56 protein-coding genes, 3 tRNA genes and 2 pseudogenes (1 of these 61 running past the window's edge) are annotated in these 55,844 nt (G+C 71.2%); 28 read left to right on the top strand and 33 right to left on the bottom strand.

The annotated features are described in order from the left end of the window. Together AB0K03_RS19905 and AB0K03_RS19900 are read right to left on the bottom strand one after the other, a co-directional pair. Window positions 1–78, bottom strand: the 5' portion of a protein-coding gene (locus AB0K03_RS19905; protein ID WP_364686903.1) for a hypothetical protein. Its footprint begins 186 nt before the window's first position; only the first 78 of its 264 coding nucleotides appear in the window; its start codon is at window positions 76–78; its stop codon lies beyond the left edge, outside the window. A 67-nt stretch (window positions 79–145) separates the two neighbouring features. After that, the gene (locus tag AB0K03_RS19900; protein WP_364686901.1) at window positions 146–1,333 is read right to left on the bottom strand and encodes a hypothetical protein; all 1,188 of its coding nucleotides are present in this window, start codon (window positions 1,331–1,333) and stop codon (window positions 146–148) included. Window positions 1,334–1,351: 18 nt separating this feature from the next. Here AB0K03_RS19900 and AB0K03_RS19895 point away from each other — a divergent pair, with 18 nt between their 5' ends. Together AB0K03_RS19895 and AB0K03_RS19890 are read left to right on the top strand one after the other, a co-directional pair. Then, complete coding sequence (locus tag AB0K03_RS19895) at window positions 1,352–2,335, top strand: ADP-ribosylglycohydrolase family protein (RefSeq protein ID WP_364686899.1); 984 nt, start codon at window positions 1,352–1,354, stop codon at window positions 2,333–2,335. Window positions 2,336–2,482: 147 nt separating this feature from the next. Beyond that, the gene (locus tag AB0K03_RS19890) at window positions 2,483–2,905 is read left to right on the top strand and encodes a DUF3151 domain-containing protein (RefSeq protein WP_364686897.1); all 423 of its coding nucleotides are present in this window, start codon (window positions 2,483–2,485) and stop codon (window positions 2,903–2,905) included. Between the two features lie 18 nt (window positions 2,906–2,923). Here the strand turns inward: AB0K03_RS19890 and AB0K03_RS19885 are convergent, their stop codons facing one another. The 3 genes from AB0K03_RS19885 to AB0K03_RS19875 all read right to left on the bottom strand — a co-directional run bounded on the left by AB0K03_RS19885 (window position 2,924) and on the right by AB0K03_RS19875 (window position 8,045). Continuing rightward, window positions 2,924–4,684, bottom strand: a complete 1,761-nt coding sequence (locus tag AB0K03_RS19885) for a chromosome partitioning protein (protein WP_364687131.1) — start codon at window positions 4,682–4,684, stop codon at window positions 2,924–2,926. A 1,076-nt stretch (window positions 4,685–5,760) separates the two neighbouring features. Then, window positions 5,761–6,729 (bottom strand): diacylglycerol kinase family protein, encoded by a 969-nt coding sequence (locus AB0K03_RS19880; protein ID WP_364686895.1) that lies wholly within the window; start codon window positions 6,727–6,729, stop codon window positions 5,761–5,763. A 17-nt stretch (window positions 6,730–6,746) separates the two neighbouring features. Then, window positions 6,747–8,045 carry an adenylosuccinate synthase gene (locus tag AB0K03_RS19875; RefSeq protein ID WP_364686893.1) on the bottom strand — a complete coding sequence of 433 codons (1,299 nt, stop codon included), beginning with the start codon at window positions 8,043–8,045 and terminating at the stop codon, window positions 6,747–6,749. A gap of 226 nt (window positions 8,046–8,271) precedes the next feature. On the opposite strand from AB0K03_RS19875, the gene purD reads away from it, so the two are divergent. After that, complete coding sequence (purD, locus tag AB0K03_RS19870; RefSeq protein ID WP_364686891.1) at window positions 8,272–9,513, top strand: phosphoribosylamine--glycine ligase; 1,242 nt, start codon at window positions 8,272–8,274, stop codon at window positions 9,511–9,513. Window positions 9,514–9,813: 300 nt separating this feature from the next. Here the strand turns inward: purD and AB0K03_RS19865 are convergent, their stop codons facing one another. After that, on the bottom strand, window positions 9,814–10,266 hold the full coding sequence (locus AB0K03_RS19865; protein WP_364686889.1) for an SCP2 sterol-binding domain-containing protein: 453 nt from the start codon (window positions 10,264–10,266) through the stop codon (window positions 9,814–9,816). 130 nt (window positions 10,267–10,396) lie between these two features. Between AB0K03_RS19865 and AB0K03_RS19860 the strand changes: the two genes are divergently transcribed. The 3 genes from AB0K03_RS19860 (at window position 10,397) to purB (ending at window position 12,597) form a co-directional block, all read left to right on the top strand. Next, window positions 10,397–10,942: a helix-turn-helix domain-containing protein gene (locus AB0K03_RS19860; protein WP_364686887.1), complete on the top strand. Its 546-nt coding sequence runs from the start codon at window positions 10,397–10,399 to the stop codon at window positions 10,940–10,942. A 108-nt stretch (window positions 10,943–11,050) separates the two neighbouring features. After that, complete coding sequence (locus tag AB0K03_RS19855; RefSeq protein WP_364686885.1) at window positions 11,051–11,179, top strand: hypothetical protein; 129 nt, start codon at window positions 11,051–11,053, stop codon at window positions 11,177–11,179. Further along, the gene (purB, locus tag AB0K03_RS19850) at window positions 11,176–12,597 is read left to right on the top strand and encodes an adenylosuccinate lyase (RefSeq protein ID WP_364686883.1); all 1,422 of its coding nucleotides are present in this window, start codon (window positions 11,176–11,178) and stop codon (window positions 12,595–12,597) included. Before AB0K03_RS19855 ends, purB begins: the two co-directional genes overlap by 4 nt. Window positions 12,598–12,722: 125 nt before the next feature. Here the strand turns inward: purB and AB0K03_RS19845 are convergent, their stop codons facing one another. Then, window positions 12,723–13,406, bottom strand: a complete 684-nt coding sequence (locus tag AB0K03_RS19845; RefSeq protein WP_364686881.1) for a trypsin-like serine protease — start codon at window positions 13,404–13,406, stop codon at window positions 12,723–12,725. A 319-nt stretch (window positions 13,407–13,725) separates the two neighbouring features. Between AB0K03_RS19845 and purS the strand changes: the two genes are divergently transcribed. The 3 genes and pseudogenes from purS to purL all read left to right on the top strand — a co-directional run. Next, window positions 13,726–13,986 carry a phosphoribosylformylglycinamidine synthase subunit PurS gene (gene purS / locus AB0K03_RS19840; protein WP_199513378.1) on the top strand — a complete coding sequence of 87 codons (261 nt, stop codon included), beginning with the start codon at window positions 13,726–13,728 and terminating at the stop codon, window positions 13,984–13,986. Beyond that, window positions 13,983–14,696 carry a phosphoribosylformylglycinamidine synthase subunit PurQ gene (gene purQ / locus AB0K03_RS19835; protein ID WP_364686879.1) on the top strand — a complete coding sequence of 238 codons (714 nt, stop codon included), beginning with the start codon at window positions 13,983–13,985 and terminating at the stop codon, window positions 14,694–14,696. The genes purS and purQ overlap by 4 nt, the downstream gene beginning before the upstream one ends. Beyond that, window positions 14,693–17,113 (top strand): annotated as a pseudogene (purL, locus tag AB0K03_RS19830) (phosphoribosylformylglycinamidine synthase subunit PurL); the annotation flags it as partial. The gene purQ and the pseudogene purL, both read left to right, overlap by 4 nt. 1,328 nt (window positions 17,114–18,441) lie before the next feature. Here purL and AB0K03_RS19825 read toward each other — a convergent pair. Then, window positions 18,442–20,595 carry a carboxypeptidase-like regulatory domain-containing protein gene (locus AB0K03_RS19825; protein ID WP_364686877.1) on the bottom strand — a complete coding sequence of 718 codons (2,154 nt, stop codon included), beginning with the start codon at window positions 20,593–20,595 and terminating at the stop codon, window positions 18,442–18,444. A gap of 160 nt (window positions 20,596–20,755) precedes the next feature. On the opposite strand from AB0K03_RS19825, the gene AB0K03_RS19820 reads away from it, so the two are divergent. The 5 genes from AB0K03_RS19820 (at window position 20,756) to amcA (ending at window position 25,861) form a co-directional block, all read left to right on the top strand. Next, window positions 20,756–21,118, top strand: a complete 363-nt coding sequence (locus AB0K03_RS19820; protein ID WP_364686875.1) for a sterol carrier family protein — start codon at window positions 20,756–20,758, stop codon at window positions 21,116–21,118. Window positions 21,119–21,196: 78 nt separating this feature from the next. Continuing rightward, window positions 21,197–22,807 carry an amidophosphoribosyltransferase gene (gene purF / locus AB0K03_RS19815; RefSeq protein WP_364686873.1) on the top strand — a complete coding sequence of 537 codons (1,611 nt, stop codon included), beginning with the start codon at window positions 21,197–21,199 and terminating at the stop codon, window positions 22,805–22,807. 82 nt (window positions 22,808–22,889) lie between these two features. After that, window positions 22,890–24,038, top strand: coding sequence for a phosphoribosylformylglycinamidine cyclo-ligase (purM, locus tag AB0K03_RS19810; protein WP_364686871.1), 1,149 nt, complete (start codon window positions 22,890–22,892; stop codon window positions 24,036–24,038). Window positions 24,039–24,564: 526 nt separating this feature from the next. Further along, the gene (gene amcB / locus AB0K03_RS19805; protein ID WP_364687129.1) at window positions 24,565–25,668 is read left to right on the top strand and encodes a cyclophane-forming radical SAM peptide maturase AmcB; all 1,104 of its coding nucleotides are present in this window, start codon (window positions 24,565–24,567) and stop codon (window positions 25,666–25,668) included. Beyond that, on the top strand, window positions 25,637–25,861 hold the full coding sequence (gene amcA, locus AB0K03_RS19800; RefSeq protein WP_364686869.1) for a multiple cyclophane-containing RiPP AmcA: 225 nt from the start codon (window positions 25,637–25,639) through the stop codon (window positions 25,859–25,861). The genes amcB and amcA overlap by 32 nt, the downstream gene beginning before the upstream one ends. Before the next feature lie 621 nt (window positions 25,862–26,482). Here amcA and AB0K03_RS19795 read toward each other — a convergent pair. Together AB0K03_RS19795 and AB0K03_RS19790 are read right to left on the bottom strand one after the other, a co-directional pair. Further along, window positions 26,483–26,698 (bottom strand): DUF3073 domain-containing protein, encoded by a 216-nt coding sequence (locus tag AB0K03_RS19795; RefSeq protein ID WP_199513385.1) that lies wholly within the window; start codon window positions 26,696–26,698, stop codon window positions 26,483–26,485. A 179-nt stretch (window positions 26,699–26,877) separates the two neighbouring features. After that, a complete protein-coding gene (locus AB0K03_RS19790) occupies window positions 26,878–27,960 on the bottom strand; it encodes a Glu/Leu/Phe/Val dehydrogenase dimerization domain-containing protein (RefSeq protein ID WP_364686867.1) in 1,083 nt (360 codons plus the stop codon). 160 nt (window positions 27,961–28,120) lie between these two features. On the opposite strand from AB0K03_RS19790, the gene AB0K03_RS19785 reads away from it, so the two are divergent. Together AB0K03_RS19785 and AB0K03_RS19780 are read left to right on the top strand one after the other, a co-directional pair. After that, window positions 28,121–28,960, top strand: coding sequence for a hypothetical protein (locus AB0K03_RS19785; RefSeq protein WP_364686865.1), 840 nt, complete (start codon window positions 28,121–28,123; stop codon window positions 28,958–28,960). 303 nt (window positions 28,961–29,263) lie between these two features. Then, complete coding sequence (locus AB0K03_RS19780; RefSeq protein ID WP_014687221.1) at window positions 29,264–29,473, top strand: BldC family transcriptional regulator; 210 nt, start codon at window positions 29,264–29,266, stop codon at window positions 29,471–29,473. A gap of 69 nt (window positions 29,474–29,542) precedes the next feature. Here AB0K03_RS19780 and AB0K03_RS19775 read toward each other — a convergent pair whose 3' ends face one another. After that, window positions 29,543–29,914 (bottom strand): PPOX class F420-dependent oxidoreductase, encoded by a 372-nt coding sequence (locus tag AB0K03_RS19775; protein ID WP_364686862.1) that lies wholly within the window; start codon window positions 29,912–29,914, stop codon window positions 29,543–29,545. Window positions 29,915–29,968: 54 nt separating this feature from the next. On the opposite strand from AB0K03_RS19775, the gene AB0K03_RS19770 reads away from it, so the two are divergent. From AB0K03_RS19770 to AB0K03_RS19760, 3 genes are all read left to right on the top strand, one after another. Beyond that, a complete protein-coding gene (locus tag AB0K03_RS19770; protein WP_364687127.1) occupies window positions 29,969–30,712 on the top strand; it encodes a class I SAM-dependent methyltransferase in 744 nt (247 codons plus the stop codon). A 294-nt stretch (window positions 30,713–31,006) separates the two neighbouring features. Beyond that, window positions 31,007–31,576 (top strand): hypothetical protein, encoded by a 570-nt coding sequence (locus AB0K03_RS19765; protein ID WP_364686859.1) that lies wholly within the window; start codon window positions 31,007–31,009, stop codon window positions 31,574–31,576. Then, on the top strand, window positions 31,573–32,871 hold the full coding sequence (locus AB0K03_RS19760) for a PrsW family intramembrane metalloprotease (protein ID WP_364686856.1): 1,299 nt from the start codon (window positions 31,573–31,575) through the stop codon (window positions 32,869–32,871). The genes AB0K03_RS19765 and AB0K03_RS19760 overlap by 4 nt, the downstream gene beginning before the upstream one ends. Window positions 32,872–32,881: 10 nt before the next feature. Here the strand turns inward: AB0K03_RS19760 and AB0K03_RS19755 are convergent, their stop codons facing one another. After that, window positions 32,882–33,130 carry a hypothetical protein gene (locus AB0K03_RS19755; RefSeq protein WP_249610094.1) on the bottom strand — a complete coding sequence of 83 codons (249 nt, stop codon included), beginning with the start codon at window positions 33,128–33,130 and terminating at the stop codon, window positions 32,882–32,884. Between the two features lie 138 nt (window positions 33,131–33,268). Here AB0K03_RS19755 and AB0K03_RS19750 point away from each other — a divergent pair, with 138 nt between their 5' ends. The 3 genes from AB0K03_RS19750 to AB0K03_RS19740 are packed head-to-tail and all read left to right on the top strand — an operon-like array spanning window position 33,269 to window position 34,317. Beyond that, the gene (locus AB0K03_RS19750) at window positions 33,269–33,688 is read left to right on the top strand and encodes a hotdog fold thioesterase (protein WP_364686852.1); all 420 of its coding nucleotides are present in this window, start codon (window positions 33,269–33,271) and stop codon (window positions 33,686–33,688) included. Window positions 33,689–33,725: 37 nt separating this feature from the next. Further along, entirely contained in the window at window positions 33,726–34,118 is a 393-nt protein-coding gene (locus AB0K03_RS19745; protein ID WP_364686849.1) for a hypothetical protein, read from the top strand. 4 nt (window positions 34,119–34,122) lie between these two features. Further along, the gene (locus AB0K03_RS19740; RefSeq protein ID WP_364686846.1) at window positions 34,123–34,317 is read left to right on the top strand and encodes a DUF2786 domain-containing protein; all 195 of its coding nucleotides are present in this window, start codon (window positions 34,123–34,125) and stop codon (window positions 34,315–34,317) included. Window positions 34,318–34,495: 178 nt separating this feature from the next. On the opposite strand, the gene AB0K03_RS19735 is transcribed toward AB0K03_RS19740, so the two are convergent. Next, window positions 34,496–34,846: a hypothetical protein gene (locus AB0K03_RS19735; RefSeq protein ID WP_364686843.1), complete on the bottom strand. Its 351-nt coding sequence runs from the start codon at window positions 34,844–34,846 to the stop codon at window positions 34,496–34,498. A 102-nt stretch (window positions 34,847–34,948) separates the two neighbouring features. Then, a complete protein-coding gene (locus tag AB0K03_RS19730) occupies window positions 34,949–35,365 on the bottom strand; it encodes a nuclear transport factor 2 family protein (RefSeq protein WP_364686840.1) in 417 nt (138 codons plus the stop codon). A gap of 100 nt (window positions 35,366–35,465) precedes the next feature. On the opposite strand from AB0K03_RS19730, the gene AB0K03_RS19725 reads away from it, so the two are divergent. The 3 genes from AB0K03_RS19725 to AB0K03_RS19715 all read left to right on the top strand — a co-directional run bounded on the left by AB0K03_RS19725 (window position 35,466) and on the right by AB0K03_RS19715 (window position 38,249). Further along, window positions 35,466–35,837: a YciI family protein gene (locus AB0K03_RS19725; RefSeq protein WP_364686837.1), complete on the top strand. Its 372-nt coding sequence runs from the start codon at window positions 35,466–35,468 to the stop codon at window positions 35,835–35,837. Next, window positions 35,825–37,039: a sigma-70 family RNA polymerase sigma factor gene (locus tag AB0K03_RS19720; protein ID WP_364687125.1), complete on the top strand. Its 1,215-nt coding sequence runs from the start codon at window positions 35,825–35,827 to the stop codon at window positions 37,037–37,039. Before AB0K03_RS19725 ends, AB0K03_RS19720 begins: the two co-directional genes overlap by 13 nt. Before the next feature lie 94 nt (window positions 37,040–37,133). Next, complete coding sequence (locus AB0K03_RS19715; protein WP_364686834.1) at window positions 37,134–38,249, top strand: SGNH/GDSL hydrolase family protein; 1,116 nt, start codon at window positions 37,134–37,136, stop codon at window positions 38,247–38,249. Between the two features lie 164 nt (window positions 38,250–38,413). Here AB0K03_RS19715 and AB0K03_RS19710 read toward each other — a convergent pair whose 3' ends face one another. The 15 genes and pseudogenes from AB0K03_RS19710 to AB0K03_RS19640 all read right to left on the bottom strand — a co-directional run bounded on the left by AB0K03_RS19710 (window position 38,414) and on the right by AB0K03_RS19640 (window position 48,594). After that, entirely contained in the window at window positions 38,414–38,719 is a 306-nt protein-coding gene (locus AB0K03_RS19710) for an STAS domain-containing protein (RefSeq protein WP_364686831.1), read from the bottom strand. 41 nt (window positions 38,720–38,760) lie between these two features. Then, window positions 38,761–39,189, bottom strand: a complete 429-nt coding sequence (locus AB0K03_RS19705; protein WP_364686828.1) for an ATP-binding protein — start codon at window positions 39,187–39,189, stop codon at window positions 38,761–38,763. Between the two features lie 414 nt (window positions 39,190–39,603). Next, the gene (locus tag AB0K03_RS19700) at window positions 39,604–40,920 is read right to left on the bottom strand and encodes a hypothetical protein (protein WP_364686825.1); all 1,317 of its coding nucleotides are present in this window, start codon (window positions 40,918–40,920) and stop codon (window positions 39,604–39,606) included. Beyond that, a complete protein-coding gene (locus AB0K03_RS19695; protein WP_364686822.1) occupies window positions 40,917–41,219 on the bottom strand; it encodes a hypothetical protein in 303 nt (100 codons plus the stop codon). Before AB0K03_RS19695 ends, AB0K03_RS19700 begins: the two co-directional genes overlap by 4 nt. A 7-nt stretch (window positions 41,220–41,226) precedes the next feature. Next, window positions 41,227–41,808, bottom strand: coding sequence for a hypothetical protein (locus AB0K03_RS19690; RefSeq protein WP_364686819.1), 582 nt, complete (start codon window positions 41,806–41,808; stop codon window positions 41,227–41,229). 276 nt (window positions 41,809–42,084) lie between these two features. After that, window positions 42,085–42,267 (bottom strand): annotated as a pseudogene (locus tag AB0K03_RS19685) (IS3 family transposase); the annotation flags it as partial. 332 nt (window positions 42,268–42,599) lie between these two features. After that, window positions 42,600–42,800 (bottom strand): type II toxin-antitoxin system HicB family antitoxin, encoded by a 201-nt coding sequence (locus tag AB0K03_RS19680; protein ID WP_364686816.1) that lies wholly within the window; start codon window positions 42,798–42,800, stop codon window positions 42,600–42,602. Between the two features lie 11 nt (window positions 42,801–42,811). Beyond that, a complete protein-coding gene (locus AB0K03_RS19675; protein ID WP_364686813.1) occupies window positions 42,812–43,015 on the bottom strand; it encodes a type II toxin-antitoxin system HicA family toxin in 204 nt (67 codons plus the stop codon). A 110-nt stretch (window positions 43,016–43,125) separates the two neighbouring features. After that, window positions 43,126–43,202 (bottom strand) — tRNA-Phe (locus tag AB0K03_RS19670). A gap of 35 nt (window positions 43,203–43,237) precedes the next feature. Next, window positions 43,238–43,311, bottom strand: a tRNA-Asp gene (locus tag AB0K03_RS19665). A gap of 49 nt (window positions 43,312–43,360) precedes the next feature. Then, a tRNA-Glu gene (locus tag AB0K03_RS19660) sits at window positions 43,361–43,433 on the bottom strand. 601 nt (window positions 43,434–44,034) lie between these two features. Beyond that, on the bottom strand, window positions 44,035–45,057 hold the full coding sequence (locus AB0K03_RS19655) for a MerR family transcriptional regulator (protein ID WP_364686810.1): 1,023 nt from the start codon (window positions 45,055–45,057) through the stop codon (window positions 44,035–44,037). Beyond that, window positions 45,047–45,649 carry an isopentenyl-diphosphate Delta-isomerase gene (idi, locus tag AB0K03_RS19650; protein WP_364686807.1) on the bottom strand — a complete coding sequence of 201 codons (603 nt, stop codon included), beginning with the start codon at window positions 45,647–45,649 and terminating at the stop codon, window positions 45,047–45,049. Before idi ends, AB0K03_RS19655 begins: the two co-directional genes overlap by 11 nt. Then, the gene (gene crtI, locus AB0K03_RS19645; protein ID WP_364686804.1) at window positions 45,646–47,160 is read right to left on the bottom strand and encodes a phytoene desaturase family protein; all 1,515 of its coding nucleotides are present in this window, start codon (window positions 47,158–47,160) and stop codon (window positions 45,646–45,648) included. Before crtI ends, idi begins: the two co-directional genes overlap by 4 nt. Before the next feature lie 225 nt (window positions 47,161–47,385). After that, on the bottom strand, window positions 47,386–48,594 hold the full coding sequence (locus AB0K03_RS19640; RefSeq protein WP_364687123.1) for a polyprenyl synthetase family protein: 1,209 nt from the start codon (window positions 48,592–48,594) through the stop codon (window positions 47,386–47,388). Window positions 48,595–48,673: 79 nt separating this feature from the next. On the opposite strand from AB0K03_RS19640, the gene AB0K03_RS19635 reads away from it, so the two are divergent. Then, a complete protein-coding gene (locus AB0K03_RS19635) occupies window positions 48,674–49,579 on the top strand; it encodes a phytoene/squalene synthase family protein (protein WP_364686801.1) in 906 nt (301 codons plus the stop codon). Between the two features lies 1 nt (window position 49,580). Continuing rightward, window positions 49,581–50,915: a deoxyribodipyrimidine photo-lyase gene (locus tag AB0K03_RS19630; RefSeq protein WP_364687121.1), complete on the top strand. Its 1,335-nt coding sequence runs from the start codon at window positions 49,581–49,583 to the stop codon at window positions 50,913–50,915. 233 nt (window positions 50,916–51,148) lie between these two features. Here AB0K03_RS19630 and AB0K03_RS19625 read toward each other — a convergent pair whose 3' ends face one another. From AB0K03_RS19625 to AB0K03_RS19610, 4 genes are all read right to left on the bottom strand, one after another. After that, complete coding sequence (locus tag AB0K03_RS19625) at window positions 51,149–51,979, bottom strand: hypothetical protein (RefSeq protein ID WP_364686798.1); 831 nt, start codon at window positions 51,977–51,979, stop codon at window positions 51,149–51,151. Between the two features lie 84 nt (window positions 51,980–52,063). After that, entirely contained in the window at window positions 52,064–53,143 is a 1,080-nt protein-coding gene (locus AB0K03_RS19620) for a serine hydrolase domain-containing protein (protein ID WP_364686795.1), read from the bottom strand. Further along, on the bottom strand, window positions 53,140–53,610 hold the full coding sequence (locus tag AB0K03_RS19615; RefSeq protein ID WP_364686792.1) for an ATP-binding protein: 471 nt from the start codon (window positions 53,608–53,610) through the stop codon (window positions 53,140–53,142). The genes AB0K03_RS19620 and AB0K03_RS19615 overlap by 4 nt, the downstream gene beginning before the upstream one ends. Then, entirely contained in the window at window positions 53,597–54,454 is an 858-nt protein-coding gene (locus AB0K03_RS19610) for an MEDS domain-containing protein (protein WP_364686789.1), read from the bottom strand. The genes AB0K03_RS19615 and AB0K03_RS19610 overlap by 14 nt, the downstream gene beginning before the upstream one ends. 93 nt (window positions 54,455–54,547) lie before the next feature. Between AB0K03_RS19610 and AB0K03_RS19605 the strand changes: the two genes are divergently transcribed. Further along, window positions 54,548–55,402, top strand: coding sequence for a Rieske 2Fe-2S domain-containing protein (locus AB0K03_RS19605; RefSeq protein ID WP_364686786.1), 855 nt, complete (start codon window positions 54,548–54,550; stop codon window positions 55,400–55,402). Window positions 55,403–55,844: the final 442 nt, after the last annotated feature.

The following is a 55,844-nucleotide window of genomic DNA, read 5'->3' as shown; positions in this document are numbered from 1 at the left end:
ATCACCGCTGCGCCGGGCCGCGGCCGCGGCCACGGCGACCACCACCAGCAGGAACAGCAGAAACAGGATCATCGCCATGACGGCAGTGTGCGGGAGGCCCGCCACCCCTGTCAGCCGACCGGGGTGTTGAGCGCGGCCGTCGCTGTCAGTCGACCGGGGTGCTGAGCGCGGCCACCGCCTCGTCGAGTGAGTCGGTGACCACCAGCAGATCCGATTGGTCGCCGTGGGGCGACTTGGCCAGCAACGGCCGGAGCAGCGCCTCCACCGGCAGCTCCGCCCAGTGCGCCACCCCGAGGAAGACAAAGGCTCCCGAGGGACCGTCCGTACGGTAGAAGGTCTTCGTCGCCGCCTGGAACACCTCCTGCACCGTGCCCGCCCAGCCCGGCGCGAACACGATCCCGCCGCGGGACAGCCGCAGGATCGAGTCCTCGCGGACCGCGTTGGAGAAGTACTTGCCGATCTGACCCGCGAAGAGGTTCGCCGGCTCGTGGCCGTACAGCCAGGTCGGCAGGGCCAGGCCGCCGTGCGTCAGCCGGCCCACCACGTCGTTCGCCCCGGCCACCGGCGCCGGGAAGCGCTCGCGCACGGCCAGCGCGGCCGCCGTGTACGGATCGTGGTCGAGGAATCCCGGCGCCGGCGCGAGCATGTCGATCGCCTCGGCGAGCTCCGCCTCGGGGCGGGTGGCGAAGTACGCGCCGAGGTTCGCCGCCTCCATCACCCCCGGACCGCCGCCGGTCACGATCAGCCGCCCGGCGGCGGCCAGGCGGTGCGCCAGCGTCGCGGCCATCCGGTACGCGTCCGAGCCGCGCGGCTCGGCGTGCCCGCCCATGATCCCGACCGCGCCGTGGCTGCCGTTGGCCGCCAGCCACGCGGTCAGCGCCTTGCCCAGCGCGTTGTCGATGCCCGCGTCGTGCAGCCGCTGCGCGATCGCCTCGCGCAGGTCCGGCGTCGCCCCGCCATGGTCGAGGAAGTGCTGGTAGACCAGGGTGTCGAACATGCCGGCGAAGCCCCCGTCGGCGAAGCCGGCCGCGAGATCCTCGGGGGTGTAGAGCAGCGCCGGATGCGTCGGGTACGGCCGGGCGTCGAACGGCGGGATCAGGTGCGCGCCGCGGCGGATCAGATCCACCTCGGCCTCCGCACTGGCGAACTCGCACCCGACGAAGAACGTTCCCGACACGTCGATGCCGGTGAAGTCCGGCGGATCGGCGTCGAGCCGGAGACCGAGCACGATCAGCCCGGCGAGCGACCGCTTGGCGAGGTGGACGTCGAACTCGGCGCGCGACTCGACCTCGAACTCGGTGGCGTCGAACGGGTGTGCAGGGTCTCCGAACATCACCGTAGGGTAGCCACCGTGCGAAACGCCTCAGGATCGCTGTTCGGGCTCGCGTACGGGGACTCGCTCGGCAAACCGACCGAGTTCCAGGACTACGCGACGATCATCGAGCGCTACGGCGTGCGCGGGCCGCGGGAGTTGACGGGCGATCCGGCGCTGGTCACCGACGACACGCAGATGATGCTGGCGGTCGGCGAAGCACTGGTCGCGGCGCCGGCGCTCACCCCGGGCGACTACGAGCCGGTGCTGCGGCAGGCCTTCCTCGACTGGGCCGCCAGCCCGGACAACAACCGGGCGCCCGGCATGACGTGCCTGCGCGCCTGCGCCGAGCTGGCCGGCGGCAAGCCGTGGCAGGACGCGTCGCAGATCCACTCGAAGGGGTACGGCGCGAACATGCGGGTCACCCCGCTGGGCCTCGCTCCGGGGCTGACCGAGGACCAGCGTGCCGGCGCGGCCCAGTTGCAGGCCGGGCTGACCCACGGGCACCCGACCGGGCTCGCGGCCAGCGAACTGACCGCTCTGGCCGTACGGTGGCTCGCCGACGGTCTTGATCCTCAAGATCTTCTTCCCGCTCTGCGGGCGCGATGCGTGGGACAGGGCTACCGAGAGGATTGGCTCGGTGACCTCTGGCGACGCTCGGGCGCCGAAAGCCCGGCGGCGTTCATCGCGGTCGGCTGGGCGGAAACGGACGCGGCGCTGGCCCGGGTCGACGTGGCCCTGCGCCGCGGCGACACCGGAGGCGACCCGTGCCTGGTGACAGGCGAAGGATGGATCGCGGAGGAAGCGCTGGCCACGGCCTTGTACTGCTACCTGATCTCGCCGGACGACCCGGTCGCGGTGCTCGGCCGCGGGGCGGCCTCGTCCGGCGACTCCGACTCGATCGCCTGCCTGGCCGGCGCTTTCGCGGGGGCGGCGCTGGGCCTGGCGGCCTGGCCTGCCGGATGGGACCGGCGCATCGAGTACGCCGACCGGCTGCGGGCCCTGGGCGACGCGTGGGACTGACCATCCGGCTGATCGCCCGGCCGGTTGCGCGTGTTCGGGGTGAGGTGCGGGCTGATCGCCCGGCCGGTTGCGCGTCTTCGGGGTGACGTGCGGGACTGATCGCGGTCCGCGCGGAATGATCTCGCCGGTTGCGGGTTGAATGTGGTCATGCAGAATCTCCTCCCCGAGCCTCCGGCGACGCGCCTGCCCGCCGACGAGGCCGCCGACCGAGCGCTGGCCGAAGCGGCGAAGACCGGTACCGCCGACGCGTACAAGGAGGTGGCGGCGCGGTTCCCGGCGTACAGCGGGGGATGGGCGGCGCTCGCCGAGCACGCGCTCGCCGAGAAGCAGGCCGTCACCGCGTACGCGTACGCCCGCACCGGCTACCACCGCGGCCTGGACGCGCTGCGCCGCAACGGCTGGAAGGGCCACGGCCCGGTGCCCTGGTCGCACGAGCCCAACCAGGGCTTCCTGCGCTGCCTGCACAGCCTGTCGCAGGCGGCAGCGGAGATCGGCGAGGCCGACGAGGCGGCCCGCTGCGCCCAGTTCCTGCGCGACAGCGACCCGGCCGCGGCCGACGCCCTCTCCTGAGGTTCCTGTTCCTCTTCCCTACAGTCCTTCGGCCACCGCGGCAGCGATCTTCAGCCAGCTGTCGCGGGTGCCGTTGGAGAGGTGGCCGTACCGGAGCGGCTCCCCGGAGTCGATGAGCTTCTCGTACGGCGCCAGCAGCACCGCCCGCGTCCGCGCCGCGAAGTGCCGCTGGATCGCCGGCAGGTCGATGTCCTTACGGGTCGGCGGCATCGTCACCACGCTGACCGCCTGCCGCACGAGCCGCTGCCGGCCGCTCTGCTCCAGGTGGTCGAGCATCCGCGCCGCGGTCTCCGCCGAGTCGTTACGGGCCGACATGGTGATCACCAGCTGGTCGGTGGCGTCCATCGCCGCCTGCCAGTTCTGCGCCCGTACGTTGTTGCCGGTGTCCACGAAGATCAGCTTGTAGAACCGGCTGACGATCTCCCGGATCTCGGCGAACGCGCTGGCCGTGAGCATCTCACCGGCGGTCGCGGACTCGTCGGACGCGAGCACGTCGAACATGCCCTCGCCCTGCGCCCGCACGTACTGCGACAGGTCACCGACCCGCCCGTGGGACCCCCGGAACAGGTGCAGGTCCCGCATCATGTCGCGGACCGTACGCGCATGGAAGTCCTGCTGGGCCCGCATACCGAGGGTGCCCTGGGTCTCGTTGTTGTCCCAGGCCAGCACGTACCCGCCGCGCTTCTGCCCGAACGTCATGGCGAGGAGAAGCACGGCCACGGTCTTGCCGGCGCCGCCCTTCGGGTTGACCACGGTGACCTGGCGCAGCCCGCCGAAGTTGCGCCGGACCATCTCGACGTCCTGCTTGTACTCCTGCTCCCGCTTGCCCGGCGCCAGCCGGACCAGGCCCATCGTGCCCTTCTGCACCAGCGCCCGCGCACCCATGGTCGCCACCGGCTCGGCCGGCTTCGCCAGCCGCCGCCGCGCGAACTCCTCGGCGGTCGGCGTCCCGTCCGAGACCCACGGCAATTGCTGGTACGGGTCCACCGGCGGCGGATTCGGCCCCGGTGGCGGATTCGGCCCGGGTGGCGGCTGCTCCCCGCCCTGCGGCGGCACGACGGTCGGCGGGTACGGTCCCGCGACCGGCCGCGCCGGTTGACCGTTGCCTGCCCACGCCGCCGGGGGTATGGGCTGGTAGGGGTTGGGCTGGTGCGGGCCGGCCTGGTGCGGGCCCGGCTGGTGTGGGTTTTGGGTCGGGGGGCCGGGTTGTCCCGGCATCGGGCCCGGGTAGGGGCCCGGCTGACCACCCTGCTGGGTGCCTGGCCCGCCTGGCTGCTGGATGCCCGGCTGTGGGTGGGGGCCCTGCTGGATCCCCGGCTGCGGCGGCACGGCCTGAGGGCCGGGGCCGGACTGTGGGGCGATGCCCGGCTGCGGCGTGCTCGGCTGCGGGCCGGAGTGGGGTGAGCCGACCTGCGGGCCAGGTCCGGGCTGTGGCGGCACGACGTGCGGGGCCGGGCCGGGCTGCGGCGGCACGGCCTGTGGGCTAGGCACCTGGCCGGGCCCGCCTTGCACCTGGCCGGGCCCGCCTTGCACCTGGCCGGGCCCGCCTTGCACCTGGCCGGGCCCGCCTTGCAGCTGGGCGGGCCCGCCCTGCGGCGGCACGGACTGTTGCGGCACGTGCGCCCGTGCGCTGTCGAGGCGCGGGGTGTCCGGGTTGACCGGTCCTGGCCGGTACACGGCCCCGGACGTGTCCGGCTCGTGATCGTCGGCGGCCTCCGCACTCTGCCGGCCCGGCACGCTGGCGCTGGCGCTGGCGCTGGTCCGCGTGCGCTGTGGCAGTTGGGCGGGGGGAGGGGGTTCCTTCTCCGCCGCCGGGGTGGCCGGCCGGGCTGGAGGCTGGGCCCACGGCGAGTCCGCCGATGCCGAGGGCTGGGCGGCATCACCGGGTGTTGTCGGCTGCGCGGTGGGTGTCTCGGGCGGCGTGCTGGATTTTGCGCTCTGCCCGTTCTTCTCCGGATCCTGCCCGTTCCGGACGGCGTTCTGGCCGGTCCCTTCACCGGATCGGGCGCCGGCCTCCGCAGATCGGGCTCCCGCAGACCAGGCCGACAGGTTCGGACCGGACTGAGCCACCGCGCCACGGAACAGGCTCGGATCCGACCCCGCCGTGCCCGACGAAGGAGCTGCGGGCCCGGCCGCGCCCGACGAAGGAGCTGCGGCGCCCGACGAGGGGCTCGCCGCACCTGACAAAGGAGCCGCTGCGGCTGATGACGGTCCGGCCGCGCCCGATGAGGGAGCTGCCGCGCTCTGCGACGGAGTTGCGGCGGCCGGCGGCGGAGTTGCGGCACCGGACGACGGGCCGGCACCGCCGGCCGATGCGCCGGCGTCGCTCGATGAGGGACCGGTCGCGGCCGGCGGCGGAGCGGGGACGACGCCGGCCTGTGCACCGGTCGCGCCGGATGAGACGGATGCCGACGCGGAGAAGTGTCCGTGGCCCGGGTCGCCGGGGGCCGGTGCCGGGGCTGCCTGCGACCACGGCCGGCCCGTCGAGTCGGGGCCGGGCGGCTGCATCGGCAGGCGCGGTGCGGAGGCCGGCGCCGGTGGGCCAGGTGTCTGGTAAGCCGGCGGGGTGGGAGCGGGGCGGTCCATCGGCCGGTACACGCCGGCGTCGCCCGGGTGTGACGGTGCCGGGGGCGACGGGAGCGGGAAAGCCGGCGACGCCTCGTGCGGCACCGGCTTGCCACCGTGTACCGGAGCGCTCAGCTCCTCCGGCGGCCAGAACGGCTCGACGTCCCGGTCGGGTGGTGAGCCGTTCGTGCCCGGGACGTAGACGCGGTCGGCGTTCTCGTCCTCCACGGATGCGACCTCCCCGTAAAACGGTTTCGTACCTGCGTGCTACTTCAGCCTCGCACAGACGCTCATGCTGCGTACACCGCCCAGGCGCCGGGCTCGGTCCACCACGAACGTTTGCGGTTCATCGACCCGCCGACGCCGTCGTCGAGGAACTGCAGATCGCCGTCGCGGGGGAGGACGGACACCGCTCGGCCGCGGGCACGGCGCACTTCCACGCGTACGCGAGGCTTCTTGAAACGCTGCTTGACCACGACCGGGACCGCCACCGCGACCTCGACCCGGCCGTCCGTCGGATCGCCGTCGGCGAGCAGCCGCAGGCCGTCGAACTCCGCGTAGGCCCCGCCGTTACCGATCGCGCACGCGATGATCCCCTCGGAACCGTCGGACAGCACCGCGTCGTCGACCTCGACCCGTCCGCGCCACGGCACGGCCCGCCCGGCGTCATCCACCCCACCGACCAGCGCACCGTCCACTGTGACCGAACCACCGTCGTTGCGCAGCAGGTCGAGGCGGCGCACCTTGCCGGCCAGGACAACGGCGGCCACCTCCGCCGGGTCGCGGGGCAGCCCCAGCTGGGCGGCCAGGTCCTCGGTGTTGCCGGGATCCAGCGGCAGGATCGCCACGGGCGGCAGATCCGGAACCGTACGGTTGTCCGCCAGGTCGGCCGGCCGCTTGCTCGGCGGCGGCGCGTACCGCCGGACCAGCCGGCGGATGACGGCCCGCAACTGCCCGTCGGCCGCGGTCGCGACGACCAGGCGCAGCTTGCTGTCCGCGTCGGGCCAGGCCAATCCATCGGTACGGGCCGCAGCATCGAACCGGGCGATGACGGCATCGATATCGGCGTCGGACGAAGCCACGACGGTCTCCACCCGAGCGCCGGCCTGCGTCAGCGCCTCGGCACACTTGAGCACCGGCACGCGCGGCGTCTCACAGGCTTCCTTCTCGGCGGAACCGCACCCACCGCACGCCGAGCCACAGGCCCCGCCTCCGAAACCGGAGCCTTCCGCGAGGCTGAGCAGAATCACGTCGTACACAATTCAGCCCTCGTCCGTCATCGACGGGCCTCGCTGAGGATCGGGTGGCGCTCGATGACCTCTTCGCGGCCCGGGCCGACGCCGACCACCGAGATGCGTGCGCCGATGCGGCTCTCCACGAACTCGACGAAGCGCTGGGCGTTCTCGGGCAGGTCGTCGAAGTGGCGGGCGCCGCTGATGTCCTTCTTCCAGCCCGGGAGCGTCTCGTAGATCGGCACCGCGTGGTGGAAGTCGGACTGGCTGACCGGCATCTCGTCGTGGCGCACGCCGTTCACCTCGTACGCGACGCAGACCGGGATCTCGTCCAGGCCGTCGTAATTGTCCAACTTGGTCAGGACGAAGTCGGTGACCCCGTTGATGCGCTGCGCGTACCGGCCCATCACGAGGTCGAGCCAGCCGATGCGGCGCGGGCGGCCCGTGGTCGTGCCGTACTCGTGGCCGACCTTGCGCAGGTAGTCGCCGGTCTCGTCGTGCAGCTCGGTGGGGAACGGGCCCTCGCCGACCCGGCTGGTGAACGCCTTGAGGACGGCGACCACCCGGTCGACGCGGGTGGGCGGGATGCCCGAGCCGGTGCAGGCGCCGCCGGCGGTCGCGTTGGAGCTGGTCACGAACGGGTACGTGCCGTGGTCGACGTCGAGCAGCGTCGCCTGCCCGGCCTCGCAGAGCACCACCTTGCCGGCGTCGATCGCCTGCGACAGCTCCAGCGCGGTGTCACCCACCATCGGCCGCAGCCGCTCGGTGTACGACAGCAGCTCCGCGATGACCTCGTCGGGCTTGATGGCGCTGCGGTTGTAGATCTTCGACAGCACCTGGTTCTTGAAGGACAGCGCCGCCTCGACCTTCTGCCGGAGGATCGACTCGTCGAACAGGTCCTGGATGCGGACGCCGAGGCGGTTCATCTTGTCCGCATACGTCGGGCCGATGCCGCGGCCGGTCGTCCCGATGCGCCGCGCTCCGAGGAACCGCTCGCTCACCTTGTCGAGCGACCGGTTGTACGAGGCGATGACGTGCGCGTTGGCGCTGATCCGCAGGCGGGAGGTGTCGAGGCCGCGCGCCTCCAGGCCGTCGAGCTCCTCGAACAGCACGGCCAGGTCGACCACGACGCCGTTGCCGATCACCGGGGTCACGCCCGGGGTCAGGATCCCGCTGGGCAGCAGGTGCAGGGCGTACTTCTCGCCCTTGATCACCACGGTGTGGCCGGCGTTGTTGCCGCCGTTGAACTTGACCACATAATCCAGCCGGTCGCCCAGCAGGTCCGTCGCCTTGCCCTTGCCCTCGTCGCCCCACTGGGCGCCGACCAACACGATCACCGGCACTTGATGACGCCTTCCGTTGAAACACGTCGTACGCGGAGAGGCCCGGGTACTGCCGAAGTTTACGCGACGCCGCCGCAGGCCGCGGGCGGGTTGTCCACAGGTCGGCCGGGTTATCCACAGGCTCCGGAAGTTATCCACAGGGTGTCATCTCCGCGTCGCACCGCGTGCATTGTGGACCCGCGGACAAGCGTCAACGTGGTCCACGGCGGCCCGTAGGATCTGCGGCGTGCGCGTACTTCTGATCGGATCCGGTGGGCGTGAGCACGCCCTCGCCGTCGGCCTGTCTGCCGACCCCGCGGTGGAGGAGCTCATCGCGGCTCCCGGCAACCCCGGCATCGCCTCGGTGGCGACGCTGCGTGATGTCGCCGCCGCTGACCCCGCGGCGGTCGCCGCCCTGGCCGTCGAGGTCGGTGCCGACCTGGTGGTGGTCGGCCCTGAGGCGCCGCTGGTGGCGGGCGTCGCCGATGCCGTACGCGCCAAGGGGATCGCCTGCTTCGGCCCGAGTGCCGCAGCCGCGCAGCTGGAGGGCTCGAAGGCATTCGCCAAGGACGTGATGTCCGCGGCCGGCGTGCCCACCGGCCGCGCCTACACCTGCACGACTCCGGACGAGGTGGCCGCCGCCCTCCAGGAGTTCGGCCCGCCGTACGTGGTGAAGAACGACGGTCTCGCCGCCGGCAAGGGCGTCGTGGTGACCGACTCGCTCCCGGCCGCGACGCAGCACGCCGAGGAGTGCGGCCGCGTGGTCATCGAGGAGTTCCTGGACGGCCCCGAGGTGTCGCTCTTCGTGGTCACCGACGGGACGGCCGCCGTGCCGCTGATGCCGGCACAGGACTTCAAGCGCGTCGCCGACGGGGACGAGGGGCCCAACACCGGCGGCATGGGTGCGTACGCGCCGCTGCCCTGGGCGCCCGCCGACCTGGTCGAGCGGGTGATGGCCGAGACGGTCGAGCCGACGCTGGCCGAGATGCGCAAGCGCGGCACCCCGTTCGCCGGCCTGCTGTATGTCGGGCTCGCGCTCACCCGCACCGGCCCGAAGGTCATCGAGTTCAACGCCCGCTTCGGCGACCCGGAGACCCAGGTCGTGCTCGCGCTGCTGGCGTCGCCGCTGGGCGAGTTGCTGAACGCAGCCGCGACCGGCACGCTGGCCGGCTTCCCGCCCCTGCGCTGGCACGACGGCGCGGCGGTCACGGTGGTCGTGGCCAGCCACAACTACCCGGGCACGCCCAGGACGGGCGACGTCATCGAGGGCGGCGAGCGGCCCGGCGTGATCCACGCCGGCACGGCCCGGCGCGAGGACGGCGCGCTGGTGTCGGCCGGCGGGCGGGTGCTGAGCGTCACCGCGACCGGCGCCGACCTGGCCGCGGCCCGCGCGGCGGCCTACGACCTGGTGAAGGGTGTGACCCTGGAGGGCTCGCACCACCGCACGGACATCGCGCTGGCCGCCGTGGAGGGCCGCATCCAGCTCTGAGGCGGAGTGCCTATCAAGCTTCGATGTGGGGCTGCATCAAGCCCTGAGCTGGGGGGCCGCGTCGAGCCCTGAGCTGGGGGGCCGCATGGAGCCCTGAGCTGGGGGGCCGCATGGAGCCCTGAGCTGGGGGGCCGCATGGAGCCCTGAGCTGGGGGGCCGCGTCGAGCCCTGAGCTGGGGGGCCGCATGGAGCCCTCAGCTGGAGGGCGCATCGAGCTCTGAGAAAGCCGAACGCCGGCTCGGACCGCCGCACGCTCGCGCGCGAGACGGACCGGGCCGGCGTCGGAAGATCTGAGCCGGGTCAGCCCTTCGGGATGTCGAAGAGCTTCGCCACCTGCGCCGCCAGGCCCAGGTCGCCCTTGGCCTTGATCTTGCCGGTCATGAACATCATCATCGGGTTGCCGTCGCCGGAGACCACCTTGAGGAACGTGACCGGGTCCATGGTCATGGCCAGCTTGGGCTCGCGGGCCGGCTGGTTGGTGACGGTGCAGCCGCCGTTCTCGATCACCGTCTCGTAGGTGTCGGTGGAACCGCCCGGGCCGCCGTTGATGTTCCAGTGGATGACCGCCTGGGTGGACCCGGCCCGGTCCGCGCGGAACAGCGTGGGCATCCGGCCGAAGACCTCGTCCAGGATCTTGGTGCGGCCGTCGGAGCCCATGACCTCGGCGATCTTGGAGTCCGGGGTGGACTTCACCACCTGGGCGAACTCCTTGGGACCGATCGTGGCGAGCGACTCGGGGGTGAATTCAGTCATCGGTGGACCTTTCGGGATGAGCGCCAGACCTACTCACGAGTAACCCTAGCGATTACCGCGTCGTCCTGCAGTCTCTCAACCGCCCAACAACTGTTGGAACGTGAGCCCCGTCTCTCCTAGACTCCCCAACATGTCTTTGGGTGATCCCCCGGGTCGTCGGCAGGCCGCTCTCCGCGCCATGGCCCATCCCGTACGGCTGCAGATGCTGTCCTTGCTGACGGGCGCCTCCCTGACGGCCGCCGACATCGCTCGTGAGCTGGGCCTGACCCACGCGAACGCCAGTTATCACCTGCGCAACCTACTGGCCGGTGGCCTGATCGTGCAGGACGGCGAGGAGCGCATCCGGGGCGGTATCGCGAAGCGCTACCGGTACGACTCGGCGCGTGATCGCGTGCGGGAGCGGGACGCCTTCGATCCCTCGTACGGGGAATCGCAGCAAGCCCTCTTCGCCGCAGTCGCCAACGAATTGGTCCGGCGTACCGCGGAGGCGGACTGGTCCGTCGGCGACACCATGACCGACGCCGAGCTGTGGGTGGACCCGGAGGTCTTCCGGGTGATCCGGGATCGGATCGCGCAGGCCATTCAGGAGTTGCACGATGCGGCCCGCATACCGCGATCGCCGGGCACGATCCGTACCAGCACAACCATCGCGATGTTCCGGATGGGGCAGCCGTAACCGCGTTCCGGCTTCTGCCCGCCGGTCGCACGACCACTTCCCTCTCGCGTTCGCAGGTTTTCGTGCTCGGCCTGGGAACTCGGGCTGGTCGCCGGCGCCCGGATGCTGGTGAGCGTCCTCTTCCCACTCTTCGGCGGTGCGCTGATGCTGAGCAGCGGGGACGTCCGCGACCTGCGGCACAGCGCGTCCGAGCGGCGGAAGCCGTCGATGGCGCCCGTGGAAGAATCGGCCGTGTGAGCATCCCGAACGTTCTCGCCAGCCGCTATGCCTCCGCCGACCTCGTCGCCCTGTGGTCGCCGGAGGAGAAGATCCGGATGGAGCGGCGGCTGTGGCTCGCCGTGCTGCGCGCGCAGCGCGATCTCGGTGTGGCGGTTCCGGACGGGGTCGTCGAGGCGTACGAGCGGGTGGTCGACGATGTCGATCTGGCGAGCATCGCCGAGCGGGAGCGGGTCACCCGGCACGACGTGAAGGCGCGTATCGAGGAGTTCAGCGCGCTCGCCGGGCATGAGCACATCCACAAGGGCATGACCTCGCGCGACCTCACCGAGAACGTCGAGCAGCTGCAGATCCGGGCGTCGCTCGAGCTGATCCGGGGCCGGGTCGTCGCCACGCTCGCCCGGCTGACCGAGCGCGCGGCCGAGCACAGCGACCTGGTGATGACGGGCCGGTCGCACAACGTCGCGGCGCAGGCCACGACGCTCGGCAAGCGGTTCGCCAGCGCGGCGGAGGAGCTGCTGATCGCGTACGAGCGCCTCGACGATCTGATCGCCCGGTATCCGCTGCGCGGCGTGAAGGGGCCGGTGGGTACGGCGGCCGACCAGCTCGACCTGCTCGACGGCGACGCCGGCAAGCTCGCCGAGCTGGAGCGCAAGGTGGCGCAGCACCTCGGCTTCGAGCGGGTGCTCACCAGCGTCGGCCAGGTGTACCCGCGCTCGCTGGACTTCGACGTGGTGTCGGCGCTCGCGCAGGTCGTCGCCGGGCCGTCGTCGCTGGCCACCACGATCCGGCTCATGGTCGGGCAGGAACTGGTGACCGAGGGCTTCAAGCCGGGCCAGGTCGGTTCGTCGGCGATGCCGCACAAGATGAACACCCGCTCGTCGGAGCGGGTCAACGGGCTCGCCGTGATCGTTCGCGGCTACCTGTCCATGGTCGGCGAGCTCGCCGGCGACCAGTGGAACGAAGGCGACGTCTCCTGCTCGGTCGTACGCCGGGTCGCCCTGCCCGACGCGTTCTTCGCCACCGACGGGCTGTTCCAGACGTTCCTGACCGTGCTCGACGAGTTCGGGGCGTACCCGGCCGTGATTGCGCGCGAGCTGGACCGGTTCCTGCCGTTCCTCGCCACCACCAAGATCCTCGTCGCGGCCGTGCGCAAGGGTGTGGGGCGCGAGGTGGCGCACGAGGTCATCAAGGAGCACGCGGTCGGCGTGGCGCTGGCGATGCGCGAGAAGGGTATCGCCGAGAACGACCTCTTCGACCGGCTCGCCGCCGACGGCCGGTTGCAGCTGTCCCGCGCCGAGATCGACGCGCTGGTCGCCGATCGCGCAGCCTTCGTCGGCGCCGCCCCGGCACAGGTCGAGGCGGTCGCCGCCCGGGTCGCGGAGATCGTCGCCGCGCACCCGGAGGCGGCCGGCTATGCGCCCGCCCCGATCCTGTAGTTGGCTTTCGCCACTCACTCAGAATGAAGGGGCCAGGGCCAGCGAATGCTGGGCCCCGGCCCCGGCCTCGACGGGAGTTGCGGTCAGCACCACCCGCCGAGCTACGACCTGAAGCTCTTGATCTTCTAAACGCCCGCCACCTGCGTGATCCAGCTGCGGTTGTACGCGACGCTGCCGTAGTTCTGGATGCTCTGGCCGTCGGCGGTCGATGCGACACCGACCTGCGCGCCGTTGTAGACCTCGGGCCCGCCCGAGTCGCCGCGCCAGGCGTTGCCGCTGATCGCGGTGCTGCGGATGGCCTGGCCGCCGTAGGCGTCGGTGACGTTGGTGCTGGTCACCCGGACGGTGGCGGTCTTGAGCGTCGCGGAGGCGTCGCAGCCGCTGTAGCAGGTCATGCCCCAGCCGTAGATCGAGTTCGTCGACCCGACCGGCGGGTTCGAGGCGGCCAGCGGCATGTAGGTCGTGGAGACCGAACTGCTGAGACGCATCAGCGCGAGGTCGTTGCGGGTCGTCGTGGAGGAGACGGTACGGGTCACGCCGCCGGAGGAGCGGCTGACGCTGCCCACCCGCACCGACATCGTGCCGCCGATGCAGTGCCGCGCGGTGAGCACGTAATTCGCGGAGATGATCGTGCCGGAGCAGGTGAAGCGGCCGTCACTGAAGACGGCGGCGACCCAGGGGGCCGAGGAGACGGTGCTGCCGCCGATGATCTGCTGAGGTCCGTCGTCGGCGGCTTGAGCGGCGGCGGGTACGGCCAGCACGCCGGTCAGGGCGGTGGCCAGAGAGGCGACAGCGATGCGGATGCGCACGCCGGGCTCCTTCCGATGTCATCGATGCGGGGGAATACATCGAAGTGGTGACCGAACGTTAAAGTTCTTGCCGCCGCGGGACAAGACTTCAATTGACACCTATCACCGTGGGATGGGGCGACCTCGCGAACCGTGATCACCCGGTCGCGTACCGTCCGGGGCTCGTGTTCGAGATCACCGTCGAGATCCCCTGCTCAGCGCCCTGCCCGTCAGCCGGCCGACACCGGCCGATGGGTCGATCGGCGGCCGTACAGGGTAGGCTTTGGCCGCTCGCCCCTTAGAGGGCCACCCAACTGCGCGCCTACAGTCAGGAGTGCCCGTGGCTCGCGTCGTCGTCGACGTCATGCTCAAGCCGGAGATCCTCGATCCGCAGGGCCAGGCAGTCGCGAACGCACTGCCGCGGCTCGGCGTGAGCGAGGTCTCCTCCGTTCGCATCGGACGCCGCATCGAGATCGAGTTCGCCGGTGAAGCCGACCTCGAAACCGCCCGCGAGATCGCTGACAAGCTGCTCGCCAACCCCGTGATCGAGGACTTCACGCTCCGGGTCGACGAACCCGCCGCCGCGCAGACGAGCGCGTGACCATGCGGATCGGAATCGTCACCTTCCCCGGATCCCTGGACGACGGCGACGCGGCCCGTGCCGTGCGCATCGCCGGCGGAGAAGCCGTGCGCCTCTGGCACGGCGACGAGGACATCCACGGCGTCGACGCCGTGGTCCTGCCGGGCGGGTTCTCGTACGGCGACGCGCTGCGCTGCGGCGCCATCGCCCGGTTCGCGCCCGTCATGGAGACCGTCGCCGACGCCGCCCGCGGCGGTATGCCGGTGCTCGGCATCTGCAACGGCTTCCAGATCCTCTGCGAGGCGCACCTGCTGCCCGGGGCGCTGACCCGCAACCAGCATCTGCACTTCCGCAACCGCGACCAGTACCTGCGCGTCGGCACCACGGCGACCGCCTGGACCAACGCCTTCAACGAGGGCCAGGAGATCCTGATCCCGGTGAAGAACGGCGAGGGCTGCTTCGTCGCCGACGAGAAGACGCTCGACGAGCTGGAGGGCGAGGGCCGGGTCGTCGCCCGCTACATCCGCGGCAACCCCAACGGCTCCCAGCGCGACATCGCCGCGATCACCAACGCGGCCGGCAACGTGGTCGGCATCATGCCGCACCCGGAACACGCGGTGGAGGCGCTGACCGGCCCGTCCCTCGACGGCCTCGGCTTCTTCACCTCCGCCCTGCGGCACCTGGCCGGGACGGCCGCGGGCGGGCAGCTCACAGGGGGAGCCCACCGATGACCACCCAGCCCGACACCGCGACCAGCGGCGCGCCGGCGCCGAGCGGGGTGCCGAACCAGCCGGCCACGCGCAGCGGCTTCGCCGCCACCGACGTGCTGGTCAACGAGTTCGGTGGCGTGGACACCGTCCAGCAGGCGTTCGACACCCCGGACGAGCTCCAGCCGCACACCGAGCTCGGGCTCAAGGACGACGAGTACGAGCGCATCCGCCAGATCCTCGGACGCCGCCCCACCGCCTCCGAGCTCGCGATGTACTCGATCATGTGGAGCGAGCACTGCTCGTACAAGTCGAGCAAGGTGCACCTGCGCCAGTTCGGCGAGAAGGCCCCGAAGAACACCCGCATGCTCGCCGGCATCGGCGAGAACGCCGGCGTGGTGCAGATCTCGGACGACCTCGCGGTCACCTTCAAGGTCGAGTCGCACAACCACCCGAGCTACGTCGAGCCGTACCAGGGCGCCGCGACCGGCGTCGGCGGCATCGTGCGCGACATCCTCGCCATGGGCGCCCGGCCGGTCGCGGTCATGGACCCGCTGCGCTTCGGCGCCGCGGACCACCCCGACACCGCCCGGGTCCTGCCCGGCGTCGTCGCCGGCATCGGCGGGTACGGCAACTGCCTCGGCCTGCCCAACATCGGCGGCGAGATCGTCTTCGACCCGTGCTACCAGGGCAACCCGCTGGTCAACGCGCTCTCCATCGGCGTCCTGCCGGTCGAGCGCCTGCAGCACAAGGAAGCGGCCGGCGTCGGCAACGTCGTCGTGCTGCTCGGCGCGCGTACGGGCCGTGACGGCATCGGCGGCGTCTCCGTGCTCGCCTCCGCGACCTTCGACGAGGGCGCCGAGCAGCGCCGCCCGTCGGTGCAGGTCGGCGACCCGTTCATGGAGAAGCTGCTCATCGAGAGCTGCCTCGAGCTGTACGACGCCGGCCTGGTCGTCGGCATCCAGGACCTCGGTGGCGCGGGCCTGACCTGCGCGCTCACCGAGACCGCCGCCGCGGCCGGCACCGGTATGCGGGTCTGGCTCGAGCGGGTGCCGCTGCGCGAGGCCTCGATGTCGCCGACCGAGATCCTGGCCAGCGAGTCGCAGGAGCGCATGCTGCTGATCGTGGCGCCGGAGAAGCTCGAGCAGGTGCTCGCCGTCGCCGAGAAGTGGGGCGTGTGGGCCACCGCCATCGGCGAGGTCACCCCCAGCGAGAACCCGGGCGTGCCCGGCCGCCTCGTGATCACTTGGAACGACCACGTCGTCGTCGACGTGCCGCCCGGCTCGCTCGCCGACGACGGCCCGGTCTACGCCCGGCCGATCCGCGAGCCCGGCGACCTGATCCTGCTGCAGGCCGACCGCGCCGAGACGCTGCCGCGCCCGGCCACCGCGGACGAGCTCCGCGAGACCGTGCTGCGGATGATCGCGTCGCCGAACCTCTGCGACAAGACGTGGGTCACCGAGCAGTACGACCGGTACGTGCTCGGTAACACCGTCCTGGCCCAGCCCGAGGACGCCGGCGTGCTGCGCATCGACGAGCGGACCGGCCTCGGGGTCGCGCTCTCCGTCGACGGCAACGGCCGGTACGCGCGGCTCGACCCGTACGAGGGCGCCAAGCTCGGCCTCGCGGAGGCGTACCGCAACGTCGCGGTGACCGGCGCAGAGCCGGTGGCTGTGACCGACTGCCTCAACTTCGGTTCGCCGGAGGACCCCGCGGTCATGTGGCAGTTCGCCGAGGCCGTACGCGGTCTCGCCGACGGCTGCCAGGAGCTCGGCATCCCGGTCACCGGTGGCAACGTCAGCTTCTACAACCAGACGGGCGCCGCGGCGATCCACCCGACCCCGGTGATCGGCGTGCTCGGCGTTCTCCAGGACGTCGCCCGCCGCGTGCCGATGGGCTTCCCGCCGCCGCCCAGCTCGGATGGCGACCTGCTGTTCCTGCTCGGCGACACCCGATGCGAGCTGTCCGGCTCCGAGTGGGCCTGGGTCACCCACGGCCACCTCGGCGGCCGCCCGCCGGCGGTGGACCTGGCCCACGAGCAGCGGCTCGGCCGGCTCCTCGCCCAGGCCTCGGAACGCGAGCACGTCGTCGCCGCCCACGACCTGTCCGACGGCGGCCTTTCCCAGGTCCTGGTGGAGTCCTGCCTGCGCCGCAACGTGGGCGCCCGCATCACGCTCCCCGAGCAGGACGAGGCGACCACCCCGTTCGTCTGGCTGTTCAGCGAGTCGGCGGGACGCGTCCTGGTCGCGGTGCCCCGCGGCCACGACAAGGCCTTCGCAGCCCTGGCAGCGGAGCACGGCGTCTCCTGCACCCAGATCGGCGTGACGTCGCAGGAGCCGGCCCTCGACATCCAGGGCCAGTTCACCATCGCCCTGGACGACCTCCGCGAGGCCTTCACCTCGACGATGCGTACCCTGTTCGGCGGCTCGGCCGAGATCGGCCCCCGCCCGGCAGCGGTCTCGCCGGTCGCGGAGCCGGCGGTGTCCACGTCGGTGGGTGGCAACACGCCGGTGCCCCCGCCGGTGCCGGCTTCGCGCGCTCCCGAGGCCTCGGCTTCGGCTTCCGAGGACGACGCGGGAGCGGGGCGGTCGGTGACGCTGGAGATCAGCGACCCGGCGGCGTCGCGCGGTGAGGGTGCCTCGCCCACGGAAAAGCCCGGCTCCGGGACGACCGCCGCGGCGTCGGAGGATGCGACAGCGTCGGCCGGCGTCGAGGGACCTGTGGGGGAGGTCGCGGAGGTTCCGGCGGAGCAGCCGGAGACCGAGGCCGCTCCGCAGAACCTTTCGGCGGGGAAGGACGAGCCGGCGGCCTCGCTGCAGGGCGGCCCGATCGACGCCAAGCCGGCGGACGCCCCGGCACCGGCGACGAAGGAGACCGACGCCACGGCTGCCTCGTCCGAGCCCAAGGCCGGCGAGCCCGCAAGCGGGGAGCCTGGAAGCGGGGAGCCTGGAAGCGGGGAGCCCGGAAGCGGGGAGCCCGGAAGCGGGGAGCCCGGAAGCGGGGAGCCCGGAAGCGGGGAGCCCGGAAGCGGGGAGCCCGGAAGCGGCGGGTCGGAGCCCAAGGTCTGAGTCAGTCCCGGCTGGGAAGGACCGTGAACGCCACGGCGAGCTCCTGCTCGCCGTGGCGTTTCGCATCACCGCTCTGATGCGCGCTGTTCAGGCCGGTGCGGCCGAGCCGGGTCAAACCGCCGAGCGGGCCTGCGGGTCATGACAGCGGCGGCGCCGACGTATCTGATCTCGCCGCCGTCCATGGGCCTGCGCGGGTCCATGCTTGCAGGTCCGCGCGGGTTGACGCTTGCGGGTCCGGGCTTGTGCGGCCACACTCGTGGGTCCGCGTTTCGCGGGTCCGCGTTTCGTGGGTCGCCGTTCGGGCAGGCCGCGGGATTCGCCGAGCCGCCAAGCTGCGAATTCGCCACGTCGTGTCCTGCAGCCCAGCCGCGCCGCCGCGCCGCGCCAAACGGCTGCGCCGCGCCGCGCTGAGCCGAGCCACCCTGCCGGGCCGGGCCGCGCCGCCAAGCCGCGCCGAGCCGAGCCACGCCGCGCCGAGCCACGCCGCGCCGGGTCGTGCCACGCCGGGCCGGGCCGCTAAGCCGGGCCGAGCAGCGCCGAGCCACGCCGCGCCGGGCCAAGCCGGGCCGCCGATCCGAGCCGCACCGCCAAGCCACCGCGCCGCTGCACCGCTCGGCCATGGGACGCTCACCAGAGCCGAAAAACCGGCCCCCGCCCTGATCGGCGGAGGCCGGTTTCGTGTCCTTCGGCCGGCTCGGCTGTCAGTCGTCCATCCAGTCGATCGGCCGTCGCTGCCCCGGCTGCTGCGGGCCCTCGGGCTGCCGCGGTGCCCCGCGCCTGCCCTGCTCAGCCCCGTACGTGCCGCCGCTGCCTGCAGGGGCGCCGCCGTAGGTGCCGCCGCCCGCAGCGCCGCCGTACGTGCCGCCGCCGGCCGGAACGCCGCCGGCGTACGGAGCGCCACCGCCGTACGTGCCGCCGCTGCCGTTGCCGCCGCGCTGGTCGTAGTCCTCGCCGTAGCCGCCGTCCTGGTCAGCGCCGTACCCGCCGGCACCGTAACCGCCGCCACCACCGGCCCCGCCGCCGTAGGTGCCGCCGCCCTGGGCGCCGCCACCGCCGTACGTCCCGCCGGCTGCACCGCCGTAGGCGCCGCCGTCCGCAGCGCCGCCGCCGTACGTGCCGCCGCCCTGAGGGCTGCCGCCGTACGCGCCGCCGCCGGCCGGAGGGCCGTACGCGTTGCCGCTGTCCATGCCGCCGGCGTCGTCCCAGGAGCCGTAGCCGCCCTGGTCGTCGCCGCCGCCCTGCCCGTAGCCCGCGCCCTGGTAGGCGCCCGCCTCGTACGCGCCACCCCGGCCGGAGCCGGCGTAGTCGTCGGCGCCGGGCTGGCCGCCGGCGTAGTCGCCGCCCTGGCCGTAGCCGTTGTCGTAGCCGGGCTCGCCGTAGCCGCCCTGGTCCTCGAAGCCGTTCGGGTCGGGCCGGTACATGCCGGTGGGCTCGTCGTAGCGCTGCGGGCCGCCGTTCGCGGGGTAGCCGCCCTGGTCGCCGTACCCGTTGGGGTCGTCGTACCCGCCGGCGTAGCCGTCATCGTCGCCGTAGCCGCCGCTCTGGGCCGGCACCGGAGCCCCGCCGTACTGCGTCGCCGTGCCGTAGGCACCCGCGGCGCCGGCCGCGCCCGCGGCTGCCGTGGCGCCATAGCCGCCGGGGGCGTTGTACGCGCCGTTCTGCGGCAGCGGTGCTCCGTACGGGTCCGGGAACTCGTCGACCGGGTCGGCCACCGGGGCACGGTGGATCATCGTGGGAGCGTCCGCGATGGACGGTGCGCCGGAGCGCGGGGCGATCATCGTCGCGTCGCTGCCCCGGCCGCCCATGGGTGCGGCCACGCGGGTCTCGTCGGCGCCGCCGAAGCCTCGGCTCGCCGGCGCGGCACCGCCGGGGCCGCCGCCGTCCGGGTCGTCGGGGTCGCTGTTCTTGCGGCGCATGAGGACCAGCACGATCGCGCCGACGCCCGCGGCCACCAGCAGACCGCCGAGGAGGATGAACAGGAGGGAGCCGTTGCCCTCGTCCTCGCCCGCAGTCTTGTTCTGGTCGGGTGCCGCGGCGGCGGTGTCTTCCTCCGTGGCGGCTTCCGTGGCTTCGTCGGTGAGGTCCTCGGTCGGCGTCGCGCTCGGGGTGGCGGTGGCCGACGGGGTCGCTGACGTCGGTGCGGCGAGAAGCTTGATGGTCAGCGGGACGTTGATCGACTTGTCCGCGCTGCCCTGAATGGTCGCGGTGGTGGTGTTGTAGCCCTGTTTGGTGGCGCCGACGACGATCCGGCCCACCGCGATCGGATCGCTCTCCGAGCCTTGGATCGAGTAGCGGCCGTCGCTGCCGGACGTGGTGTTGTGCGCCCGGCCGGCGCTGTCCTGCAGACCCACAGCCGCTCCCGCGACCGGGTTGCCGTCCTGGTCCCGGACCCGGCCGCTGACCTGGCGCACCGTCTTGGGCTTGTCCGGGCCGCGGACTGTGATGGCCCGGCTCGCGCTGCTGCTGTCCTCGCCGATCGAGGCGTTGATCTGGACCTGCACGCTGCGCGTCTGTCCAGCCTCGACATTGCCCGCCGTGAGCGTCGCCGTGTACTGCTTGCTCTGGTTCGGCGGGATCGTGTCGTTGAAGTTGCACTTGCCGCTGCAGCTCATGCCGTCGGCACTGACGACGACGGTGACGCCGTCCTCGGCGTTCGGCGTGGGCGGGTTCTGGTTGGCGATGGTGAACGTCAGCGTGGTCTTGCCACCGGACGGGATGTCTCCTGACGACAGGCTGCTGATGGTGACCTTGGGGTCCACCGCCAGGGCAGCCGAGGGCCCTGCGGCGATGATGCCGCCGACCAGCGCCAGGAACGCACCGGCCTGGACTGCCCGGGCTCGTAGGTGCGTTGTCACGTCCACCGCCTTCCGGTCGCGCGGTCCCCGGTTGCCTTTGAGTCGGCCCCCTGGATCCCGCGACGAGTACACACCGTCGGCCACTATGCCCTGTCGGACGACGTCCGCGCGACCCAGGGCCGCCGCCTTGTGGTCATTCGCCGGGTCGTATTGTCCCGACGTGTCTCCTGCGCACAATAAATCCGAGTCGGTGAGGGACGCGCTGGACGCGCTGGACGGCGGTGCCGAACCCGAGCGTTCCGTGCTTCGTGACGCTGTGCGAGCACTGCTGGGTGAGCTTGCGCGAACGGCGCCCGGCCGATCGGTGGAGGTCCGTATTCCACCTTTCGGTGCGATTCAGTGTGTCGCCGGTCCGCGGCACACCCGCGGCACACCGCCCAATGTGGTCGAGACCGATCCGATGACTTGGCTGCTCGTCGCAACGGGCAGGCTGAGCTGGGCCGAAGCGGTGGATTCGGGCCGCGTGCGGGCCAGTGGGATACGCACTGATCTCACTCCGTACCTCCCCGTGCACCCGAGCTGAACGCCCGTCACCTCGCGTACACTGGTCGGTCGGAACAGACCAGCAAGTCCGAGCAGATCAGCATGAGGGAGCAAGCGCGTGCCCCGAGGCGACGGCCGGTTGACCGACGATCTCGACCCCCAGGACCGCGGACCCCAGGATGCCTGCGGCGTCTTCGGCGTCTGGGCCCCCGAGGAAGAGGTTGCGAAACTCACCTATTTCGGCCTCTACGCCCTGCAGCACCGCGGTCAGGAAGCCGCCGGCATCGCTGTGAGTGACGGCTCGGGCGTGGTCGTGTACAAGGATCTCGGCCTGGTCTCCCAGGTCTTCGACGAGCCGACGCTGGCCAGCCTCCGCGGGCATCTCGCCATCGGCCACGCCCGTTACTCCACCACCGGTGGTTCCAACTGGGAGAACGCCCAGCCGACGATCCGGGCCACCACTGCGGGCACCACCATCGCGCTGGCGCACAACGGCAACCTGGTGAACACCGCGGAGCTGGCCAAGGAGATCGCCGAGCGCGGGCTCGAGGTCGACGCCGCCACCAACGACACCTCCCTCGTCACGACGCTCCTCGCCGCCCGCCCGGACCTCTCGGTCGAGGCCGCGGCCATGGAGGTCCTCCCGCGCCTGCGGGGCGCGTTCAGCTTCGTCTTCATGGACGAGAGCACGCTGTACGCCGCCCGTGACGCCCAAGGGGTACGCCCGCTGGTGCTGGGCCGGATGGAACGCGGCTGGGCCGTGGCCAGTGAGACCGCCGCCCTCGACATCGTCGGTGCCAGCTTCGTCCGTGAGGTGGAGCCCGGCGAGATCCTCGCGATCGACGAGCACGGCCTGCGCTCGAGCCGGTTCGCGAACCCCGAGCCCAAGGGCTGCCTCTTCGAGTACGTCTACCTCGCCCGCCCCGACACCACCATCGCCGGCCGCAACATCTACTCGGCCCGCGTCGAGGTGGGCCGCAAGCTCGCCAAGGAGCACCCGGCCGAGGCCGACCTGGTGATCGGCGTCCCGGAGTCGGGCATCCCGGCCGCGATCGGGTACGCGGAGGAGTCCGGCATCCCGTACAGCGCGGGCTTCATGAAGAACGCGTACGTGGGCCGCACCTTCATCCAGCCCTCGCAGACCATCCGCCAGCTGGGCATCCGGCTGAAGCTCAACCCCCTGCGCGAGGTCGTCCGGGGCAAGCGCATCGTGGTGATCGACGACTCGATCGTGCGTGGCAACACCCAGCGCGCGCAGATCCGCATGCTGCGTGAGGCGGGGGCGCTCGAGGTGCACGTACGTATCTCGTCCCCGCCGGTGAAGTGGCCCTGCTTCTACGGCATCGACTTCGCGACCCGCGCCGAGCTGATCGCCAACGGCCTGGAGATCGACGGCATCCGGCGCTCGATCGGCGCCGACAGCCTCGGCTACGTTTCGCTGGACGGCCTGGTCCAGGCGACCGAGCAGCCGAAGACACGGCTCTGCATGGCCTGCTTCGATGGGCAGTACCCGATCGAGCTCCCGGCCGGTCATCTGATCGGCAAGCACCTCCTCGAGAGCGTCGGCAAGCGCGCTGCGATGCCGGACGCCTCCGCGGAGGCGGCGACCGCCGCGGTGGCGGGGCTCGAGCAGGAGTACGAGGATGAGCAGTACGCCGAGGGCGAGCGGGAACGGTCGCAACCGCTGGTCGGCAGCCCGGGTGGGGTCGACGCCCTGCACCGCCCGTAGGGTCGCCACGGAACCACCGCACCACCGCCAGACGTCGAAACAGCGGCCCAGCCGAGCAGCACCACCATCAAAGGGGAGAACCGTGACGCACGTGTCCGAGCGCAACAGTGCCGGATCGAACGGCGCCGAGGGCGCCGACCGCCAGCCGTGGTCGGCGGGGTCCGGCCGCAGCCGCAAGCGCACGGTGACGTATGCGGACGCCGGCGTCTCGATCCACGCCGGCGACCGCGCGGTCGAGCTGCTCAAGTCCAAGGTCAAGAAGACGTCTCGGCCGGAGGTCATGGGCGACCTGGGCGGCTTCGCGGGCCTCTTCAAGCTGAACACCCAGAAGTACAAGAGCCCGATCCTCGCCTCGTCGACCGACGGCGTGGGCACCAAGCTCGTCATCGCGCAGCAGCTCGACATCCACGACACGATCGGCATCGACCTGGTCGCGATGGTGGTCGACGACCTGGTCGCGTGCGGCGCCGAGCCGCTGTTCCTGCTCGACTACATCGCCTGCGGCGAGGTCGTGCCGGACAAGGTCGCCGAGATCGGCGCCGGCATCGCGGACGGCTGCCGGTACGCGGGCTGCGCGCTGCTGGGCGGCGAGACGGCCGAGCACCCCGGCGTGCTGCGCCCCGACGAGTACGACGTCTCCGCGACCGGTGTCGGCGTGGTCGAGGAGAGCGAGATCCTCGGCGCCCACAAGGTCGAGATCGGTGACGCGGTCATCGCGATGCGCTCGTCGGGCCTGCACTCGAACGGCTACTCGCTGGTGCGCCACGTGCTCCTCGGCGCGGGCCGGATGCGCCTCGACACCGTCGTGGACGACTTCGGCAAGCAGCGCACCCTCGGCGAGGAGCTGCTCACCCCCACCAAGATCTACGCCAAGGACTGCCTGGGCCTGATCGAGGAGACCGACGTCCGCGCGTTCTCGCACGTCACGGGTGGCGGCATCCCCGGCAACCTGGTCCGCATCCTCCCCGAGCACGTCGACGCCGTGGTGGACCGCTCGTCCTGGCGCCCGCAGCCGATCTTCGACCTGATCCAGGCGAAGGGCCGCATCGAGGACGTCGAGATGGAGGCCACGTTCAACATGGGCGTCGGCATGTTCGCGATCGTCTCCTCGGACGACGCCGACCGCGCGATGGCCTACCTGACCGGCCGCGGCGTGGAGGCGTGGCAGGTCGGCGAGGTCATCGAGGGCACCGGCCAGGTGCAGATGGTGGGCCAGTACACCCGCGGCTGACCCGCTCCGCGGCACGGGACCGGTCGGGGCCACCCGGCCGACCCGCTCCGCGGCACGGGACCGCGGCGACGCCGGCCGGTGACCCGCCCGGTGCCGGCCGACCACGGCCGCGGAAGCCCGCGACCCGCGCAACGGCGGCGCGCTGCAGCCCCCGGGCCGGCGACCCCGGCCAGCAAGCCGAAGCCGCCGCCCGGGTTGACGGTGACGCCGGCGCGCAACGGCGGGGCACTGCAGCCGCCGGGCCGCCGACCTGCTCAACGGCTGCTCGCAGCGGCCGCGCCGGTCGGGCGGCCGCACCCGGCGATCCCCGGCGGGCGATTCGCCGGGAAAGGTGGAGGGCTCCGCTTCTGAGGATTTCTCGTGCTTCGTGTGAAATGATCCGCGTGTGTCGATGGATCGGCACGCACGGATCTTTTCGTCATGGATGCGGCTGCGGGGCAGACCCGGGTGGACGCGGGCACATAGCCTGGCCTGGACCGGGGACGGCGTGGACGAGGAGGTGACTGTGGGGCTCGGCTGGAGCGGTATGCGGGGCATAGCCACGGTTCCCACGTACGTCGTCATGCAGCCCACCACGCTCTGCAATCTCGACTGTTCCTACTGTTACCTTCCGTTGCGGCGGGCCGACCGGAGGATGCCCGTCGAAGTCGCCCGCGCCGTTGCTGCGTCTGTGCGCCCCTGGGCCCGTACCGGACGATTTTCGGTGGTGTGGCACGGCGGCGAGCCCCTCGCCGCGGGACGGGAGCACTTCGCCGACCTGATCGCGCCCTTCGCCGAAGGCGTCGAGCACCATGTGCAGACCAACGCGACGCTGATCGACGACGCGTGGTGCGAGTTCTTCACCGAGCACCGGATCCGGGTCAGCGTGAGCGTCGACGGGCCCGAGCCGCGCAACGCGGAACGGGTGACCAGGGGCAACAAGCCGGCGTACGACCGGATCCTGCGCGGCGTGGAAGCGCTGAAGCGGCACGGCATCCCGTTCTCGGCGCTGTGCGTGGTCGCGCGGCCCGAGCCGGGGCTGGCCACCGAGTTGTACGGCTACTTCCTCGAGCTGGGTTGCGAAGTCCTCGGGATCAACGTCGAGGAGATGGAAGGCGTCAACACCCGGGCCAACCGGCATCCCGAGCGGGACGTGACCGCGTTCTGGGCGGAGCTGGTGAGCGCGTGGCGCCGGGACCCGCGCATCCACCTGCGGGAGATCGAGTGGTCGCTGCGCTACGCGGCGGCGGTGCTCGACGGTACGGCGGACGACGTGCTGCCCCGCAGCCTCGACCCGATCCCGACGGTCGCCCACGACGGCAGCGTGGTGCTGCTCTCACCGGAGCTGGCCGGCTTCTCCGACCCCCGGTACGGCGACTTCAGCAGCGGCAACGTGCTGACCACCCCGCTGGGCGAGATCCTGGCCGGCGCTACCGGTACGCCGTGGATCGGGGAGTTCCTCGACGGCGTCGAAGCTTGTCGCGCGCAGTGCCCGTATTTCGGCTTCTGCGGCGGCGCACACGCGGCCAACCGCTACTTCGAGCACGGCCGGTTCGACGTGACGACGACGGACCACTGCCGCAACAGCAAGATTCGCCTACTGGAGGGAGTGCTGGACCATGCCCGAGATCACGAGCCCACGGCCGTCTGACCGCGTGGAGACCGATCCCGTGACGGCGCGGGTGCGCGAGACCCGTACCGGCCTGGCCGCCCTGATCGAGGAGGCGGAGGAGGCCCGGGAGCGGCGCGCCGAGTCGGCGGCCGGCGACGGGTCGGCGGTGTGCGCCTGGAATCACTTCGAGAACATCCCGACGTTCTACAACTGGAACAACCGGCCGCGCTGAACGGGCGCGGTCGGTACCCCGGAGCGCAGATCGATAGACGACGTCTCGGCGATCGTCAATGGCCCTTGTCCGAAGATGATCAGCCCGGACGCACTGCCCGTCGAGGGCTCCCGCCGTCGGGAACGCTGAAGGCAGCGCCTGGACAGGTGCGAGTCGGCACTCCGACAGGTCGCGGGGAAGCGCCGAGCTCGGCACCCGGACACGCACGTAGGAAGGCGTCGAGCCGACACTCGGACATGCCGAGGAAACGTCGAGCCGGCACTCGGAGCATGCCGCGGGAAGACGCCTAGTCGGTTCGCGCGCAGCCCGGCGCGGCGAAGGCACCCGAGGTCTCAGCAGGTGACCGAACGGCGTTGTCCGGCCCACCTGCGGAAACGTGATGACTTCTGGAGACCGCTTCACCCACGTCTCGGACGTTCCGTGCGGAGGACCGCACACCACACCGCCCGGACCGCATGACGGCGTCCGGGCTGTCACCCTCGCTTGGGCAGCGACGGAGGGAGCGGGACTACGAGCAGGACACGACGCCCGCGCGGTCAGACCACGTGGGCATCATGAACTGCCGGAACGACCGCGACACACGGAAGCACGCGGGAAGCCGCGTGCTCTGTGCAATACGGGTCAGCGCCTTGAAGGCGACCAGGCGTCGTGCTCGTCGTCCAGGTCGTCGTCATCCTCGTCGTCGACGAACTCGTTGTCGTCGGCGTCGAAGTGACGGTCGGACTTACCAGCACCCGCCAGTTCGCGCTGCAAGGCGGTGAGGTCGGTGTTCGGGGAGTGGTACTTCAACTCCCGGGCCACCTTTGTCTGCTTGGCCTTAGCACGGCCGCGCCCCATGGCTCGACCCCCTCGCACAGAATTCGGGGCAGCCCGAAGGCGGGCCCCGATGACGTCAGGCATCTCTCGTGGGTCTTACGGTACATGGACGATGCCGCCTTCGGCACCTCGGGTTACGTGTACCACCGTCGCGCGTCGTGGCTTGTCGGGGACTCGACGCGCGACGGCGTACAAAAGCCTCAACCCAGGTAGATGCTGCGGAGCCGTCCGACTTCGGCCATGCGGCGCTCGGCGAGCCGGTCGGCGGCCACCGCCGGTGGGACGCCCTCGTCGGCGGCGAGGCGCAGGATCTGACCCGTGGTGTCGAAGATCTTGGTGGCGCGCAGCTTGGCGCGTTCGAAGTTGAAGCCCTCGATCTCGTCGGCCACCTGGATCACGCCGCCGGCGTTCACGACGTAGTCGGGCGTGTAGAGGATGCCCCGCTCCTCCAGCATCTTCTCGATGCCGGGGTGGGCCAGCTGGTTGTTCGCGGCGCCGGTCACGATCTTGGCGCGCAGCACCGGCACGGTGTCGTCGTCGAGCGCCCCGCCCAGCGCGCAGGGGGCGTACACGTCGATGTCGCTGGTGATCAGGGTCTGCGTGTCCGGGACGAGATCGACCTGGGGGTACGTCGTGCGGGCCCACTCCAGCGCGGCCGGGCTGACGTCCGTGGCGACCACCGAGGCGCCGTCCTCGATCAGGTGACCCACCAGGTACTTGCCGACCTTGCCGAGGCCCGCGACGCCCACCCGGCGGCCGGCCAGCGTGGGGCTGCCCCACGTGTGCTCCGCCGCGGCGCGCATGCCCTGGAAGACGCCCCAGGCGGTCAGCACGGAGGAGTCGCCGGCGCCGCCGTGCTCGACGCTGCGGCCGGTCACGTAGCGGGTCTCGCGGGAGATGATGTCCATGTCCGGCACGTACGTGCCGACGTCGCAGGCGGTGTAGTAGCGGCCGTGCAGCGACTCGACGAAGCGGCCGTACGCCCGCAGCAGCGCCTCGGACTTGTCGGCGGCCGGGTCGCCCCAGATCACCGCCTTGCCGCCGCCGAGGTCCAGCCCCGCGAGGGCGTTCTTGTACGCCATGCCGCGCGAGAGGTTCAGCACGTCGGTGAGCGCGGCCTCCTCGCTCTCGTACGGGTAGAACCGGGTCCCGCCCAGCGCCGGCCCGAGGGCCGTCGAGTAGATGCCGATGATCGCTTTCAGACCGGTGTGCCGGTCCTGGCAGAAGACGACTTGCTCGTGCCCGGCGGCGTCGGTGCCGTCGCTGCTGACGAACACGCCCATGGCTGCTCTCCTGAGTGTGTGTGGGTACGCCTTTGTGGGGCGCCTGCGGTGTTCCGGCGGGGTTCTGCCGGACACCAGCGAGCCTAGTCGTGATCCATGCCGCCGGAATGGCAGGCGACCGGGAAGTCAACCGGCGGTCAATTCGTGAAAGGATCGCGCCGTGCCGTCACTGTTCGCGTCGTACCTGCGGGTTTACGAACCGCTGACCGCCTTCGACCGCGACCGTCAGATTTTCTGGCGCCGCTATGCCCGGGAGGGCCGGGCGCTGGGCCCGGTGGAGGGTCCCGTCCGGCAGCGCACCGCGGTGCTGGAGGCGCTGGGCGCGGGGTGGACCCGCCTGCCCGATCTGCCAGACGAGGCGTACGTCATGGAGTGGGGCGACACCCTGCTGGTCTGCCCGTGGAACCTGCGGCTGCGCGTCGCCGAGGCGGCCCTGAACGCCCGTGACGGCGTGCCGAGCGTGCTGGCCGACGCGTTCGTCCCCCCGGTGCTGGCCGGCCAGGCCAAGGCCGTGGTCGACGACTGGCGCAGCGGGGCGAAGGTGCTGGAGCGCGGCGTCCCGAGGGTGCACGAGCAGATCGCCACGTGGGGCGTGCCGCTGCGCTGGTTCGTCTTCGTCGATCTGGACGAGCGGGAGATCAGCCTGACCGGCGGCCGGCGGGTGCTGCGCTACCGCACGGAGATCTCGAAGGCCCGCCGCCGGGCCCACCGCGGCGTCTCGGTGCTGCGCAAGTCGCTCGGCGACGCCCCGATCACCGAGGCGGTGGAGGAGGGCACGCGGTGGCTGGAGGAGTTCCACCCCCGCTCGATCGTCGAGCTGGACTACGGCGGTCTCACCGGCATCCTCAAGGACGCCGATCTGCAGGAGGACGATTCGCCGGGACTGGTGGCCGCCGGCCTGTCCGCGCTGTCGCGGGGGGATGCCGACGCCGCCACGGAGGCGTACGAGAAGCTCGTCGCCCGCTGGCGGGCGGTGCAGTTGCTGGAGCGCTGCAACTGATAGACGACCATCATGCTGTTGAGCTGCGGAAACGGGACGAACGGGCACGGAACGATGCCCGCGAGGGCCCTGTCGAGGTGAATACTCTTCGTAACGATGGCTCCGCGAAGCGTGATATTCGGTCCAAACAAGACACTTTCTGGCGTAGAAAACTCGTATAAATCGGTCATGCTTCAACCGTCTATCTAGGGACGTTCGGCCGTTCGGCCCATGTCGGACATCGGGGACTAGCCGGACCATGAGAGACGCACCGGCCGGCGGGACCCCGGCCGATGTCTTTAGGTACCTGTGGAGGAGTGACCGATGGCATCGCGTACGCACGATCCTGAGCCGCTACTAACGCCGGCCGAGGTGGCGTCGATGTTCCGTGTCGACCCGAAGACCGTCACCCGGTGGGCCAAGGCGGGCAAGCTCAGCGCAATTCGCACGCTGGGCGGGCACCGTCGCTACCGGGAGTCGGAGGTTCGCGCCCTGCTGCAGGGGCAGATTCCCACGCAGCGTCAGGGCGACTGAACGGACCGCAGTCGACCGAGAGATCGATAGAGGGGCGAACGCCGGGGAAGGCGATCGCCCCTTCGTCGTCTATGCGACCAGGATCGTCGTCGTGCCGTGCAGGCCGCGGCGCAATCGGCTGCCGAGCAGGACAAGGCGTCCCGGCAGGCCGTACTTGCGCTTGATCGCCTCTCCGATGCGGACGCGGTCGTCCTCGTTCCCGATGCGCGCGGCGGCCTCGATCGCCTCACCGTGGGGATTGCCCCGGACGTCGCACGGCGCGACGGTCACCCGTGGGCTGTTGCGGATCCGCTTGAGCTTGCCCGCCTCCTTCGGCGTCCAGAACGCCAGCCCGTCGCCGTCCGGTACGACCCACAGCGGCGTCGGCACCGCCTTGCCGGTCCTGCGGAATGTCGTCAGCAGGACGTACTTCTCCGAACCGAGTTGCCCTAGCGCCGCCATGGATCAAGAGTAGTAGCGGTGGAAGAGCCGGTCGTCGGAGACGTGTTCGGGGAGATGATCCGGGACGCGTACGCCGTGCGCACCGGAATCGGCCCACGCCCCCTGGCCGGCGGGCGGTTGCCCCGGCCGGTCATCGAGGTCATCGAACGGGACGACGGTCTGATCAACGGCGCGCCCGCCGACCATTATCTGGACGAGCCCGCGCACTGGCAGCCGCACGACCACCGCGCGCTGCGGTTGTGCCGGGGCGCGGTGCTCGATATCGGGTGCGGGGCCGGGCGTACGGCCGTCGAGCTGCAGAAGCGCGGCATGGCCGTGACCGGGCTGGACACCTCCGCAGGTGCCGTCGAGGTGGCGCGGGCGCGCGGTCTGCGGGACACCGTGATCGCCGACGTCGACACGTACGCGTCCCGCGCGGCCTCGCGCTACGACACGTTCCTGCTGCTGGGCAACAACCTCGGGCTGCTCGAGGGGCCTGAGCGCGCCCCGGCCTTCCTCGCCGCGCTGGCGGAGCTGTCCCGGCCCGGCGCCCGGATCGTCGCGCACGGCACGGATCCGTACGGGACCAAGGATCCCGTCCACACGGACTATCACCGGCGTAACCGCGAGCGCGGCCGGCTCGGCGGCCAGCTGCGGCTGAGGCTGCGATACCGGCGCCTGACCACCGAATGGTTCGACTACCTGGTGTGTTCGGTGGACGAGCTGGAGAAGCTGCTCGAGGGCACCCGGTGGCGCCTCAAATCGATCGACGACCACGACCGTCCTTACTACCTTGCGGTCATGGAGCTTCAACCATGACCAACCTGACCAAGGAGCAGGTACGGATCAGCCGGCGCATGTCCCTGGTCCTGCGGCACCGCGGCTGGGTGCCCGTCGCCGACCTGCCGTCGGGCGTCGCCGCTCGTCCGAGGTCGCGGTTCTCGAGGTCGACGCGGCCGCCATGGTGTCGGCCGGGCACGTCTTCCACCGCAGCGAGAACGGCGTGTGGCTGACCGCCGCCGTGCCCACCGCCCAGCTGCGCGAACGTTCCGAGTAAACGGACAAAACGTTCTACACCGCGAGCCGGCGCCCGAGGCCCGATAGCGTAACGGTATGGGGAGCGTTACTCGGCGTCAGCTGACGAACCTCCTCGGCGCGCTCAGCCTGGTGGCCGGGCTCGGCGGCCTCGCCTTCGGGCTTCCCGCGCTGAACCACGCGCTGCCGGCCGAGCGCCCGGTGCCGGCGGACCGCCCGTACGAGGTCGGGGGCGGGGTGACGGTCGTGCCCCCGCCGGGGGCGCGCGTGGACGTCACCGAGACCCGCCCGTCCGACACGTCCGGGACCGTGCTTTTCCGGCTCGGCCCGGTCCGCTACTTCATCAGCGTCCAGCCGTTCGACGGCGACCTGCAGGCGGCGGTCGCGCGGCTGCGGCAGCGCATCACCGGCACGTCGGGCTACCAGGTGACCGGCACCGAGCTGACCGTCGCGACCGCGGGCGGCCTGGCGGGTCTGCAGGGCGCGTACAGCGGGCCCGGGCGCGGCGGCCGGTACTCGGTCTTCGTCACCGACGGCCACACCATCGAGGTCACCGTGAGCGGCGCCGACCTGGACCTCGGCCGTACGTTGCCGGCGATCGACGCCAGCACCCGTACGCTGCGGTCCGGGGCGGAGCCGGCCCGGTGACCGCGGAGCCCCGTTTGCGCAGCGCCCGGTCCGCGCCCGTGCAGCCCGGGGCGCCGCCGGACCTCGGCCTGCTGCGACTGCCCGGGTTCTGGGTCGTGGCGGTGCTGCTGGCCGTGGGCGCCGTACGGATGTCCATGATCGCGGGGCGGTACGCGGCCGCGTACCCGATCGCGCTGCTCACCGCGACCGGGCTGTTCGCGCTGCTGGCCGTGCCGTTCTGGTTCGTCGTCTCGGAGCTGGACTTCCTCGAGCGGGAGCCGCTCGGGCTGCGGGTGCTGGCGTTCGGCTGGGGTGGGCTGGTCGCCACCGCGGTCTCCATCCCGGCCAGCGCGGCCCTCGACGACCTCATAGCCAAGCTCGGCTCGCCGCACTTGGCGGCCGACTGGGGCGCCGCGCTGGCCGGGCCGACCGTCGAGGAGATCGCCAAGACGCTCGGCGTGGTCGCCATCGTGCTCGTCGCCCGGGCACAGGTGAACAGCGTGCTGGACGGCGTCGTCTACGGCGCGCTGGTCGGCCTGGGATTCCAGATCGTCGAGGACGTCGTGTACGCGATGGGCGCGGTCGCCCTGGCCGGCCGAGGCGATCACGTCGAACCGGTGATCACCACGTTCCTGCTGCGCGGCCTGCTCTCCGGCCTCTGGAGCCACACCCTGTTCGGCGCGCTGGCCGGCGCGGGCATCGGTTACCTCGTCGTGCGCTGCGAGCGGACGCTGCGTACCCGGGTCGGCGTGGCGATGCTGGGGGTCCTCGGGGCGTGGGCGTCGCACGTGCTGTGGAACTCGCCGCTGCTGCGCGACGGCCTCGGCAACGGCGCGGTCGCCCTGCTCGCCGTCCTCGTCCTCAAGGGCCTGCCGCCGCTCGTGCTGATCTGGCTGCTCGTCCGGTCGGCGCACGACCGGGAGGCCGACTACTACGCCGAGCAGCTCGCGACCCTGGACGACCCGGAGCTCATCACGCCCGCCGAGGCCGAGGCCCTCAAATCGGGGTCGCGGCGGGCCAGCGCGCGCTCGCACGCCCGGGTCCGTGCGGGGTTCCGCGCGCGGGCAGCCGTACGGCGCCTGCAACGCGCCCAGGCCCGGCTGGCGGTCGAGCTGAGCCGGGGCACGCAGGACCTCGGCCGATGGTGCCGGGAGGTACGCCGGCAGCGCCGCATCCTCAACCGGCTGGGCCACCCGGAGGCGATCGCGCCCGCGGGCAAGGGTCCGTGGCGGCGTACCGCCTCGGCGGTCTTCTCCACGGCCCTGGCCGTCGCGGTGCTGTGGGCGGCGGTCAGCACGCTCGTCGGCGGCGGCTGACCGGCGCGGCTCAGACCACCGGCGGGATGCCGCCGTCGCCGTCGACCACGGTGTCCGGGGTGCCGTCCTCGTCGAGGTCGACCATGGTGATGTCGACCTTGCCGTCGCCGTCGGTGTCGAACTGGAACAGGTCCGCCTTGCCGTCGCCGTCGGTGTCCGACACCCAGACGTCCGGCTTGCCGTCGCCGTTCGTGTCGGTGGCGAGCAGGTCGACCCGGTCGTCCCCGCGCGTCTCGACGATCTCCTGCGGCTCGCTCATGAACTGTCTCCTCGCTCGGGCTACGGATCGGTCGGTACCAACGTAGGGCCCAGGGGGTACCCCCGCGACCCGGGCGGCCGCGCATGCTGTGACCGATGTCGCTGGATCGAGCGGAACTCGCCGGTAACGTTGCGCCTCGTGAGTACAACGGCGGACGGCATGCAGGCCCTCCTCGGCAGCGGGGGCGCGGGCTCCCTGGGCGAGCGGATGGGCATCCGGATCATCGAGGCCACCCCCGAGCGCGTGGTCGCCACGATGCCGGTCGAGGGCAACACCCAGCCGTACGGGCTGCTGCACGGTGGTGCCTCCTGCGTGCTCGCGGAGACGCTCGGCTCGGTGGGGGCGGTGCTGCACGGCGCCACGGTCGACCGGCCGCTCGCCGTGGGTGTCGACATCAACGCCACGCACCACAAGGGCGTACGGTCCGGCGAGGTCACGGGCGTCGCGACGCCGGTGCACCGCGGGCGTACGGCGGTCACCTACGAGATCGTCATCACCGACGAGGACGGGGACCGGGTGTGCACCGCCCGCCTGACGTGCCTCCTTCGGGGCGCCTGAGCCGCGTTTCTTGACGAATCCGCGTACCTTTCTTCACGTGACCGACGTACCACAGCACGCATTGGACGACGCGGCGCAGGTGCTGCACTGCGCGCTCAGCGGCGACACCGACGCTGTGGTCTGCACCTTCGACGCGGTCGTGGACCGGTCGGGTGTCGTGGGGGCGTACGACGTGGCGTGGTGTCTCGCTGCGACCATGGTGGGACAGAACGTGCCCACCGGCGGCGCGTGGACCCTCGACTTCCCCGGCATCGACGACGCCCGGTACGACAAGCGCTGGGTGGCGCGGTTCGTCAGCGCGTACGTGAACGGCGACATCCCGACCGGCGAGGCGCTGTTCGGCGCCGCGATCGCCGACGGTCAGCTCCCGGACTGCCTGCTCGCGCTGGCCGGTTCGACGGTGGCCACGCTGCGCCACCGCGCGGCATGACCGCATGACCGACCGGCTCCTCGAGCGGGTCAGGAAGCTCCTGGCGAAGGCGGAGAGCCCGGCCTGCACCCCGGCCGAGGCCGAGGCTTTCACCGCCGAGGCCGCCGAGCTCATCGCCAAGTACGGCGTCGACCAGGCGCTGCTCGCCGGCGCCGGCCCCGCCCTCGACCCGGTCGGTGATCGGGTCGTGACGGTGTAGCCGCCGTACTCGAGGGACAAGGCCGGGTTGCTCGGAGCCGTCGCCATCGCGCTGCGCTGCAAGGTCGTGCACCTGGAGCGGCGCGGCGCTGGCCGGCACCGGCCGCGGTCAGGGCTACGCGGCCGGCCGGACCGCCGACCTGGGCGGCAGCCGGCCGCTCGACGCCCGCTGGATGCCTTCAGCTCGGTTGTGGGTGGTGGGTGGGGCGGACGGATGGCTTTTCGGTGTTCTTGAGATAGAGGGCCTTGGCGTACTGCGCGGCCGCGGCCTCGTTGTACATCGAGGCCTGGGCCATGTACCACTGGTTGTCCGCGAGCGCCTTCTTCGCCTGCGTCATCCCCGACCACCGGATGTCCGCGTCCACCTCGGACAGCCCGCGCGCCTTGAAGTTCCGCCGCATCTGCATCTTGCCGAGCCGGAAGTTCTCCGCGGCCTGCTCGGCCTCACGCATGCACGCCATGCCCTTCTCGCTCAGCGCCTCGGCCAGATTCCAGGCCCCCTGCTCCTCCGCGTTGTTGAATGTCGGCACGTCGTCGTTCCTCCCCGCGAACTCGATTCACGGATAGCAGTACGTAACAGGTGCCGGTTGCGCTAGGTGCGTGCAAGAAAGGTCAAACTGCCTGGTCCGGCGTCACGGCCGGAGATCGGTGGAGGCTTTGAAGGTGCCGTCCATCTCGAACGGCACCGATTCGTGCTCATGGGTCACCAGCCACCGGCCCGCCACCTTGCGCAGGCCCAGCGTGGAACGGAACCACAGGCTGAAGCTTTCCGACCTGCCCTTCGGCGTGGCCGTCAGGCGGTTCAGGCTCGTGCAGAACGCCACGTCGTCACCGGCGGTCACGGCCAGCTCGGTCACCTCGAGGCTCATCGGGCCCTCGAACGTCGCGAGCCACGCCGACACGGATGCGACGGTGCTCTCGGGCTGACGCAGCGGCGGCGCGAGCGTGTACTCCACGATGCCGGGCGCATTGTGAGCCAGCATCTTGTGGGGGTCCTTCGCCGCCACGGCGGCCGCGCGTTCCAGGACGACGGTACGGATCTCTTCCACGGTTTCCTCCTCGCGTACGGGTCGGTCACCGTGATGTCGAAGCGGTGGTCGCGGTTTCGACATCACGGGTGGAGGATCCAACCGAACCCCTGGAGCAACGATGAGATACCTGATCCTGATCCAGTCGAACGAGCGCTCCCTCGCCGTCTGGGAGACGCTCACCGACCAGCAGCGCACCGACTTCGGCGTCGGGCACCTCAAGCTCACCCAGGAGATGGCCGACGCGGGTGTGCTGGTCGCCTCGGAAGGGCTCGCCGACCCGTCGCTGGCCACGTGGGTCTCCGTGCGCGAGGGCCGCACGATCGCCTCCGACGGCCCGTACGCCGAGGTCAAAGAACACCTCGCCGGGTTCTACCTGATCGACTGCGCGGACGCCGACGAGGCCGTCGCATGGGCGGCCAAGGTGCCGGACGCCGCGTACACGCAGGTGGAGGTGCGGCCCGTCCTCGACATGAGCGGCTGGGAGTTCTGAGCGCCCCGGCGACCCTCGAGGAGCTGCTGCGCGAGTACGCGCCGCAGGTCCTGGGAGCGGTCGTGCGCCGGTACGGCGACTTCGACACGTGCGAGGACGCCGTCCAGGAGGCCCTGCTCGCCGCCGCCCAGCAGTGGCCGGCCGAGGGCATCCCGGCGCAGCCGCGGAACTGGCTGATCACCGTCGCGTCCCGGCGCCGCATCGAGGTGCTGCGCAGCGAGAACGCCCGGCGCCGCCGTGAGGACGCGGTGAGCCACGAGCCTCCCGCCGCGGTGGTGCCGTCGGTCGACGACTCACTCACCCTGCTCGTCCTCTGCTGCCACCCCGCCCTGACGACCGCCTCCCAGGTCGCGCTCACCCTCCGAGCGGTGGGCGGGCTCACCACGGCCGAGATCGCCCGGGCCCTGCTCGTGCCGGAATCCACGGCCGGGCAGCGGATCAGCCGGGCGAAGCAGAAGATCCGGGAGGCGGGGGCCACGTTCGCGCTGCCGCCGCCGGACGAGCTCGAGACGCGGCTGGCCGCCGTACGCCAGGTGCTGTATTTGATCTTCAATGAGGGGTACACGGCCAGCTCGGGCGCGCGGCTGCACCGGGTCGAGCTGACGGCCGAGGCCGTACGGCTGACCCGGCAGCTGCGGGACCGGCTGCCGGACGACGGCGAGACGGCCGGCCTGCTCGCGCTGATGCTGCTCACGGACGCGCGAAGACCGGCGCGGACGCGACCCGACGGCGCCCTGGTGCCGCTCGCCGAGCAGGACCGGTCGCTGTGGGACCGCGCGGCGATCGCCGAGGGGACCGCCCTGATCACCGAGACGCTGGCCCGCGCGCCGATCGGGCCGTACCAGCTTCAGGCCGCGATCGCGGCGGTCCACGCGGAGGCGGCGCGCGCCGAGGAGACCGACTGGCCGCAGATCCTCCGGCTGTACGCGATCCTCGAGGCGCTCGCGCCCGGGCCGATGGTGACGCTGAACCGCATCGTCGCGCTCGCCGAGGTACGGGGGCCGGCCGAGGCGCTGCGCCGGCTCGACGCGGCAGGGCTGGGCGAACACCATCGGGTGGCCGCGGTTCGGGCTCACCTGTTGGAGCGAACCGGCGACCTCGCCGCCGCCCGGTCCGTCTACCTCGAAGCCGCCCGGCGGACGCTCAGCGTGCCCGAACGTCGGTACCTGACCGCCCGCGCCGCCCGTCTTCCTGCACCGTGATCACAACCTGCGGCTACCTGCTCGAAATCGTGTCGTGGGCCACGCCGCCGATGGTTCGGATGTCTGAGCTGCCGGCGATCGATGGGGGCACGTCGTGGGGGTACGCGAGCAGGAATGGTCCGGAGCGCGCCGGTTCGGTGTCAAGGCGATGACGGGCCTGCTCGCCGCGGGTCTCGTCGCCGGCATCGGCGGCACGCACATGGCCGCCGCGGACACCCCTCCACCCGCTGTGGTGCAGCGTTCCGTGCCCGCGCAGCCCTGGTCCGTCCCGATGGCGTCGACCCCGGCCCAGCTCTTCACCACGACGCCGACCTCCGACGCGGGCACGAACGACTTCGAGGCCACCCGCGTCATGCCGCTCGGCGACTCGATCACCCGCGGCACCGGCTCACCGACGCGCAGCTCGTACCGGATGGCGCTGGCCGACCGCCTGATCAGGGGCGGCATGGAGATCAACTACGTCGGGTCGCAGCGGAACGGCACGGGCAGCGACATCAACCACGAAGGCCACGGCGGCTGGACCATCGACGAACTCTCCGCCGAGCTCGACGGCTGGCTCGACGCGTACCGGCCGGACATCGTCCTGCTGCACGCCGGCACCAACAACATCACGCAGGGCGACTCGGCCACCACCACGGCCCGCAAGCTCTCCGCCATGATCGACCAGATCCGTACGGCCCGGCCCGCGGCGTACATCTTCGTCGCCCAGATCATCACGAGCCGCGTACCGCGCGAGGCGGCCGTCGACCGCTCCTACAACCGGCTCATCCCCCAGCTGGTCGCGGCGAAGCAGGACGACCGCATCACGGTCGTCGACCAGTCGTCGGTGGCCGGCATCGACCTCCACGACCTGCACCACCCCAACGACTTCGGCTACTCGAAGATGGCGTGGAACTGGTACCGCGGCATGTCCCGCGTCTTCGGCACCTCCGGCGACACCGGCCCCAACCCGTACCTGATGACCCGCACGGTCCGCTGCCTCGCCACCAAGGTCATGATCAACGGCGAGCGGCACCACCGCACGGAATGCCGCTCCTGGACGCTGCGCACCACCACGGTGGAGACCAACGGCGTGAAGCGACGCGTACGCGCATGGATGACGCTGCGGGAGACCAAGCAGACCTATCGCGTACGGGTGAACGGCGAGCTGCAGACACGGACGCGGGTGGTCCAGCGCTGGACGGGCCCGGGCAACCTGCTCGACATCTGACCGTCCTTGCGCTGCTCTTCCTGCCGCCCGCGCTCTTGGTGACCGCGCTTTCGGGCGATCGCGCCTTTGGGCGATCGCGCTTCGGGTGACCGCGCCTTTCGCCGGCCCGCTTTCGCCGGCCCGCTTTCGCCGGTCCGCTTTCGCCGGCCCGCTTTCGCCGAGCGTCAGCTGGTCTCGAACATGTCCAGTACGCCGGAGACGTCGAGCACCCGGTGCACGAGGCCGCGCGCGTTCACGATCGACATCTTCACCCCGGCGGACCTCGCTGCCAGAAGGCCTTCGATCAGCGCGCCCATCGCCTCGCTGTCGAGGAAAGCCGTGTCACCGAAGTCCACGACGACGCCGGACCCGTCCTCCCGTACGGCGGTCACGAGAACGTCCCGCAGCTCCTCACGGGCGTTGATGTCCAGGTCGCCGGACAGCCTGACGGCACCCGCCTCCCGGGTGATCTGGTAGCTCGGCTCGGTCACGCACAACCCTCTGACTTGATCAATCGTCCTGCGATCATAGGTCAGCGGGGCATCGGGAACTCGGCCCAGACGTGCTTGCTGTCACCCTGGACATACCACCCGATCTCCAACGCGAACCTCCTCGCCAGCTGCAACCCCAGCCCACCCTGCCCGAGCGGCCGCCCCTCACTGAACTGCGGCACCGCCTCGGGCGCCTGATCTGCGACATCGAGCACGTACCGCTCACCGGAGCGCCCGAGCCGCACGGTAGTCGGCGGCAACCCGTGTCGCAGAGCGTTGGTGGCCAGCTCCGTCGCAACGAGACAGACCTTCTCCGGTACCTCGTCGAGGGCGGCCCCGTCGGCGAGCGCCTCGCCGGTGACGGCCTCGTGCAGGGAAGCGCGCAGAAGCTTGAGCTGAGCGGGACTGTCCAGCACCCACCGGCGGAGCTCGGTCATCGGCGGGGGCAGCTGGGCGCTGAGTGAAGGCATGACTCTCTGTTGCCCGAAGGGCTCGCGGATCATGTATTTCGCCCATCATCTGCCGCCGTGGGATGCCCGACGCTCTCGCATGAGACCAGCGATCGGGGCCGCTCGTGGTCGGTGGCTGTTGCCGGTTGGGGAGGCCGCGGCGAAGGTCGGGTGTGCGTGGGTCGGTCGGGCGGAGGCCAGGGGTCTCGGGGCCGGTGCGGATGTGCGCTGCGTGGGCCGGTCGGGCGGAGGTCGGGTGCGCCCCGGGTCGGGCGTGTGTGGGGGAGGCCGCCGGCGCGGGCTGGCTGGGTGAATCGGGTGCGCGCGAGGCCGGGCGGCAGAGGGCTGGGGTGCTCGAGGCGATCCCTCGATCAGTGCTGTAGCTGCGAGGGCAAGCGCATCTTGGTCCACTTCCCGTTCTGCCCCATTAGGCGATCATGCTTGGTTGGGCCGGTAAGGGTTAGCCTTCCAGCTCTTGGAATCTGTCCAAGAGTTCCCACCTACGGTGCTGGCTGGTGCAGGGACAGCATCGTGGCCGCGAGTGCCGATATCAGGGCGTTCCCTGCGCTCCTGTTCGTCGATTCTCAGGAGGGTGGCCGCGAGGACGACGGCGTTGCGTTCGGCGTCGAGCAGGAAGCCGGTGAAGACGTCCACGGCCGTTAGGAAGGCCTTCTCGGGGTTGCTGCACGCGCTGAACGGGCTTTGGACGGCCTCGATATACGATTTCATGGCTTCCAGCAGTGTTCCGATCCGTTCGAAGCCGGCGGTGGCGTAGGCATTGCGGAGGCCTTCCAGCATGGAAGCTGCCTTCTTGCCTTCCTCGGCGAGCCATGCGGCCTGGGCTTGGATCTGACTCAGCCAGGTGTTGACGGATTGCGCGTGCTGACTGAAAGCCTGGGAGGCAGTGCCTTCCCAGTAGAGCTCCAGTCGCTTGGTTTCGCCGCTGAAGTTGGTGCCGGTCTCGCTGTAGGTGTTGGCGACGGAGTGGATGAGGTCTGCCCGGTTACGGATGACCTCTGGTGCGCTGCGCCAGGCATGCACGATGAGATCACTGAGTGGCATGCGCTGGCCGGTGCCGAGTTCGGTCAGCAGCCCTTCCAGTTGCAGCAGCTCGCTGCGGTATTCGTTGACGAACTGGTCGAGAGGGTCCTTCGCGCCGTTTTCGTAGTAGGTTGTGCGGCCACCGCCGATGCCCAGGTTGTTTCCGTCGCTGGTGCCGACGGTCAGCGGCTCCTCGACGATCCTCGTGCTGGGCAGAGTTTCGTGGCGAGTAGCCGTGAGCTTGTCGTTGCCGGACGGGATGATGACGGTCGGGCGTTCGTAGCCGGTCTGGTGTGGCTCTGTGGGGGCGATGACTCCGGCTCCGCTGTGGTGCACGCTGATTTGGGAGGTGTAACCGTCGGCGGCCGGCAGGTACGGGCTGAGGTCCTGGTTGACCACATCAAAGCTGGCCGCGACCGTGATGTCGGTGCCCTCGTAGTCGGCGGCGACCTGGAGCAGGCCGTCAGCCATCCGCTCCATTTCGCTCCGGGCGCTGATGGCCTCGTCGACGCGGTAACCGAGTGAGGTCTGCCAGTCGCGGGCCAGCTTGTCGGAGACCCCGGGCAAGGTCCCCCAGGCTTCGGCGGGGATGGCGCCGATGTCGTCGAGGTACCGCCGGATGGCTCCGTACGTCACGGCGTCCTCGTACCGTTCGGTGCCGAAGGCGGCCAACGCTTGGGACTCGACGCGAAGCGCGGACAGGTTGGTCATGATGGTCCGGTGGTGTTGGCAATCTCGTTGAGCTCGGTGGTCGCCGCGCCGACCGGTGAGCCGAAGTAGTCCAGGCGAAGCCGGACGTACTGGCGCCGATGGTCGGCGAGGGCGGCGAGCAGCGCGGTTCGGATCTCGGCGGCCACTTCGCGTTCGTCGAGTCGGCGTAACATCCCGGGCCTGACGCGAACGTCAAGGTGGCCGTCCTCAGCTCGGGTCACATTGACCCATCCGCCGGTCGAGGTGCCATGAGCTCGGATGGCGGTCACGGCGTCGAAGTACCGATAAAGTTTGTTCACGTCAGCCCTATCCGTTTTCGGGGAGGGTGAGACCTAGGTCGGCAAGCTTGGCGAGCGTGCCCTGAGCGAACCCAGCGACGTCTTCGACTGGGCTGCCGGCGGGAATGGACGTACGCAGCGTCACGCTCAGGGACCGCTGACCCTTTGCGGCCCTGATCGAGCTGCTGATCCGTTCGCCGACGAGAGCGTTGCAGGCACGCAGCGCCGCGTATCCGGCAGGCACTGCGGCGGGCCACGCCGATCCCGGACAGTCCCCGGTCTGCGCCTCCCGGCGCGCTTCATCATCGTCGGTCATACCGCTGATGCGTACGCTGACAGTGCCGCTGAACCGCTGGTCGGCCGACGTGAACGCCAGGTCACACAGGGCCGAGGAGTCGCTCGCCCGGTGGGAATCATCGTCTCTACCGGCTCTATCGGCGGTCGCCCACGCGCCTCCCGCGGCCGCCTGCATCGGAGCGGCCAGATCGGAGCACGTAGGGACCCAGGCGGGCTGGTCACGGAACGGGTTGAGCTGCCAGAGGGCAGCGCCAGCGACGATCAGGGCAAGAATGCTGAACCCAGCGATCGCAGACAACCGGGTCTGAGTCACGGACGCGGATCGTCCTGCAAGGAGGCCAGCGCGACCCGGGCAGCAGCGCGAACCTGACCAGCCAACGACGACTCGCTGTGCCGCTCCAGGTCCCGAAGCTCAACCGAGAGCCGGCCCCGGCGATCAACGAGCAACCGCACCGAACGATCAGGCGAAGAGACGTCCACGTCTGGGCGCCACGAATCTTCATGTTGCATCGCTCTGTCCCCCGATCCGCGCGTCGATGCATGGGCTTGACCCGTTTCGATGGACAGGGTCCATGAGTTGATCTTCAGGCTACCTTGAGCGCGGGTAGCACGCTGATGACGTGCCGCCTTCGTAAGCGGCGGGGCTGAGGTAGCCGAGGCTGGAGTGCCGACGTCGGGTGTTGTACCAGCTCTCGACGTACTCGAATGTCGCCTGGTGAGCGGCTTTGCGAGTGGGCCACGGCTGCCGGTGGATCAGTTCCGTCTTCAGGGGTCGAGAAGAACGATTCGGCGACGGCGTTGTCCCAGCATTGCCCGCGCCGGCCCACGCTCAGAGCAGCACGCCGTGCCGCTTCGCGAGGCGGGCGTGTTGGGCGCTGGTGTAGTGCCTGCGGTCACTGTGCCAAGATTCTTCGTCGCTAGAACAGCGAAGTCCTCACCTGCGGAAACGCAGGTGAGGACCGTTGAAGCCCGGCGAAAGGCTTGGTGGCCAGGGGCGGGGTCGAACCGCCGACCTTCCGATTTTCAGCGAGGGATGTCTGCGCAGCTCAAGAGCGGTGAGAGCGGGCCGCGTGTGTTGAACGTGCACCATCGGCCCGTCGTGCGTCACGCCGCGATCAAATCCACCGCTTCAGCTGTGGGCGCCGGGACCGGTTCGCCGGCCTCGCGCAAGCCCTCCAGGTGGAAGGCGATAGCGCCGCGCATCTCGTCCAACGCTTCCTCGCGGGAGTCGCCCAAGGCGACGCAGCCGGGCAGGTCCGGCGACCAGGCACCGAATCCGCCGTCCTCGGCGCGTTCGATGATCACTGCATATGCGCTCACGGTGTGCCCCCAGTCAGTCCCGCTTGTTTCAGGATGCTTCGCTCCAGGCCGGGCGGCAAGTCCCGGCTCGGTTTGCCGGCGATCGTGACCCGGCCCGGCTTCGACGGATGCTTGTACTGCCGGTGACTGCCGCGCGTGGCGACCAGCACCCACCCGTCCGATTCGATCATCCGAATCATCTCCCGCACCTTGAACGGCATATCACCACTTCCTGGTCGCGGTGACGGATTGCGGAAGACGCGGTCTTGACAGCAAAACGCCCACCGTGCGTTTCCGCAGGTGGGCGGTGCTCAAAGCCCGGCGAAGGACTTGGTGGCCAGGGGCGGGGTCGAACCGCCGACCTTCCGATTTTCAGTCGGACGCTCGTACCAACTGAGCTACCTGGCCGTTGCCGCGGTTGATGCTTGCGGCTGGGCTTGTTGCGGTCCTGACGGGACTTGAACCCGCGACCTCCGCCTTGACAGGGCGGCGAGCACTCCAACTGCTCCACAGGACCTTGCTTGGTGCTGCTCTTTTCTACCACCTGCACTGACCCAGGTGGTCCGTACCCCCAACGGGATTCGAACCCGTGCTACCGCCTTGAAAGGGCGGCGTCCTAGGCCACTAGACGATGAGGGCAACCCCGCCATCATTGCACATCGGCAATTCCTGCGGTGTGGCCCCAACCGGCCCCGCTTGAGGCTTGGAAAGCATACGTGATGCCGGGGCCGTCATCCAAACCGGTATCCCCCTCGCCGTGGCAAGCCCCTGACCAGCGAAAACGTCGGCCCTCCGAGAGGCGAGGGGAGGATGGTGTGCCGAGCGCCACTGGCGGGGAATCGCCGACGTGCTCCGCCCTGCACCGTCTTCGAGCGCCGGCCACTCGTTTCACCGGGCACCGGGCGTCGCCCGTTCGCTCCGGGGCCCGTGACGCCGACGCGCTGCCGGTGTAGCCCGTTCTGCGCCTGTGGGCGCGAGCCGACGCGCCGTCGCTGTCGCCCGCTCGGCTCGTGCTCAGCGAAGGCATCTGGGTCGCCGGGGTCGCCCGCTCGGCGAGGCGAACCCGGCGACCGGGGCTCGCGCGCTCGGTGAAGACAGATCCGGCGCCGCGGGCTCGCTCGGCGAGGGGAGATCCGGCTCGCCCGCTTGGTGACGGCAGACCCCGGCTCCCGGCGTCAGCCCTCTCCTTCGCCGCGCCCCGCGGCAGACACCCCCGGATGCCGGTCCTCGGCAGCTTTGCTCACACCGCGTCCGGCGTCACCGCGGCCGAGATCAGATGGACTCCTTCGCCGAGGCTGCGGAGCCGTACGACGCCCTCCGGCAGGCCCTCCGCCGGCCATCCCGGCCCCGCGGCCGCCGACAGCAGCGGGGCGTGCCCCGATGACAGCAGCCGGTCCCATTGCGACGGATCGCCCGTCTCGGGCAGCTGCGACCACAGCACCACCGCGATGGGGCCCGTACGCGTCACCGCGTCCGCCAGTGCCTGGGGTGGCACCCGGGCGCCCAGAAGCCGGGTCGGTACGCCGCGCTCCGCCAGGCCGGCAGCGAGCGCCTCGAGGGGAAGCGTGTGCTGCTCCTCGTCCGCTGCGGCGAGCAGCACGCGGGGATCGCGATAGCTCGGTGGGCGGGGGACGGCGCTCAACACCTCCGTCACACCACGTGACATCAGGTGCTCGACCTCGATGAAGCGTTTCGTGGCCTCGTACCGGTCGCCGATGCCGACGAGCACCGGCATGATGACCTCGTCCCAGGTGGCGACCACACCGCGGCTGACCACGGCCATCTCGAGGATGTCGCGTAGCGCGGGGGCGTCCAGGCGCATCGCTGCGCGGGCCAGGCCGCGGGCGGCGGGACCGGCCCGGCCGGTACGGATGGCGTGCCCGCCGCCGTCACGGGTCGTGACGGTGAGCCGTCCGGTGAGCTCGGGCCAGATCGCGTCGATGCGCGTACGTTGCGGCGGGGCCTCGCCGGGCGGAAGCTCGGGCCGGGCGTCCGGCTGGGCGGCGATCCCGGTCTCCGGCATGTCGATCGGCACGGGGACCCGGCGAGCCCAGGCGGCGGCTTCCGCGGGCGGCACTCCCTGCGCAGTGAGGCGGCGCATCACCTGGAGGCGGTCCATGTCCTCCGGGGTGTACCGGCGGTGATGCCCGGGGACGTGCCGGCTCGGGCCCAGCCCGTACCGCTGGTGCCAGGTGCGCAGCGTGGTGACGGCGACGCCGAGCCGGCGCGCCACCGCTCCCGCTGTCAGGGCCTCATCGGCCACCTGAGGACTCCGCCGCGTCCGTACGGTCGAGGAAATGCTGGAGCCGTTCGGTGACCCCGGCGAGCCAGGGTGCGTACGCCCGTGGCTCCCGCGCGATCGCCTGTCCCAGCTCGTCGAGCGGCACCCAGCGGACGTCCGCCACCTCGTCGGGGTCGGCGAGTACGGCCAGGTCCGCGCCGACCTCGCCGACCAGCACGTGGTCGTACTCGTATTCGACCCGCCCGGTGGTGGGGTCCTCCGCGTAGTAGGAGTACACGCCGACCTCGGTGAGCGGCACCCCGTCCACGCCGACCTCCTCGACGAGCCGCCGGCCGGCCGCCACCTGGAGGGATTCCTCCGGCAGCGGGTGGCCGCAACACGTGTTGGCCCAGCGCAGCGGGAACCGGGTCTTGACGGCGGCCCGCTGCTGCAGCAACACCCGGCCCGCGGGATCGCGCAGGAACACGGAGAATGCCCGGTGCAGCATGCCGGGGGCGGCGTGTGCCTCGTCGACCGTCACCTGCCCGACCGCATGCCCGTCCGGGTCGACCAGCTCGACCAGATGGGTCTCGCGGGAGCCGGTAACGGTGTCCCCGCCGTGCGTCCCGCTCACGCGGACCTCCCGACGATGTCGCCCTGCTGCCCGGCCGGTCCGGCGACGCGGGTGGCCGCCAGCTTTCCGGAGATCAATACCATGGGTACGCCCACACCCGGCTGCGTGCCCGACCCGGTGAACACGACGTTGGGCAGGGTCGGGTGGAGGTTCCCGGGCCGGAACGGGCCGGTCTGCGCGAACGTGTGGGACGAGGCGAACGGCGTTCCGGCCGCCATGCCCTGCGCCGCCCAGTCGTCCGGCGTGATGATCCGTTCGACCTCGACGCCGTCCCGGAAGCCCACGTACCCGCGCTGCTCCAGCACCCGCATCAGGTCGTCGGCGTACCGCCTGCCCAGCCCGCCGCTCCAGTCGAACGGCGCGACGTCGAGATTGGGCGTCGGGGCGAGCACGTAATACGTCTGCCGCCCGGCCGGCGCGACGCCGGGGTCGCTGCGGCTCGGGTTGGTGACCAGCAGCGACGGGTCGCTCATCAGCAGGCCCTGCCGGATCACCTCGTCGAAGGTGCCGCGCCACGCGGCGCCGAAGTGGATGTTGTGGTGCGCGATCTTCGAGTAGGCGCGGTCCGATCCGATGTGGAGCACCACGCACGACGGCGAGTAGCGGAGCTTGCGGGGACGCCGGCTCTCCGGCAGCAGGTCGCGATACGCCACCGGCAGGTCGGGGTTGAGCACGACGACGTCCGCGGGGATGCGTTCGCCCGTGTCGGTCCGTACGCCGGTCGCACGCCCGTTGGCGGTCTCCACGGCCGTCACCGTCGTCTCGTACCGGAACTGCACGCCGTGCTTCTCCGCGGCGCCGGCCAGGGCCTTCGGCACGGCGTGCATGCCGCCGCGGGGGAAGAACACCCCCGCGACCGAGTCGAGATACGCGATCACCGCATAGATCGCGAGAGCGTCGTGCGGCGCCAGGCCGGCGTACATGGCCTGGAAGGAGAAGATCCGTTGGGTACGCGGATCCCGGAAGTACTCGTTGATCTTCGGCTGGAGCCGCCGGAACCCGCCCATCCCCAGCAGCTTGACGAGGTTGAGGTTGATGAGGTCGAGCGGGGTGTCGAGATTGCGGTCGATGAAGTTGTCGCGCTCCAGGCGCCACAGATCGCGGGCGAAGTCCACGAACCTCAGGTAGCCGTCGGCTTCCCGGGGCCCGCAGACACGTGAGATCTCGGCGGCCATCCGAACGGTGTCGGTCTTCACGTCCAGCGTGGAACCGTCCGGGTAGTACGCCCGGTACGCCGGGTCGAGCGGCGTCAGCTCCAGCCAGTCGGACAGCTTCTCCCCGACGGCGGCGAGGGGCTCGGCGATGAGCTCCGGCATGGTCAGCACAGTGGGGCCGGTGTCGAACTCGTACCCGTCGACCGAGAGCCGGCCGGCCCGGCCGCCGGGCACCGCCTCCCGCTCGACGACGGTCACCTGCCGCCCGGCGGCGGCCAGGTGCAGCGCGCAGGCCAGGCCGCCGAGTCCAGCACCGACGACGACGACTCGGTCGGTCGGTCCGGTCACTCTTCGCACGTCACCAGCTCCAGAGGGGGTCGGCGAGCCGCCGGTCGGGGCTCGAGGAAGAAGTCGATCTCGAGGGCTCGCGGGGAGAAGCCTCTCGTCGGCGGCTCGCGGGGAAAGTTCGGTGGTCGGCGGCTCGACGGGGGACCACTTGCCCGGCGAACACGTTCATCGCCGGTCTCGGCGCCGTGATGTCGCATGGACCGGGATCGGGGTGCCGAAGCGTGACCATGTCCATCATGCTGGGCGGTGGGTCGCTGTGACGGCAAGGTCGGTCAGCGCGGCGCGGGCGCCATGGTCGATCGGCGCGTCGTGCAGCGCCGCGACCGCCTCCTCGACCCGCTGCCGGATCATCGCCTCGATCCGTGCCACAGCTCCCGTCTCGATGATGATCTCCGCTTGCCGCGCCACCGCTTCGTCCGTGCCACCGGGCGACGCCACGCCGAGCGGGCGCGACGAGTCGTCGGCGTGGGGAGCCCAGGGGGAGAGGGGGCCGCCGGAGCCGTCGGCGGGGATGACGGCTCCGGCGGGGTCTTTGATGAGCTCGGCGCGCTGCGCGGGCGTCGCGAGCTGGCGGGCGAGCATGAGAAGAGCGGTCGGCTTGCCGGTGCGCAGGTCGTCGCCGGCGGGCTTGCCGGTCACCGCGGGATCGCCGTACACGCCGAGGAGGTCGTCGCAGAGCTGGAACGCCTCGCCGACCGCTATGCCGTAGCGGTTGTAGGCGTCGTCGATCGCGGCGACGTCGGCGCCCGGCGGGCCGGCGAGAGCGAGGCCGAACTGCAGCGGTCGCTGCACCGTGTAGCTCGCTGTCTTGTGCCGGGCCACGAGCAACGCCCGGTCGACCGTCCAGTCGTGCGGCTGGGCCTCGCCGAGCACGTCGAGGTATTGCCCGGCGACTGCTTCGACGCGCATCCGGTCGTAGCGCGCCCGCACCGCGAAGAGCGTCGAGGTGGTCAGCGCCGCCTGCGCGAGCAGCTGGTCGGCCCAGATCAGGCAGAGATCGCCGACGAGGATCGCCGAGGTCTCGCCGAAGTGGTCCGGGTCGCCGAGCCGGCCGGCGCTGCCGTGCTGGGCCGCGAAGAGCCGGTGCGCCGTGGGCCGGCCGCGGCGGGTGTCCGAGGCGTCCATCACGTCGTCGTGCACGAGCGCGAACGTGTGCATGAGCTCGAGCGCCGCCAGGGCGGGGAGCACCGGGTCGACCGGCTCGCGGAAGCCGACCACGCCGCGCCAGCCCCAGTGGGCGAAGGTCGGCCTGAGTCGTTTTCCGCCGGCGAGCACGAGGTCGCGAGTCGTTCGAGCGAACGCGCCGAGCGCCGGGTCGACGGTGTCGAGGGCGGCGATCTGGCTGGCCAGGAAGTCGGCCAGCGTCCCCTCGACAGCATTCACCAGGCCGTCCGCGGGGATCGGCTGATGGGAGGTCCCGCAGCGCGGGTTGCCCTCGAGGATGTCGTTGGCCACGACGACGACATTACCGTAGGCTGCGTGTTGCGTCGATTCGTGAGTCGATTTGTTTTCTGGAGGCGTGATGGAGACGGATCTGGCAGCCGCCTACGAACGCTGCCGCCGGCTGCATCGCAGCCACGGCCGCACCTACTACCTGGCGACCCGGTTGTTACCCGCCTGGAAGCGGCGTCATGTGCACGCCCTCTACGGCTTCACCCGCTATGCCGACGAGATCGTGGACCGCACCGAGGACCTGCCCCCCGCCGAGCGGGCGGAGCGTCTGACCGAGTGGTCCGGGCGCTTCCTCGCCGGCCTGCGTGGCGAGCCGGTCGACGACCCGCTGCTGCCGGCAGTGCTTCACACGATCGCGGTGTTCGACCTGAGCATCGACGACTTCGACGCGTTCCTGCGCAGCATGGCGATGGACCTGACCGTCACCTCGTACGCGACGTATGACGACCTGCTCGACTACATGGAGGGCTCCGCCGCGGTCATCGGCACGATGATGCTGCCGATCCTCGGCTCCACCGACCCGGCCGCAGCCCGGGAGCCCGCCCGCCAGCTGGGCCTGGCCTTCCAGCTCACCAACTTCATCCGGGACGTGGCCGAGGATCTCGACCGCGGCCGCACCTATCTGCCGGACGCGCACCTCGCGGAGTTCGGCCTCACCCGCGACGACCTTTTCGCGGCTCGCGCCGCCGGTCGCTCCACCCCGGCCGTCAAGGCCCTCATCCGGGCCGAAGTGGCCCGCGCCGACGAGCACTACGCCGCCGCGGCGCCCGGCATCCCGCTGCTGCTGCCCGGCTCGCAAGCCTGCATGCGGACTGCCTTCGAGCTGTACGCCGGCATCCTCGACGAGGTGGTCGCCGCCGACTACGACGTCTTCGTCCGGCGGGCGACCGTCCCCAACCGCCGCCGGGCGCGGGTCGCCGTCCGGTCGTTGCTGACGCGTCCCGGCAGCCCCGTGCCCGAGCTGGTGCGTGGCTGACATGCGCACGGCGATCGTGCTCTTCACCCGTGACCTGCGGGTGCACGACAATCCCGCGCTGGCCGCCGCCTGCGCCAGCGCGGAGACCGTCGTGCCGTTCTTCGTCCTCGACCCACAGCTGCAGAAGCTCTCCCCCAACCGGGCCCGCTTCCTGCATCAGAGCCTCGCCGATCTGCGCGAGAGCCTGCGCGCCCGCGGCGGCGACCTGATCGTCCGGGAGGGCGAGCCGGTGGCGGAGACGATGCGACTCGCCCGGGAGGTGCAGGCCGAGGGTGTTGCCCTCACCCAGGACGTGAGCACCTATGCCCGGCGCCGCGAAGAGCGACTGAACGACGAATGCGAACGGCACCGCATCTCACTCCGTCTGTTTCCCGGCACCACGGTCGTGCCCCCCGGTGGAGTGCGGCCCGGTGGCGGGGATGGGCACTACAAGGTCTTCTCGCCGTACTACCGGGCGTGGGAGTCGGCCAAGTGGCGCGACGAGGTGGCGACTCCCGAGCGGATCGCCCTTCCCGCCGATCTGGCCGCCGCCCCTCTGCCGCCGCTTCCCGACGGGGAGTCGCCGGCGGCGCTCAACGGCGGCGAGACCGAGGGGCTGCGGCGGCTCAAGGCGTGGCCGCGCCACATCCACACCTACGACGATCTGCACGACGACATGGCCGCCGATGCGACGTCACGGCTGAGCGCGTACCTCCGCTTCGGTTGTCTTTCCCCGCTGGCCGTGGCGAACCGGGCGCGGGATCTGGACGGCGCCGGACCCGCGGCGTTCCTGCGGCAGCTCGGCTGGCGCGATTTCTACTATCAGGTCACCCAGGCGTTCCCGAAGATCTCGACGCAGCCCTACCGCGCGAGCGGGGACACCGGCTGGCGGTACGACCAGGACGCGCTGCAGCACTGGAAGGACGGGCTGACCGGCGTGCCGATCGTCGACGCCGGGATGCGGCAGATGCAGGCGGAGGGATGGATGCACAACCGCGCCCGGCTCATCACCGCCGCGTTCCTGACCAAGCACCTCGGCCTCGACTGGCGCGACGGCGTGAAGTGGTTCTTCCGCTGGCTCGTCGACGGCGACGTGGCGAACAATTCGGGCAACTGGCAGTGGGTCGCCGGCACCGGCAACGACACGCGGCCCTACCGGCGGTTCAACCCGATCCGCCAGGCCGAGCGCTTCGACCCCGACGGCGTGTACGTTCGTCGCTACGTACCGGAGTTGGCCTCGGTCGCGGGGAAGGCTGTGCACCAACCCTGGCGCCTGCCCGATACGGTTCGATCAGGCTTGGACTATCCCGCACCGCTCGAGTCGCATCGCGACGAGGCGGTGTGGCTGAGGCCGTGAAGCTTCCGTCCGGTTCGCCGGGCGGAGGGCGGGTCCTGCCGGCCCGTTGCGTTCGTCCGTTGTTGGGCCGGCGGGACCCGCGCCACCTGCCCGCTGCAACCGGGCGGGATGGGCATCGGCCTGCGCCGTCCGCCCGCCGAGACCAGCCGGACGGGCGGTGGGCCCGCGCCGTCGATCCCGCCGGACCCGGCAGGACGGGCGTCAATCTGCCCACCGGACGAACGCCGGAAACCTCAGCGGGGCAACGTCCGCCAAGCGCCGTAGTGGTGCACCGCGATCCCGCCGAAGGCCGCCGTGCTTCGCGTCGCCGCGTCCACCTTCGACAGCTCCTCGTCGAGCCGGGTCGCGCCTTCCTCGGCGAACGTGCAGTACGTGCAGTCCGCCAGCGCCCCGGTCTCCGCGCCGAGTCGTACGTGCTTGCCCAGCGCCTTGCCCCGCGCCAGCCAGTCCTGGCTGACGTCGAGCATCGAGTTCGCGCCCGTGCCGGTGTCGCGGTAGCTCATCACGGTCACGCCGTTGACCCGGCGGAGCACCTCGTCCGCGAAGTTCTTGCGGCCCAGCTTGTACTGGCCGTACCAGAACGGAACGTCGGCATCGAGCGGCAGGCTGCCGGCCGTACGCATCTTGTCCAGAAGCCCGAGGTACGCGGTCTGCGTGCCGCGCTGGTCCGTGGTCCAGCCCTCGGTGGCGTACGGCTCGACATCGACGTGGATGCCGGAGAAGAGCCCGGTGGAGACCACAGCTCGTTGCCATGCGAGCGCGGCCGCCTGATCGGTGACCCACCCGGGGTCACCGCCGAGCGCCCGCAGCTTGATGTCGAAGGGGGCGACCCGCACCTTCATCTCCTGCAGCCGGGCCAGGTCGCCGTTGGTGAGCACGGCCGGCGACACGTACACGAAGATCTCCGAGACGCCCTTCGCCACGGCCCAGTCGACGACCTCCGCGGCCGGGTCGGCGCCCCAGAGCCACATGGCCCGGGTGCCGGCCGGCGCCGCGGTGAGGCCGGCGCTGCCCGCGGACGACGCCCCGGGCACCGCGAAGGCGGCCATGAGGATGGCAGACACCAGCCATGCCTGCCATCGCCCCCTCATGACCGCCCCTCTCGGTGTTCCTCTTCCGCGGGGGTTCTGAATCGGCGGCGCCGCAGGTCAGCTGAGAAGTCGTACGGAGGAGATTGCGGCGTCGAGCGCGTCCACCCGCCGGAAGCCACCGAGCCGCCTGGTGACGTAGGCGATGGCGTGGCCCCGAGCGGGATCAGCCCATCCCGCGTTGCCGCCCAGGCCGCCCATGCCCCACGTGCCGTCACGCTCGAGCTGCACGCCCAGACCCCACGTCGTCTCCTGGCCTATGAAGTGGTCGAATCCCGTGAAGTGCGCCGAGGTCATCTCCGTCACCAGATCCGCGCTGATCAGCCGATGCCCGTCCAGCTCGCCACCGGCCAGCAGCCCCGCATGGAAGCGCGCCACCGCCGCGGCCGTCGCATGCAGGTTGACGGCCGGCACGACCGCCGTACGCCACAACGAGCTGTTGACCACCGCCAGGTCCCGCGCGCCCTCGGGGTTGGCGACCGCCCGTACGCGCATCGAATCCGGTTCGCTCTGCCCGTTGTCCGGCCAGTCCGCCCCTCGTACCTCCAGCTCAGCGCACCGTTCCTGGTCCTCGGCGTCCAGCCCGAAGCCGAGATCCAGCCGCCACGGCCGGGCGATCTCCTCGGCCACGAAGGCGCCGGGTTCGCGGCCGGTCACCCGGCGGATGAGCTCACCCAGCAGGTGCCCGTACGTGAGCGCATGCTCGGCCGCAACCGTGCCCGGCGGCCATTCCGGCTCGGCGGCGGCCAGGTCACCGCAGAGCAGCTCCCAGTCACTCCACGCGGACGCGTCCCTCGGCACCGGAAACACCGGCAGTCCAGCCGTATGCGTCAGCACGTGCCGTACGGAAGCAGTGGTCCGGAATTCCGGCCAGTGCCGCGCGACCGGATCGTCCAGGCCGACCAGCCCGCGATCGACCAGCAGCAACGCCGCCAGCGCGATCACCGGCTTGCCCACCGAATAGACGTTGACCAGCGTGCACTCGTCCCAGGCCCGGGTACGCGCGCCGTCCCGCCACCCCTCCCGCAGATCCACGACGACCTCGCCGCCGCGGAGCACGCACAGCGCCGACCCGCCGCACGCCTGAGCCTCGAACTCCTCCCGTACAGCTTCGTAGCCGGGAGCGACGTACCCGATCAAAGCGCGACCACCGCCGTGACCGTCGTGCCGCGGCCGCCGGTCGAGATGTGCAGGTCCGACAGCCGGCGGGCGAGCCACAGTCCCCGGCCGCCCGGCGCCGCGTGCGCCGGCAGCTCACGACCCACGGTGTCGGGATCGGCCAGGCCCGGGCCCTGATCGCTGACTTCGCAGTGCACCGCGCGCCCGGCGACCCACATCCGCAGCCGGCCACTGCCGCCGCCGTGCCGTACCGAATTGCTGGAGAGCTCGTGCGCGACAAGGATGACCGACTCGGCCGTACCCGAATCCGCGACATCCCGGGCCAGGGCCGCGACAGCGGTCCGCAGGGCGGCCAGGTTGTCCCCGTCGAACGCCTGATCGAGCAGGATCCGGGGACCGGACGTCCGCGGACGTCGTTCCCCTGCCCGGGGAGGCCGGTTCTGTCTGGCCCGCCTGGGCGCCGATCCGGTCCGTTCAGCGTTCACCATCGCGCACCAGCATCCGCAGGGCCGGCACCCCGGTGGCGCCGGCTTCGATCAAGGTCCGCTCGACCCGCTCCGCGCAGACCACGACCATACTGCGACCGTCCGGCAGGTTCGCCGCCGTCTGCAGGATGACCGCTGCCGCGCTCGGGTCGAGGAAGTGCAACTGGTTCAGGTTCAGATGAACGTCCGGATCCAGGCGTACGGCCTCCGCCAAGGCGTCGCGCAACGCTCCCGCATGGGTCCGGTCCAGCTCACCGGCCACGCGTACGCCGGGAGGCACGTGCTGCCGGCAGATCCGCAGTACGGGGTCCTCGTGGTAAACCCGCGCCGCCACGGTCCGCGCATGGACCCGGGACGCATAGCCCAGCGTGACCGGGTCGAAGCTTTCCCGGTCGTACTCGCACACAGCCGTCAACCGCCCGTCCGCGAACAGCCGGGCCACCTCGGACTCGAAGACCAGCAGTTGCTCGGCGTTCGCCTGCGGCCGGGCGGCCCAGCACATGTCCGCCGTGATCCGCAGACCGCTGCGCCCCTGCTCCAGCGCCCGCCGCAGCTCACCGGCGAGGAGCTCCACCATGGTGGCCGCCTCGGGAGCCGCCCCACCGCCCCAGAGCTGGTCCGCGCTGACCACGCGGAGCTGCGTACCGCCCTCGATCCCACGCTCGAGCAGCTCGGCGCGCAGATCGTCGACGCCGACGGCGTCCGTGAAGCAGATGATCTCCTCGTCCCGGCTCCGGCCCGCGGCCACGAACGCGGCCAGGATGTCGAGCCGTTCCTCCGGGTCGGAGAAGGTCAGGCACGCATGGTCGCCCGAGGCGAGCCGATCCACCGGCGTCATGGCCGCCATGTGTCCTCCCAGGTCGCGGAGTTGCTGCATACCCGTCCGTACCGGACCTCATGCGCCGCGAATGGGCGAGCCCCAGCGGGGTACCACTCACCCATGTTGCGGCAGACGATATCCCGGCTCGAGAAGACCACCGCCCTGGACGCCATCAGCAACCGCCTCCAGAGCGCCGTCCAGAAGGTGGCCCAGCCACGGGCCCTCCGTGATCTCCTGCACGGCACCTGGTTCGGCCACCCATTGCATCCCGTCCTCGTCCAGCTCCCGGTCGGCTCGTTCATGAGCGCCGCGGTCCTCGACGCGCTGCCCGGCCAGCGGAAGGCGGCCACCACCCTGATCGCCGTCGGCACCGCCTCCTCGGCGCCGGCCATCGCCGCCGGTCTCGTCGACTGGTCGTCGCTGTCCAAGGACCAGCGCCGGGTCGGTCTCGTGCACGCGGCGGCCAACACCGTCGCGCTCGGCCTCTACGTGTGGTCGCTCTCGGCCCGCAACAGCGGGCGGTGGGGCACCGGACGTCTTCTTGCGTACGCAGGACTTTCGGTGGCCGGCGCCGGGGCTTACCTGGGCGGGCACCTGTCGTACCAGCAGGGCGCGGGGATGAACGTCGCCGTTCCGCAGCTCTTCGAGCTCCCGGACGACTGGGCCGAGGTCGGGGAGGTCGCCTCGCTGCCCGAGGGCCGTCCGACGGTACGCACGATCGAGGGCGTACGAGTCCTCCTCTACCGCCACGGCGACGACGTGACCGCGATGCTGGAGCAGTGCGGGCACCAGGGCGGGCCGCTGGGCGAGGGAGAGGTCGAGGGTTCGGGGGCCGACGCGTGTGTCGTCTGCCCGTGGCACGGCAGCACCTTCCGGCTCGTCGACGGCGTCGCCCTGCACGGCCCCGCCTCCACCGACCAGCCCACCCTCCGTACGCGCATCCAGGACGGCGTTCTGTCGGTCGCAGCGCCCTGATCCGCGTTTTCCCAGCTCATCGGTCTGTGGCCCGGGACACGGGGGGCCGATTTGGCCGTGCGGAAACGAGGGGGTAATGTTCTCCGAGCCGGCAGGGAAACGGGCGAGGCAAGCGGAACGACCTGGGAGACCAGGGAGGTCAGCTACACCGGCCGTCCTGCCAAATCCTTCGAACTTCGGGATCGTAGCGATGCTGCCTTGTGCGGTACCGCCCCGAGCCCGGGACGAAGGGTGCGCTAGGACAGATCGGCACGAACCGGGAGATACCGGTTGACAGGGCCAGGAAGACCTAGTAAAGTTGAACGAGTGCCCCGGGGGCAGGTCGCCGAGTAAGGCGGCAAGTTTACCGGTGTGTGGTTGTTCTTTGAGAACTCAACAGGGTGCTTGATAAGCCAGTGCCAATTGATGATTTACCCCGGCCGGGCTTGATTGTCTGGTTGGA

It is taken from the genome of Actinoplanes sp. NPDC049316, assembly GCF_040677315.1.
Classification (GTDB): domain Bacteria; phylum Actinomycetota; class Actinomycetes; order Mycobacteriales; family Micromonosporaceae; genus Actinoplanes.
The sequence above is the reverse complement of the archived record's forward strand: the minus strand, read 5'-3'. Positions and strand labels throughout refer to the sequence as shown.

Excerpts from the sequence above, each read along its gene's own strand:
- AB0K03_RS19725 (WP_364686837.1), top strand. The coding sequence starts at position 35,466 with ATGAGATACCTGATCCTGATCCAGTCGAACGAGCGCTCCCTCGCCGTC.
- amcA (WP_364686869.1), top strand. The coding sequence starts at position 25,637 with ATGCCCGAGATCACGAGCCCACGGCCGTCTGACCGCGTGGAGACCGAT.
- AB0K03_RS19780 (WP_014687221.1), top strand. The coding sequence starts at position 29,264 with ATGGCATCGCGTACGCACGATCCTGAGCCGCTACTAACGCCGGCCGAG.
- AB0K03_RS19630 (WP_364687121.1), top strand. The coding sequence starts at position 49,581 with ATGCGCACGGCGATCGTGCTCTTCACCCGTGACCTGCGGGTGCACGAC.
- AB0K03_RS19890 (WP_364686897.1), top strand. The coding sequence starts at position 2,483 with ATGCAGAATCTCCTCCCCGAGCCTCCGGCGACGCGCCTGCCCGCCGAC.
- AB0K03_RS19700 (WP_364686825.1), bottom strand. The coding sequence starts at position 40,920 with ATGACCAACCTGTCCGCGCTTCGCGTCGAGTCCCAAGCGTTGGCCGCC.
- AB0K03_RS19865 (WP_364686889.1), bottom strand. The coding sequence starts at position 10,266 with ATGACTGAATTCACCCCCGAGTCGCTCGCCACGATCGGTCCCAAGGAG.
- AB0K03_RS19755 (WP_249610094.1), bottom strand. The coding sequence starts at position 33,130 with ATGAGCGAGCCGCAGGAGATCGTCGAGACGCGCGGGGACGACCGGGTC.
- AB0K03_RS19900 (WP_364686901.1), bottom strand. The coding sequence starts at position 1,333 with ATGTTCGGAGACCCTGCACACCCGTTCGACGCCACCGAGTTCGAGGTC.
- AB0K03_RS19635 (WP_364686801.1), top strand. The coding sequence starts at position 48,674 with ATGGAGACGGATCTGGCAGCCGCCTACGAACGCTGCCGCCGGCTGCAT.
- AB0K03_RS19795 (WP_199513385.1), bottom strand. The coding sequence starts at position 26,698 with ATGGGGCGCGGCCGTGCTAAGGCCAAGCAGACAAAGGTGGCCCGGGAG.
- AB0K03_RS19740 (WP_364686846.1), top strand. The coding sequence starts at position 34,123 with ATGACCGACCGGCTCCTCGAGCGGGTCAGGAAGCTCCTGGCGAAGGCG.
- AB0K03_RS19675 (WP_364686813.1), bottom strand. The coding sequence starts at position 43,015 with ATGCCGTTCAAGGTGCGGGAGATGATTCGGATGATCGAATCGGACGGG.
- AB0K03_RS19790 (WP_364686867.1), bottom strand. The coding sequence starts at position 27,960 with ATGGGCGTGTTCGTCAGCAGCGACGGCACCGACGCCGCCGGGCACGAG.
- AB0K03_RS19705 (WP_364686828.1), bottom strand. The coding sequence starts at position 39,189 with ATGCCTTCACTCAGCGCCCAGCTGCCCCCGCCGATGACCGAGCTCCGC.
- AB0K03_RS19765 (WP_364686859.1), top strand. The coding sequence starts at position 31,007 with ATGGGGAGCGTTACTCGGCGTCAGCTGACGAACCTCCTCGGCGCGCTC.
- AB0K03_RS19775 (WP_364686862.1), bottom strand. The coding sequence starts at position 29,914 with ATGGCGGCGCTAGGGCAACTCGGTTCGGAGAAGTACGTCCTGCTGACG.
- amcB (WP_364687129.1), top strand. The coding sequence starts at position 24,565 with ATGCGGGGCATAGCCACGGTTCCCACGTACGTCGTCATGCAGCCCACC.
- AB0K03_RS19615 (WP_364686792.1), bottom strand. The coding sequence starts at position 53,610 with ATGGTGAACGCTGAACGGACCGGATCGGCGCCCAGGCGGGCCAGACAG.
- AB0K03_RS19610 (WP_364686789.1), bottom strand. The coding sequence starts at position 54,454 with ATGGCGGCCATGACGCCGGTGGATCGGCTCGCCTCGGGCGACCATGCG.
- AB0K03_RS19605 (WP_364686786.1), top strand. The coding sequence starts at position 54,548 with ATGTTGCGGCAGACGATATCCCGGCTCGAGAAGACCACCGCCCTGGAC.
- AB0K03_RS19860 (WP_364686887.1), top strand. The coding sequence starts at position 10,397 with ATGTCTTTGGGTGATCCCCCGGGTCGTCGGCAGGCCGCTCTCCGCGCC.
- AB0K03_RS19770 (WP_364687127.1), top strand. The coding sequence starts at position 29,969 with ATGATCCGGGACGCGTACGCCGTGCGCACCGGAATCGGCCCACGCCCC.